Here is a 57,671-nt window from a genome sequence, read left to right as displayed (position 1 = left end):
TTGAAGCGTGTATCCCAAAATTTATCATTTACGTCTTCTACAGAATGAATATTTGGTAGTTTTTCTCCTAAAATATAATTAGGATGTACGCGTGTTACTAATACATTTTCGTAGTGTGTACGATTATGAACACCAAACTTTCCTCTCGCAGGCAAAGCTAAATAGTGTCTCCATAAATAATCATGTTTTAACTCTAACTCTGTTGGTACTTTAAAACTCATAACCTCAACACCGCGTGCATTGAAATCTTTAAAAACTTCACGAATTAGGCTGTCTTTTCCAGAGGTATCCATGCCTTGTAAACATACTAAAATAGAATACTTCCCATGTGCATAAAGCGTGTCTTGAAGTTTCCCTAATTTTTTTCTAACTTTTTTTAGTTCCTTTTTAATATCGTCATCATTTGTTTCTAAGTCTAGAATTGATGGTAAGTTAGACAACTTAATTTTTGATATTATTTTATGGTCTGCTATTGTGATTTTCTTCATGAATTATAAATATGCATTAAATATAATGAAGATTCCATACTTTAGCACCTTCAAACTCTAATATGAAGCAACTCTATCTTTTTCTTTCATTTTTTTTATTGCTATGTCAATCTATTTTTTCTCAAGAGAATAGCAACATAGAGCCCTATATTAAAGATAATATTACTAAACCTAGTATTTTATCTACTCATACTTTTGGCGTCTACTTTTCTAGACTACAAGGTCATTTTAACTCAAAGGTTTCAAAAAACAAAACGATTTCATTGAGTTTAGAAAGTGGTAATGTATGGTCTCCTGGGATAAAAGTTTACATTCCTAAAAATGAATCTGACAGAGCAATTGCCAGAGGTTATAATTGGGATCAATCACATAATGGGTTTGAAGATAATTCTTATGCAAAAGATTCTTTTAGCACAAAAAATGACGGTGTTATAAAAGGTTTACGAGGTAAAATAAATTTTAAACTCGCTGAAAAGCACGAACTACAAATTGGATTTAGAGCCTTTGTATTAACTAAAGGAAAATTACCATTTACAATATTAACAGGCGACAAATTTGTTGAAAGTTTTCATAGTAACATTGCTGGTGGTGAAGACCCATTTGACAGAAAAGTTTTTGGGCTAGAGCAAGCAGGTATAGAATATACTGATAGAAATGGAAACAGTTCAAAAGTTGACAATGGTAATATTTTTGCTACTGGCTTAGAAACTGCATATTACTATTATCCTGAAACATTAAGAAGTAAAAACAGATTATTCTCTGTTAACTTTGGCGCACATTTAGGTGTTAATTTATCTAAAAGCAATTCTTCTTTAGATTTTGGTTTATCTGGAAATGCTTTAAAAACATTTGTAATAAATAATAGAAGTAATTTTAATATTGGAACTAGTTTAGGTGTTTTAAGGAAGGCTTTAGCTAACTTTAAAAGTGATAATCTTCAATATGGGACAAACGATTTTTTAGCAAATTCTGAATCGGCATTAGAATACAGTTTTAGAACTAAGAGAAGTAATATTCATAATTTTGGGGTGATTTTTTATATTCAAACAAGTTTAAATAAAAAAGAGGAACTTGAGTATATAGTTGCAATTAGAGACCCTCTAGCCTTTAATTCTTGGGGACATGGAGCAACAAATTTGTACAAAAATAATGACTATTGGTCTTTAGTATATTCTTACACTAAAAAAACTATAACCCTAAGTTTTTATCTTCAACAAGATTTTACTGCTATAAATATTCCAGATATCCAAACTGGATTTGGAATTCAGTTTGGAATCTAAGTTTTATTAAAACAAACTATTTACTAGCAAATAGTTTTACATCTTGAACACTTACTTCTACTCCTCCAAGAATTATTAAACGTTCAATAACATTTCTTAACTCTCTAATATTTCCTGTCCAATCGTATTCTTGTAATAATTTTATGGCTTTTGCCGAAAATTTCTTTTCTACTGTACCTTGTTCGTTAGAGATTTTCTTAGCGAAATGTTTTATTAATAATGGAATATCGTCCCTTCTATCGTTAAGTGCTGGAACTTTAACAAGTATTACTGCTAGTCTGTGGTATAAATCTTCACGAAATCTACCATCTGCAATTTCCTTTTTTAAGTTTTTATTTGTTGCTGCAACAATACGAACATCTACTTTAATATCCTTATCGCTACCTACACGTTGTATACGGCTTTCTTGTAATGCACGTAGTACTTTTGCTTGGGCAGATAGGCTCATATCTCCAATTTCGTCTAAAAAAATGGTTCCTCCATTTGCGGCTTCAAATTTACCTGCTCTGTCTTTTGCCGCACTTGTAAAAGCTCCTTTTACATGACCAAACAATTCACTTTCAATAAGCTCACTTGGTATTGCTGCACAGTTTACCTCTATCATAGGTCCTTTTGCACGTGCACTTTTTTCGTGTAGCCAATGTGCTACTAGCTCTTTACCTGTTCCATTTGGACCTGTAATTAATACACGAGCATCTGTTGGTGCTACTTTATCTATTATATCTTTAATTTGAGAAATTCCATCGCTTTCTCCAATCATTTCGTACTTTTTACTAACTTTTCTTTTAAGAATTTTATTCTCTACAACCAGTTCTTTTCTGTCTAATGCATTACGAACCGTATTTAATAAACGGTTTAAATCTGGTGGCTTAGAAATATAATCGAATGCACCTAAACGCATTGTGTTTACTGCTGTGTCTAAATCTCCGTGACCAGAGATCATGACCATTGGTATTTCTGGTTTTATCTTTTTTACGGCTTCTAAGACTTCAACACCATCCATTTTTGGCATTTTAATATCGCAAAGGATCAAATCGAAATCTTCTTTTCTAATTCTTTCTATTCCTGCCAAACCATCTTCGGCTTCAAAGACTTGATATTTATCATTTTCTTCAGAAAGAATTTTTATTAAAACTCTTCTAATCGCTGCTTCGTCTTCTATTACTAATATTTTTGGCATTATATTTTAAATTTAATTCCTGTTCTTAAGTAAAATGTATTTTTGTTGTCTAATTTATAAACTTCATCTCTATTTTTATCCCGTAATCTATTATTCATGCTCAATGTGTAACCAGAATATGCATACCATATTAAATGGTCTGTAAAACAATACTCATAGCCCAAACCAGCAAGAATAACCGATAACGAAATATTATCTACTTCTTTACCTTCAATAGTAATAGTATCTTGAATATTTGCAAAATAACCGTCGATGCCTACAAATGTTTGTAAAATACTGTGTTCGCTAAAAAAATATTTAACATTTGTTTTAGGTACTCCTAAATTAAAAGACCACTGCTCGTTTACGCGTCTATAATAGCTTATAAATGGCAGTGGTAATGGTATTCCTGTTGTACTATTATAGGTTAGTCCTAAAATTAAACGGTATGGTTTATTTTTAGATTCGTCTTTTGTTCTATCATTTATCGCATAAATACCTCCATTTAAAAAGAGGTCGTTACTAGATAATTTGTGTGTTAATGTAGACGCTATTCTAGGTGAAATTTTTGCTCCTAAACGCCAACCACTCTTTAGTTTAAAAGTATAACCTACATTTAAATCCATTATGTGCAAGCGTCTTAAGTTCGAAGTGTTAAATGGGTAATTATCTTCTATATTAAGAGCTATTCTACTATATTCTCCTCCAATTACTAGATAACAGTTTTCTTTTGTTTCAATTGGATAATTAACTAAGCCTCTAAATCTATTAAAACTATCTTCAGAATTTCCTTTTGGGATATAAGAATACTCTAAACGTGCTAAATCTGTGAGCTGAGCAAACGTGCTTTGAAACGTCATTATAAAAAAAACGATTACAATATACTTAGCTGGTTGATTTTGCATAGATTTAATTAGTATTACTGTTTTTTCGAATTCATTTTTAATTGAATATTCTCCTCACCTTTTTGAATAACGTGTATATCGCGTTGTGGAAACGGAATACTAATATTATGCTCATTAAATAATTTATAGATAGCAAAACGCACTTCACTTTTAGGAATCCTAGCATTAAAACTATCTTGTATAGTAAAAGCTATTCTAAAATCTAAAGAGCTTTCTCCAAAATCCATAAACACAACAGCAGGTGCTGGTTGCTTAAAAACTAATTTTGATGAAGCTGCTGCTTGTAACAATAACTTTTTAACTAACACGACGTCACTACCATAGGCAACTCCAACATCTACAGATTCTCTGGTGGAAGATCCATTTTGTGTCCAATTATATAGGCTATTCGCTAAATACAAATGATTTGGTATTATTAATACCTTATTATCTATTGTAACAGCTCTTGTGGTTCGTAATTTTATTTCTTCTACTCTACCTACCTTTCCTTCAATTTCAATAATATCACCTACATGAACAGATTGATCTACTAAAATAAAAACACCTGAAATTATATCCTGAAATAACGTTTGCAAAGCTAAACCAACACCTATTAATAAGGCTGCAGAAGCTGCAAAAACTGCCGTAACATCTATTCCTAAAGAGCTCAAGGCTACTAAAAAAACAACAATATAAATTAACCATCTAGCAAAGGAAAATACAGTTGTAAATTTTGCTTTGTCATTCTCTGGCATTTTACGTGTTAGTAACTTCTTTAACCAACGTAAAGCATAGGTGGTAAAAATAAGTATTACTATAATTAGTAAAAAGTACTTTACTTTTAAAGCCCCTGTTTCTAAACCGTTACCATCTGTAAACGTATGTAATTTAAAATTTAAAAAATCTACAAATTTTTCCCATATAGAACTTTCAGTAATAGCCTCTCCTAGTTCTTCGACAGTATCCTCAATTTGATCTTTAACTTTTTCCTGCATCTTTAATATTTAATCCATTTTAAAAGCTCTCTGTATGTTGGCTTTTTACCATACATTAATATACCAACTCTATATATTTTTGAAGCCATCCAAATGGTAAACATAAATGTACCAATTAATATTAACAAAGATAGTATTTGTTGCCAAATTGGGACTCCAAAAGGAATTCGCATTAACATAACAACTGGAGACGTAAATGGTATAAAAGAAAATACCGTTGCTACTGTTCCATGAGGATCTTCTATAACCGTAAAACCTCCAACATATACTGCTAAAATTAAAGGCATAATTATAGGCAGCATAAATTGTTGTGTATCTGTTTCATTGTCTACTGCTGCACCAATAGCTGCGTACAAAGAGCTATATAATAGATAACCGCTAACAAAAAACAAGATAAAGGCTATTATTAAATTTGCTAGTGGCATATTTAAAAAGGCGCTTATAAATAATTGCATATTTGCATTTCCATCGGGATTTTGTATGGCCTGTGTTACTAGTTCTTGTTGTGGTGTATTGACTTGCGAGAAATCAATATCGAAAACCAATGCTGCTATAACCGATAAAATACTACCTAAAATTAGCCAAATACCAAACTGTGTAATTCCTGCAAGTGTAGTACCAATAATTTTACCCAACATTAATTGTATAGGCTTAACCGAAGAAATAATAACCTCAATTATTCTGCTCGTTTTCTCTTCAATTACAGAACGCATAATCATGTTTCCATAAATTATAATAAACATGAAAAGCAAATAACCAGCTGCACCTCCAAAAATTAGTTTTACAACACTATCTACTTTAGATGTTTTTTCTCCTGTAAAATTTTCTTGATCTATAGTTATACTAACTTCTGCATCTTTTAAAATGGCCTGATCTACGCCTTTTTTCTCAAGGTTAAGTTCTTTTAAACGTTTTTCTACTTTTACTTCTAATGCAGAAATAATAGTAACAGAAGGTGTTTCTTCTGAATAAAAAGCAACATCAACATTCCTTTTTTCATCTTCCTGAAAACTTCCAACAGTGGTTATAAAGTCTGAAATATAAAGTAATCCGTAACTTTCCTGTTCTTCTACAATTGTTTTTGCACTCTCTAAAGTTACATTTTTTAAAATGGTATACTTTACAGTTTCTTTATCTGTGAAAATAGATTCAATTTGTCCAGATTCGTCTAAAACAGTGATATTCTTTTGTTTTGCATTATTTAATTGGGATAAATACGCAACTAAAGAAAAGAGTCCTATCATAATTAAAGGACTCAAAAAAGTCATAACTATAAAGGCTTTATTTCTCACTTTAGTTAAGTACTCACGTTTTATTATTAGTGGTAAATGATTCATGGTTTTTAATTATTCTTTACAGCTTGAATAAAAATATCGCTAGCACTTGGTATCACTTCTAAAAAATGAGACACCTCGCCTTTTGTGGTTAGATAATTTAATAATTGATTTGCAGATTCGTTTTCCGAAAGCTTTACATTAAGTTTCAACTCATTATTTAATGATTTGAATTCTGCTGGAGACACTATAAACTTATCGGAAAGCGAGCGCTGTAGTTCTAAAGCATTATCTGTAGTAATACCTACCTCGAAAGTATTAGACTTATACTGCCTTTTAATGTCATTAAGATTGCCATCTAAAATTTTATTAGATTTATGTATTAATGCAATATGATCGCACAACTCTTCAACAGATTCCATTCTGTGCGTAGAAAAAATAACCGTTGCACCTTCCTCTCTAAGTCTTAGAATTTCATTTTTAATGATGTCTGCATTAATAGGGTCGAAACCTGAAAAAGGTTCATCGAAAATTAATAATTTTGGCTGATGCAATACTGTTACTACAAACTGAATTTTTTGAGCCATTCCTTTAGATAACTCTTGAATTTTCTTGTTCCACCAATCTCCAATCTCTAATCTTTCGAACCATTCTAACAAACGCTTTTTAGCTTCAGCTTTATCTAACCCTTTAAGTTGCGCCAAGTATAGAGCCTGTTCACCAACTTTCATTGTTTTATATAAGCCACGTTCTTCTGGCAAATAACCAATATTTTGTATGTGATGCCTCTGCAAAGGCTCGCCATCTAAAAGCACTTGACCTTTGTCTGGCATTGTAATTTGATTAATAATACGAATTAAAGTGGTTTTTCCTGCTCCATTTGGACCAAGCAATCCAAATATGCTTCCTTTTTCTACAGCAATAGAAACGTTGTTAAGTGCTGTGAAATCACCAAAATTTTTAGAAACCGATTGTGCCTCTAATAAGTTACTCATATAATATGTTTGTTGTTTATGTAAATATAGAAAATGTAAGTTGGTATGCTTTGCTGTTTAAAATTATTTTAACGCTGTAAGGAATAAATAATTACGCGTCTAATTATTTAGTAAATATAAAATATTGCTAAAAAACAAAACCCACCCTTTACGCAAATAAAGGATGGGAAAAAATTGCTATGAAAAAGAAAAATTACCATTGGCGCAAACCAATGATAAACCAAATATACTGTTTTTTGTTTAACTATTCCTTTTCATATTAAATAAGTTCGCTTATTAATAAAAATAATCCGCAAGAGTATTGCGGATTATTTTTTTGATAAATATTCTTAATATTATGAAAACATATCTTTCACCTTTTCAAAAAACGATTTGTCGCTTCTTTCTGGTTTAGGTAAAAAATGTTCGTCGTCTTTCATTTTTTCAAAAAATGCTGACTGTTCTTTATTCAATGTTTTTGGTGTCCATACATTTACATGTACTAATAAATCTCCTTTACCATAACCATTTATACTTGGAATCCCTTTTCCGCGTAAGCGTAAAATCTTTCCAGATTGCAAACCTGCCTCTACTTTAATACGCACTTTTCCAGTAACAGTATCAATTTCTTTAGAAGCACCTAAAATAGCATCTGGTAAACTTACATATAAATCGTAATGCAAGTTATCACCTTCACGCTGTAAAGTTTCATGATCTAGCTCTTCTATAGCCACTAATAAATCTCCTGCAATTCCATTTCCTGGCGCATCGTTTCCTTTACCAGTTACTTTAAGCTGCATTCCATCTACAACTCCAGCTGGAATTTTAACAGAAATAGTTTCCTCATTTACAATTAAACCTTGTCCATCTGCTCCTGCTGGCTTTTTGTCTATAGTTTGTCCTGCTCCTCCACAAGTAGGACATGGACTTGCAGTTTGCATACGACCTAAAATGGTATTTGTAACTCTAGTAACTTGACCTGCACCATTACAAGTTCCACAGGTTTGGTATGTAGTGCCTTCTGCTTGAATTTTACGTTTAACTTTTATTTTTTTCTCAACACCATTGGCAATTTCCTCTAGTGTTAATTTTACGCGAATACGTAAGTTGCTTCCTTTTACGCGACGTTGTTGGCCTCCACCAAAACCGCCACCTCCAAAACCAGAGAAGCCTCCACCACCTCCACCAAAGATATCTCCAAATTGGCTAAATATGTCGTCCATATTCATGCCTCCTCTTCCGCCTCCACCAAAACCACCACCGCCTTCGAAGGCTTGGTGACCATACTGGTCGTAACGTGCTTTTTTATTGTCGTCGCTTAAAACTTCGTAAGCTTCGGCAGCTTCTTTAAATTTAGCTTCGGCAGTTGCATCGTCTGGGTTTTTATCTGGATGAAACTCGATAGCTTTCTTTCTATAACCTTTTTTTATTTCAGCAGCTGTAGCACCTTTACTAATGCCTAATGTTTCGTAATAATCTTTCTTTGCCATATTTTTCTTTGGCTTTTAGCTATTTGCTGTTGCCTTTTAATTAAAAATTACTTTTATTATTGTCCAATAACTACTTTTGGAAAACGAATTACTGTTTCTCCAAGTAAATAACCTTTTTCAACAACATCTATAATCTTCCCTTTTAAATCTTTACTTGGCGCTGGTACTTGTGTGATGGCTTGGTGAATTTCCGAATCGAAAACATCTCCTTTCTTCACTTCCATTGCAGCTAAACCTTTTTGACTTAAAGTGGTTAACAGTTTTTGGTATATTAATACCACACCTTTTCTTAATTCTTCGGCTTCTTTATCGTCTTCGATATGTAATAAAGCACGTTCGAAATCGTCTAAAACGGGTAACATTGACACCATGACATCTTTACCTGCTGTTTTAAATAACTCAACACGTTCTTTAGATGTTCTTTTTTTATAATTTTCGAATTCGGCAAACAATCTTAAAAACTTGTCTTTTTCTTGACCTAGTTCTTTATTAAGCCTGTCTTCTGTAGACAACTCTTCAACTTCAACAGTTTCTTCGTTTATTGTAGCTTCTACTTGCTCTTCGATTATATCTTCTTTTATATCTTTTGCTTTGCTCATCTCTGTATTTATTTTAATACTATTTAAGATTTGCAAAAGTACTGCCATTATTATAAAAATGTCAAAATGTCATTATCTTTTTTTTATACAGAACTCGTTTCAGTATCTGCCCTAATTGGGTAATTATTAAACACTAAAATCTAAATATTTTTATGAAAAAATTAAGTATTTTCCATGGAATGTTTTTTACTTTTGTTACTTAACCATTAATAAACATTTAAAATGAAAAAACAAGTATTAAATATTTTAACTGTACTAGCCTTAGGTCTTGCAGTTGTAGGATGTAAGAAAGGAACAGAAGCAAATACAAGTGAAGCAGAAGCTGCAGCAACTAGCGAAAGTAATTCTGTAAAGTATGTTGCAAATATAACAGAATCTACTATTGAGTGGAAAGGCTTTAAACCAACAGGAACACATAATGGTACAATAAATTTAGATAGTGGTATCTTTTCTGTAACTGATGATGTTTTACAAAGCGGAACGTTTATTATAGATATGACTTCTATTAACACTACAGATTTAGAAGGTGACCAAAAAGCAAATCTTGATGCGCACTTAAAAGGTACTGTTGAAGGTAAAGAAGGTGACTTTTTTAACGTTGCAAAATTTCCAAATGCTGCTTTTGAAATTACAGGAACTGCTGTTGAAAATGGAAAAACAATGATATCTGGTAATTTAGCTTTAAAAGGAAATAAAAATAACATTACTTTTCCTGCTACAGTTACTAATACTGGAGACATTATGACTATTACTAGTGATGCTTTTACTATTGATAGAACAAAATGGTCTATAAACTATGGTTCTAAAAGTATCTTTGATAACCTTGGAGACAAGTTTATTAATGATGAAATGGAATTAAAAATTTCTATTACAGCTAAAAAGTCTTAATTAGATTTTTACAAATTATATTGAAAAGCCGCATCGAAAGATGTGGCTTTTTTTTTATGCGCTTTTTTATTTCTCAAAAAAAAAAAAAAAAAAAATTGAATAAAATTTTAAAGTTATCAAACATAATTAAAGACCAATCTCGCATGAAACATTAATAAAAGAAAATACCCTGTTAATGTTATATATTCGCGCTTCAAAACTAACCTACATATTTACTAACCTATGAAAAAATTACTTTTAACATTAATTCTAATTGGAAATTTAGTATTCGCACAAAATGACACAATTGCTATTAAAAAAGTAGAATTCAACTCTGGATTCACTTACAAAATGCTTGATCAAAATCAAGATTTAAGAAAAATTAATATCCTTCTAGAAGAAAAAAAGAATGGTACTATTAATAATAATAGCTTAATCATTGGGACTTCGTTAATTTCAATTTTCGACTATCAGCATTCTAATACAGACTCTAAGTTTGCGTACCTTATGAGACATCCAACTTCTAATAATCAAATTGGCAAAGAGGTTAGTGAAGCTGTTATTCATTCTTTTCAACTATCCATTACTGCTACAGTTAATAGCTGGATAAGTACTCATGCCGAAATACTGTATAATCCTGAGCAAAGTTTTGGAAGCGGAACTATTACAGACCTAAATAGAAACCAACTTCAATTAAGGAAAGCCTTTGTATTAATAGGCAATTTAGACATGTTTCCAATTTATGGTGCTCTTGGAAAAATGGATGCTCCTTTTGGACAAATGGGAAGCGTAAGCCCATTTACTAACACAACTATGTGGCATGCATTTGGCGGATTAGGTTATGGTGCGCAAATAGGATTCGCAAAAGGAGGCTTACATGCTAAATTAATGGCAGTTCAAGGAGGTGCACAATTCCGAGCTTTACATACACCTGTTGGTGATGGCACAAACGTTCCATCTAAAATTAATAATTATGTCGCAGATATAAATTATTCATTTAATATTTTAGAAGATGTAAAATTATTAGTAGGTGCTTCTTACTTAAAAGGAAGCGCATACTGTCAAGACTTCCCTGTAACTCATTTTTCTTCTTGCAAAGAAAATAATCCTGCCTACACTTATTATGGAACCTTAAGCATCAATAACCGTTTGATCGTTAAAGGTGGCTTTGCAAAAACAACAAAGGTGTGGAAGGGCACTTATAATCCAGCTCCTCCATTAAATATTTTTGAAGCCTCAAAAGTTAGCTCCTTAGATGTAGGTGCTAAATATGATTTAAATGAAAACGGCAAATTCAAACATACTATTTCGGGAGAGTTTTCAAATTTTAGAGCTGGAGCAGATGGAGCTCCATGGGAACGACAAAATCAAATGGTATTAGGCTTTGCTACACTAATAAATAATTCATCAAAGTTATTTGCCGAAGTATTCCGTACCGATGGTTATGCGCCTTTAAATTTTATTAGTGGTAGCGATGACAATGCTCCATTTCCGGCTGGCACTACACATAGTTTAAGAGAAGCGAATAGCATGGGAATTGTTGTTGGCGCTCAAATATCATTTTAAAAAACCAATTCCTAAGTTTACAAAAACACTTCAATAACTAATTCTCATTATAGTTAGTGAAAAATATAACTAATTTTTTTTTAATTATCATGGAATCCACATCGTAAAATGATGTTTTTTTTTGTTCACCTATTCCGAACGATTTTAGTTTCACAAAATTTCTGCTATCTTTGAAATCTGTTAAAAGGATTTCAATAACAATTAATTAAAAGACTTCTTGTAATAACTAAACCTAATTTTCACAACTTATTAAACTAACAATTTCACAAATTAATTATGAAAAAAGCATTCTATTTTATTACTCTTTTATGCACAGCTATGCTAGTTACAAATTGCTCTGAAGACTCTGCTACAGATGAATTTAATAATACAAACGGAAATGTTGCAACTAAGCTTGTACAGTCTATATCTGTAGTCTCTGCTCAAGATGCGCAAGAGAATAAAAACATAGCATTATCTTATAACACAAATGGCTCTTTAAACACTATTTCTGATGGTGTAGAAACTAGTATTTTTGTATACAGTAATGGAGATTTATCTAACATTACTGGAAATGGAGATAATTTAAACATAGAAGAATTATACGATTCACCTTATGATGCTTTTGAAACTGGTAACGTTTTAAATTACGATAATAACGGAAACCCTAAAAAGATAGAGTTTTACGAAGAAGAATACGATTTTAACACAAATAGCTACACTACAGAAATATTTACAGCAGATATTACTTACGATAATACACATAACCCATATTTCTACACATTACAAGCTGGTGGTATTATTGAAGTTTTAGATGGTGTACAATTAAACTTTAGTGTTAATCCTCAAGTACCAGAAATAGTACAAGCAAGATTACTTTTACCAGTAAACAACCCTTCTCAAATTGTTTACAAAAATGCTCAAGGAGAAATTATATACACTATTACAGTTAATTATGTTTACGATAGTGAAAACTATCCAACTTCTGCTACAATAACAGCAATTTCTACTGAAGATTCTCAACAAAGCACATACTCTACCGTATTTGAATATGTAAACTAATTATAGCTGTAAACACAGCTAGATTTCTATACGTTATATTAAAAAGCCATGTCGTGAGATGTGGCTTTTATTTTTGGAGTTATTTAAGTTCTTAAAAAGTATAATTACATTTAGCCTAAGAAACGACTCAAAACATATTTTATCTATAAATTTTCAGCTAATCTCCACTACACCAACTCCTCTAAAGCCAATTCTAAATTAACATATTCAAACTCAAAACCAGTTTTCTCAATCTTTTTAGAACACACACGCTGGCTTTCAAATAAAAGAGTATGCATTTCACCAAGCACAAATTTCATAGCGAATTTTGGAATGTTTGGCAAAATTAACGGCATTTTTAGTTGCCTTGCAATAGCTTTTGTAACTGCTTGATTTGTTACAGGATTTGGTGCAACACCATTATAAACACCTTCTAATTTATGTTCTAGAACATGAAGGAATATGTTTGTTAAATCTTTTAAATGAATCCAAGACATCCATTGCTCACCACTTCCCATTGCAGCTCCTACTCCAAGCTTAATTGGTTTTGCTAATTGTGGAAAAGCACCTCCTTTTTTAGAAAACACAATACCAATTCTTATTTTAGAAACGGTAATATTTAAGGTTTTAAAAGCGTCTACTGCTTGCTCCCATTCTTGCACAACTTTACCAAGAAAAGAATCGCTAATTTGTTTTTCTTCCTCAGTATAGTAGTTAGTTAGAGAGTCTGGATAATAACCAATAGCGCTTGCAGAAATAATTTGTTTTATGTTATTAGGATTGTTTTTAACTGTTTCATGTAGTAAAGCTGTAGTTTCTAGCCTACTACTAATCATAACCTGTTTGTTAGCTTCTGTCCAACGTTTAGAGATACTAGATCCTACTAAATGAATAATAACATCTACATCTTTTACACAGTTAACATCAATTTCGGCTTTACTAGGATTCCAATAAAAGCCTTGATAACTAGCAGTGTTTTCTTTTTTAGATTTACTTGTTGTTAAGTAATTAACCGCAATGCCATTATTATGACATTTTTTTACAATTTCAGTTCCAATTAGACCTGTTGCTCCTGTAATAAGTACTCGCATCTCTTTTTTATAAAAATACAATTTTAGTTGATAGCGATAAACACCTAAAGCACTAATGTTTCGTTAAATATTAAAGTTTAAAATTGATGATTTTGATTGAAATAATTCTTTAAAACCAAAATAGCAACTATAATTTAACAGCTCTCAACATGTGTCGTTTTCCTGGAGGACCTTTTACTTTCTCTACAGTAAAACCAACCGAAATCATAGCGCGTCTAGCATGACCTTGAGCGCAATACGTAACTAACACACCATTTGGCTTCATGGCTTCGTACATGCTTTTAAAAATAGCCTCTGTCCATAACTCTGGTTGTACTCTTGGCCCAAAGGCATCGAAATAAACAATATCAAACTTATTTTTATCTGTTATCCCAGAAAACTGCTTCTGTTGTTTTTTAAGATTGAAATTTTCAGAGATAGTAAAACTACTTTCCCATTCACTATCATGAATAGCATTAAAAGTATTTTCATGCTTTAGTACTTCAGAATAGTTTAAAGCTTTTAATTCTTCTTTAGAAATAGGAAAACCTTCTACACCAACATAATTACAATTCAAGTTTAACTCTTTGGCTTTAATCGCTGTTAAAAAAGCATTTAAACCTGTACCGAAACCTATTTCTAAAATAGAAATTTGAGACTGTTTCATGTAGCCTTCTGAAGCACAAAAATAGGCTAAGCCATGTTCTAAATAAACATGCTTAGCCTCTTGTATTGCTCCATGTGTAGAATGATATTGCTCGTTCCACTCTGGTATGTGGATAGTTGTAGAACCATCGTCTGTAATTATTATTTTACGTTCCAAATAAACTATTTAATTAGTAGCTTCTTAATTCTTGGTATTGGTCCTGTACATTCTGTTTGGTGGCAAGAAATACAAACACCAATAGCATTATTAAATCGTTCTTCTACAGGAAAGCTAGATTCTGTATTAAAAACTTCTTTTTCCGCTTCAATGTATAGCTTTGAAAAAGCCTCAAACTTTGCATTTCTTTTTTTAAAATCGGAAAGCTCTGCTCTATGAATCTTCATAAAATCTAAAGGAAATTCCTCTGGAGTATTACCTGCTAGAATATCTGCTTTAATTTTCTCATTTATGGCATAAAATTCGTTCATGAGAATCGCCATTTCAGACGGCTCATACATATCATAAACTTTCATTTCAGATTTCTCTTCTTGTTTAGCGTTATCTTTTGTGTTGGAGTTACAACTTAAAACAAAAGCTAAACTTATTAAGCAAAGTAGATATTTCATTTTTTATTCTTCTACTAATAAAACACCATCAGCCTCAAAAGAGTATGTTTTTTTAGACTCTGTAATTAACGCAATTTCTTCGCTAGATTTACCAGCATCTTCAGCATAATGACGTAACTCTTCTACAGGCACTTCGTTTACATACGCTTTACCGTTTATAATTACTTCTTGTCCTGCAATGTTTTTAGGCATAAAAAAACCATAATCTTTAAACTTAACCATAACTTGTTCACCATTGTCTAAATCTAATTTCATCCAGCAACCTTTTGCTTGGCAAACCTCGTCTACTTTTGCTATCATTTTGCTGTTTATACTATCTCCAACATTCATTGCTTTATAATGTTCTGCCATAGATTTTGCATCAACAGCATCGTCTGCAATAATTGCTTCTCCAAACGACTTGTAATTAACAGCCATTTCTTTAACTACCTCAACAGCTTCTTCTTTTTTAGCTTCTTTACAAGCTACAATACTAAAAACAACAGCTAGTGCTAATACTACTTTTCTCATATTACTATATTTATTAAATTATTTTTCACTCCTTCAAAGATAGTATTTTAAGATGAAAAACCCGATTTCTTAATTCTTAATTCTGTACTTTTGCACTAGAAAAACACACAATATTTTCATGGGAAACATAACTAAAGATCAAGTAGAAATTATAAAAGCAAAAAACTCTAAAATTGATAGTATCGATTTTAACAATCTTGCTTTTGGTCAAGTATTTTCAGATCACATGCTAACATGCGATTATAAGGATGGGAAATGGCAACAACCAAAAATTGAGCCTTTTGCACCTATTACGTTAATGCCTTCAGCAAAGATTTTTCATTACGGACAATCTATTTTTGAAGGTATGAAAGCCTATAAAGACGCTAATGATGATGTGCTTTTATTTCGCCCAATGGATAACGTAAAACGTTTAAACATTTCGGCAAAGCGCTTATGTATTCCAGAAATTCCTGAAAACTATTTTATGGAAGGTTTAAAAGCCCTTTTAGACTTAGAAAAAGATTGGATTCCTACTAAAGAAGGAAGCTCTTTATACCTTAGACCTTTTGTTTTTGCTACTGGAGAAGGTTTCCACGCGTCTCCTGCAGACGAGTATAAATTTATTATTGCTTGTGCACCTTCTGGACCTTATTTTTCTGGAAAAGTAAAAGTTTTAATCGAAGAAACATATTCGCGTTCCGCAAATGGTGGTGTTGGTTTTGCTAAAGCTGGTGGTAATTATGCTGGACAATTTTACCCAACACAATTAGCGAAAGACAAAGGATATCAACAAGTAATCTGGACAGACGATACATCTCACGAATACATTGAAGAAGCTGGTGCAATGAATGTTTTTATACGTATTAACGATACATTAATTACCTCTCCTGTAAGCGACAGAATTCTTGATGGAATTACTAGAAAAAGTATTTTAGATATCGCTAAAGCGGAAGGCATAAACACTGAGGTAAGAAAAATAAAAGTTAGCGAACTTGTTGAAGCTGCTAAAAACGGAAGTTTAAAAGAAATTTTTGGTGCTGGAACAGCAGCTGTAATTTCTCCTATTTCTGGTTTTGGTTTTAGAGATTCAGATTTCGATTTACCAGAATTAAAAGACACTTACGCTAGTAAATTAAAAGCGCGTATTGTGGCAATACAAACTAATAAAACCGAAGATCCTTTTGGATGGAGAGTTAAAATTTAGCAAACAATATTCGATAAGTAGTACTTACTCAAATACAGCCAAAAAAAAGCAGCCTAAAAATTTAGGCTGCTTTTTTTATTTATATTATTAAAATATATTATGCACGCATTGTATTTTAATTAATTTTTAGCTAACTTATAGACTTTCCACAATAACTATGAACGAAAAATTAATTTCTAAAAAAAAGCCTGCCTATCCTATTACTGCCCAACTATCTAACTACTTAACTGCTCAAGGCAGGAATATAAAAATTCCGATTTTTTATGATGACTTACTGCGCTTTCAAGGCGCTATAGAAGTTTTCGACGATAAAGATGTCGATACGCTTTGGGTAAGCTGTTACTATGCAGAACACGAACGCGAAGAAATACAAAACAGCTTAAAGCAAATGTATTCCATCTTACATTCTGATGGAAGCGATAGTATTCTACCCTATTTAAATATTGATAGTATCGATTTTTGCACCTTTGGTAACACGAAGCCTTTTCGTATTAAGGTAAGAAACGTATTAAACGATAACTACATCTTTCTTTATATAAAAAAGGCAGATGCCTCACGTATTTATGGTTTAGAGTTAGAAGACATACTCTCTCCTAATCACATCAATTTTTTAGTTCATAAAGACACATTAATTGAAGAGCACATCTCTGGAATTCCTGGAGACATTTATATAAAAGAACATTTACACACCATTACAGAACAAGACAGAAGAGCTTTAGCAAAAGAATTTGTAAAGTTTAACGAACGTTGTTTTGTAAGGTTGTTAGCTGATATGCGCTCGTACAATTACGTTATTGTAATTACACACGATTTCGACCGTAAACAATACCGTATTCGTGCTGTAGATTTCGACCAACAAAGTTACGAAGGCAACCCTAAAGTTTATAAACCTCAGTTTTTAAAAGAAAACAATCCATTGGTAGAAATGAGTGCGGAGGTATTAACTAGAGGCTCTATAAAACAATACGAAAAAGAGGAACGCTCACTACTTGCAAAACGTGCTAAAAGTGAACAAAAGCGTTTACGCCATTTAATATTATGCATGAAGAGAGATCAAATTTCTTCACCCGAAAAAATTAAACAATTAAAATTAGGCTTGTTCGATTTAACAGGAGATGTTAGGTTTAAACGTGCTAAAAACATGGGAGAATTGCTTAAAGCAGCCCTAGACTTTGTAATGCGTAATTACCAAAACGAAAACCCATACATAATTAAATAACACACTACTAAAGATGAAAATTAAAAAGGTTCTTGTAGCAAATAGAGGCGAAATTGCTATTCGCGTTTTACGTGCTTGTACAGAGTTAAATTTAACTACTGTCGCACTTTACACTTATGAAGACCGTTACTCGCAACACAGAAATAAAGCAGATGAGTCTTACCAAATTGGAGAGGATAACCAACCTTTAAAACCCTATTTAGATATTGCTCAAATTATAGATTTAGCAAAAGCAAAAAACGTAGATGCCATACATCCTGGTTATGGTTTTTTATCTGAAAACTCTGAATTCGCAAGACAATGCGCAGCAAACGGTATTATTTTTATAGGCCCAAAGCCTGAGGTTATGGATGCTTTAGGAGACAAAATTACCGCTAAAAAAGTAGCCGTAAAATGTAATGTTCCTATTATTGAAAGTAATAAAAAAAAACTATCATCACTTAAAGTCGCTTTGTCCGAAGCCGCAACCATTGGTTATCCTTTAATGCTAAAAGCAGCTTCTGGAGGTGGAGGACGTGGCATGCGTATTATTAGAAAAGACGAAGATTTAGAAATCAATTTTGATTCTGCTAGAAACGAAGCACTAAATGCTTTTGGAGACGACACCATGTTTTTAGAAAAATATGTAGAAGATCCAAAACATATTGAAGTACAAATTGTAGCAGATAATCATGGTAATATTCGTCACTTACATGAGCGAGATTGCTCTGTACAACGTCGTCATCAAAAAGTTGTAGAAATTGCACCTTCATTTAATGTAAGCGATACTGTAAAACAGAGTTTATATAAATATGCCGTTGCCATTGCTACAGAAGTGGGTTATAATAATATTGGTACAGTTGAATTTTTAGTAGATAAAGAAGATAACATCTTTTTTATTGAAGTAAATCCAAGAATACAAGTAGAACATACAGTTACCGAAATGGTAACAGGAATAGACATAGTAAAAACACAAATTTTTATCGCTGGAAATTACAAGTTAGACAGCGAGCAAATTAAAATATACGGTCAAGAAACCATAGCAACCTACGGTTTTGCTTTACAATGTCGATTAACAACCGAAGATCCTTCAAATAATTTTACACCAGATTATGGTAATGTAACCACTTATAGAAGTGCCTCTGGAATGGGAATTCGTTTAGATGCAGGAAGCATTTATCAAGGCTATCAAGTGAGCCCGTTTTTCGATTCTATGTTAGTAAAAGTATCCTCTCACGGAAGAACTTTAGATGGAGCAACGCGTAAAATGGTGCGTGCACTAAAAGAGTTTAGAATTCGTGGTGTGAAGACGAATATTCATTTTTTACAAAATGTTATTCAGCATCCAACCTTTAAAGATGGAAAAGTAACAGTTAATTTTATTCAGAATACGCCAGCCCTATTTAAAATAAAACTACCGCAAGACAGAACCTCTAAAGTGGTTAATTTTTTAGCTGAAGTCATTGTTAATGGAAATTCGGACGTAAAGTTCATTGAAGAAAACAAAGTCTTTAGAACACCTAAAGTTCCAAAGTTCAGTTTATCTGAAGCCTATCCAAAAGGCACAAAAGATAGGCTTACAGAATTAGGACCAGAAAAATTCTGTGCTTGGTTAAAAGACGAGAAAAAAATTCATTTTACAGATACCACAATGCGTGATGCGCATCAATCTTTATTAGCAACAAGAATGCGAACGTTCGATATGCTAAAGGTAGCCGAAAGTTTTGCTAAAAACCATCCAAACACTTTTAGTATGGAAGTTTGGGGAGGCGCAACTTTCGATGTTTGCTTACGTTTCCTACACGAAAGTCCGTGGACGCGTTTAAGAGAGTTACGTAAAGCAGTACCAAACATATTATTCCAAATGTTATTACGTGGCTCTAACGCTGTTGGTTATAAAGCGTATCCAGATAATTTAATAGAAAAATTCGTTGAAAAATCTTGGGAGAATGGCGTCGATGTTTTTAGAATTTTCGATTCTCTAAACTGGGTAAAAGCTATGGAACCAAGTATTAATTATGTACGAAATAAAACTGGCGGAATTGCAGAAGCTGCCGTAAGTTACACAGGAGATATTTTAGATATAAACGAAACAAAATACACGCTTAAATACTACACGCAACTCGCTAAGGACTTAGAAAACGCAGGAGCACACATGATTGCTATAAAAGACATGGCAGGTTTATTAAAACCATATGCTGCAACAGAGTTAGTTTCGGCTTTAAAAGACACTGTAAACGTACCAATTCATTTACACACACACGACACCTCATCATTACAAACAGCAACGTATTTAAAAGCTATTGAAGCTGGTGTTGATGTTGTAGATGTAGCATTAAGTGGCTTATCTGGCTTAACGTCTCAGCCTAATTTTAATGCGGTTGTAGAAATGATGAAAGGGCAACCAAGAGCACATGATTTCGATATGCCAAAACTAAATCAGTTTTCTAATTTCTGGGAAGATACTCGCGAATTATATTATCCGTTTGAGTCTGACTTAAAAGCAGGAACAGCAGAGGTTTTCGAACATGAAATTCCTGGCGGACAATATTCTAATTTACGACCGCAAGCCACAGCTTTAGGTTTAGCAGACCGTTTTGATGAAGTAAAAAAAATGTACGCAGAAGTTAATAAACTCTTTGGTAACTTAATAAAAGTAACACCAAGTTCTAAAGTTGTTGGAGATATGGCCATTTTTATGGTCACCAATAATCTAACCACAGAAGATGTTATGAAACGTGGTGACGAGATTTCGTTTCCAGATTCTGTAATTAGTTTCTTTGTTGGAGATTTAGGACAGCCAGTAGGCGGATTCCCTAAAAAACTTCAGAAAATTATTCTAAAAAACAGAAAGCCATATACTAATAGACCAAACGCACATTTAGAACCTATAGATTTTGATGAGGAGTACAAAGCTTTTAAAAAGAAGTTCCAAAAAGGCTTTACAAGAGACATAGAAATGGAAGATTTCCTATCTTACACCTTATATCCAAAAGTGTTTGAGCAAGCGCACGAAAACTATAAAACCTATGGTAATCTTGCTTTAGTTCCTACTAAGAATTTCTTTTTTGGTATGAAATTGCGGGAGGAAATTTTAATTGAATTAGAGCCAGGAAAAACAGTTATTATCAAATTGCTTTCGGTGGGTATCCCTAACGATTTAGGTTCTAGAACCATCTTTTTTAAAGTGAATGGCGAAAACAGATTTGTAGAAATTACAGACAAATCCCTAAATATTAAAATTGAACAAAATACAAAAATAGATCCTGCAGATACTAACCAAATTGGAGCGCCTTTACAAGGTTCACTTTATAAAGTATTAGTTAAAAAAGGACAAGAAGTAAAAGAAAACGATCCGCTTTTTATTATCGAAGCCATGAAAATGGAAACTACCGTAACAGCTTTTAAATCTGGAACAGTAAAAACGGTGAGCCTAAAAGAAGGAAGTATGGTAAAACAGGACGATTTAATTGTGACTATAGAGTAATATTGTTTTCATTAATAACACAAATGTAATTCAGAGCAAAACTGTCATTCAGAGCGAAGCGAAGAATCCCTAAAAAAAAACAAAACAGTTTTGGAAGTAGAATATAAACCAACAAAGCTGTTTTATTAATACAAACAAAAAATAATGTCTATGAAAAATTTTATTTTAAACACGCTTGTAGTATTCTGTCTAATTAGTTTTACATCTTGTAATACAGATGACGATAGCTCAGACAACAACCAACAAGAATTTAAGGAAGTAGTTGGCGAATGGCAAATGTACAGAGAGGAAAATCTAGAAACTGTAATAGACGAGTGGACAGGAACCGAATGGACAACAGTAGATACTTGGTTTAAAACCTTAAGAGAAGACTCGGAAATAATTCTAGAATTTAAAGCAGATGGAACTTTTATAGATCGTTATGCAGATGTTGAAACAGCAAATGGAACTTGGACTGCATTAGCAGGAGGCAGCTATACTTTTGATTACATTCAAGATGCCAATAACCCAAACGAATTTTTGTCGCAAACAAGATTAATAACTATAAATTGCGACAATACATACACTATAGAAATAGAAAATAATGACAGAACTTTTAATTATTACAAAAAAATTGGAACTACAGAATGTGGCGATTTAGTAACATATATTGTTAACGATTAACGCAAAGTCTCTTTTAAATACAACAACATCAAAAAGGCTTTAGCCAAAATAAAAAACCACCTAAATCAGGTGGTTTTTTTATGTCTCAAAATAAATTACAATACATTTTATTAAAATGTATTGATTAAAAATGTATATTTGACATATGTATAGCAAAGAACTCACAAAAGGAACACTAAAACCTATCATTTTAAAATTGTTAAGTCAGCATGATAAAATGTATGGTTACGAGATTACCCAAAAGGTAAAAGAACTTACCAAAGGAAAAATAGACATTTCAGAAGGTGCCTTATATCCTATTTTGCATAAACTAGAACACAATAAGGTTTTAGAAACCGAAAAAGTATACATAGGTAAACGCGTTAGAAAATACTATTCGGTAACAAAAACTGGAGAGCAAGTTATAAAAGAGCAAACCGAACAGATTAACGATTTTATAAAAACACTATCATTAATATTTAACTCTAAATCTATAGCAAAATGATATTAACAGACCAACAAATAGACTATATACAAACCAATTTAGAGTTATACGGTTTAAAAAATAAAGCATTAAAAGAAGACATTCTAGATCATATTTGCACCTATATAGAACAAACCGAACACAGTAATTTCGACCAAGCCTATAAAAACGCAATTCAGCAATTTGGTGGTTATTTAAACATCAATCAAATAGAAAGAGAAACCAACGCACAACTCTATTTTAAATCGGCTAAAAACAGAAAAAGGCTATTATCTATCTCAGAGCTTTTTACAGCAATACTAGTAACCACAGGATGTCTATTTAAAATTATGCATTGGCCTTATGCAGCCACCATAATATTTGCAGGTTTTGCCTTTTTAATAGCCATACCATTACCACTTTATTTTTACAACAAACATAAAGAACACACACTTAAACATCAATCTTAATACGAACATTAAAATCAATCAAAATGAAAAAATCAGTTTATCTTTTTGGCTTTTTAGCCTTGTTTACACTAAGTACAGCCGCATTATTTAAAATGATGATTTGGCCCTACGAAAACATTATCCTATTTACAGGTTTCATGCTTCTTAACTTTGGTTTTTTACCAACCTTGTTTTACAAGCTATACAAACAAGATGTAGCAAAAATTTAATTATCGCTTTCGCGGAAATACAAAACCACCTCTTTAGGTGGTTTTTTGTTTTTACAAACAACACTAAAAACCTAATAACAAGTATAATATAAATTTGTTACATTTATAAAAACTAACCAAACATGAAAAAACTAGCCATCCTCCTATTCTTTATCACAGCAAGTGTTATGGCACAGAAAAAAGAAAAAATAGACAGAGACCAACTCTATAGCTATTCCGAAAACTTAGAATTTACCATCTACAAAATTGGTAGAACAAGAATGACCAATAGAGGAAACGTGAACTATGTCGCCGAAAAAGGAAAACGTTTTATCTCAATGATGTTTCAGTTTAAAAATAATAGTAGCGAAAAACAAATTATAGATTTCGCAAACATACAATTAGTCGATAAAGACCAAAATCTAATTAAAATAGATATGGTTGTAAAAGCCTTAAAACTAACCTCAAAATTAAACCGTTACGAGCAGAGTTTAAAAGGAAACAAAAAACGAATTTTTGCCGTAGAATTTGAAATCCCTATAGATAAAAAAGAAAAAATAAGTGCTCTAAAAGTTAAAGGCAAAATTATTGAGCTCGTTTATAAATAAACGTTTATCGCTTTCGCGGAAATACTAAACCACCTTTTTAGGTGGTTTTTTTATGTTTTTATTTTACGATTACGGAAAGCCGTAAAATAGATCGATTGAGTTGTTTTAACTTGGCTTTTGTTAGAGAAAAATACGTAGTTCTACGTATAGATTTTCTAACTTAAAACGATTAACTTCGTTGAACTTTTGATGAAAAATTAGAATGATTTTTTATTAGAGAAACATTACCTGCAAGCTGAAAAAAAACTATGGGAATTTTTGGAGATAAGAAAAAGAGAGAAAAAAAGAAATCTACCAATCAAGTGGAAAAAACAAAAACTGTTGAACGCCCAAGAATTTGTTGTATCGACACTGATAAAGAAGTCATATCTACTTTAGAAAAAGCTGGAATGAATTTATCATTAGGTTCTTTGGGTTCTAAAATAAAAGTTCCGAATAGTACCAGAAGGGAAAATCATCAGTTATTACCAAATCACAATTTCCCTCTAAATCTTCACGAACTTGATATATTCGTTATGGATTTAGATAGTTTTGAAACTATAGACTACAATGAAGAAGAGCATATTAGAGCAATGCATACAGGAAAAAGCTCATATTCTTTATTAAGCAGTTTTCCTGAAACTTTATTCGACCCAAGGCCAATTGCATCTTCTTTATTAAAAGAAGAGTTTTATAAAATAACCAATAGAGAATATTTGGTCATAGCTTTTTCCTCTTCAAACTATGAAGTTGAATACGAACCTATAATGGTAACCGAAGGCAATGCAAGAAGACAAGGAATTGAAAAACATAGTATATATTCATTTTGGAACTATATTCCTTGCCAAGAGCCTAAATATGGTAAAGAAATAACCGTTTACAAATCAATAGATGACTTACAACGTTTACTAGAAAAGTATAAATCTAATCTCTACTATAACCAAACATTTGAGCATCCCACTCGATGGAATGGTGGAGAAAATGAAAAATATGAAAATTATTTTCCTTTAATAACTAACATTAATGGAGATATTGTTTCTTATGTTGAAATAAATAAATTTAACAATCTAATTGTTTTTCCTCAAATTGAGGATAAAGCAAATTTTCTTTTAGAATTTCTATCTAAAATTGCACCATCAATTTTTCCGGGATTATTTCCCTACTCGACTACTTTTGATTGGAGGAAACAAGAAGAATATTGGTTGCCAAATTTTGCTGAACTTTTAGATGATAAAAAAGTAATTGAAAAGGATTATAAAGAAAAGTTGGCTAGAAATGCAAGTAAAATTATTACTAACAATAAAAAACATGGATTTCTTCACGAATTAATTACAGAAACTGGTGATGAGTTAGTTAATGCTGTAATTAAATTTTTGAACTGGTTAGAATTTAAAAATGCAAAAGATTTTGATACTGAAAATGGTTCTGTAATATTGGAAGAAGATATTCAAGTAGATATACCAGAGGGTCTATTAATTATTGAATGTAAAGGGATTGGAGGCACATCAACGGATGGAGACTGTAGTCAGATTTCAAAAATAAAGCATCGTCGATGTAAACAAAGAAACGCATTTGATGTATTTGCTTTGTATTTAGTAAATCATCAACGTTATCAACCACCACTAAAAAGACAGAATCCACCTTTTACTGAACATCAAATACAGGATGCAATAAACGATGAAAGAGGTTTGCTTACAACTTGGCAACTTTATCAACTTTATGATTTAGTTCAAAAAGGGATTTTATCAAAAGAAGATGCTAGAAACACTTTCAAAAACTATGGTCTTGTAGAGTTTAAACCTCAGAATTTAGAGTTTATTGATGAACCTTTGGAATTATTTGAAAATGGAAAAATTTGCATTGTAAATATTAAAGATTGTTCACTTTCAATTAACGAAGAAATTCTAATAGAGAAAAATGGAAAATTCTATAAATCAGAGATTATCGATATTCAATTAAATGGTAGTTCTGTTAAAAATGCTAAAGAGGGAGAACTTGGTATTAAACTAAGTATTCCGATTAAGAAAAAATCAATACTTTGGAAAAAATCCAGCAGGTAACACCGCGTATAGTTAATTGCTTTGGCAAGTGCTTATTTAGAAAATTCCTTCGGAATTTTCTCGCGTTCGTTTTTGTTTACTAAATTAGTTACTAAAACACGTAACAAACCATATACAAAACCGTTCAACAAACGAAAGAATATTACATTCCATAATTTTCACAATTCTCTAAAAGTTCATCGACTTTATAATTTCTAAAAAGATAAGCGCTATCTAACAAATTATTTTCAATAAGTTAGTTTGTTAAAACGATAATTCAACTTTATTAATAATAAAAAAACTATCCAAAAATAATTTTTAAAGCAATGTAAAACCAATTAAAAAATAATATACATTTACTTAAAATTATAATAGCGTTATGCGCTCTAAATGAACAAATACATTGTTGTAAATCAACCTGAAAAATGGAATTTTTCAATTGATAATATTACAGTAATTTCCTCTCAAGATTATCTTACAAATCCTAAGTATTCCCTATTAAAGAATGCACGAATTTTCAATTTGTGTAAGGATTACTCGTACCAATCTAAAGGTTATTACGTGTCACTTTTGGCAGAAGCAAGAGGACATTTACCAATCCCTACTACTAAAAACATTGTAGATTTAAAAACATTAAAACTGGTTAGAATAGTTTCCGATGAGTTTGATGATGTTATTCAGCAAAGCTTAAAAAATATAAAATCTCAATATTTTACGTTAAGCATCTACTTTGGACAAAACGTAGCACAAAAATATAAAGCTTTGAGCGCGCTTTTTTACAAGCATTTTCAAGTGCCTTTTTTACGTGTAAAATTTAACCACACGACGAAGTGGAATATCCAGAGTATTAAAGCCATTTCAGAATCTGAAATTCCTGAAGAACACGTTTCGAGTGTTTATGAATTTGCCAATCAGTATTTTGCAAAAAAACGATATGACACTGCAAAGGTTAACAATTATGATTTTGACTTAGCGATATTGGTTAACCCAAACGATCCTGCGCCTCCAAGTAATCCTAAAGCTTTAAAAAAGTTTATTGAGATTGCAGAGAAGATGAATATCTATGCTGAAATTATTGAACCTAAAGATTTATCACGCTTATCGTCTTTTGATGCCTTGTTTTTAAGACAAAGTACAGAAGTAAACAACGAGGCTTACATGTATGCTAGAAAAGCACAGCAAGAAGGCATTGCTATTATAGATTATCCAGATGCTATTTTAAAATGCTGCAATAAAGTATACATGGCAGAAGCCTTAAATAATGCCAATATTAGCACGCCAAAAACAGTGATTGTACATAGCAATAATAGAAATACGGTTCTAGAACAAACAGGGTTACCTTGTGTTTTAAAAGCACCAGATTCTACGTTTTCTTTTGGTGTTAAAAAAGCAAAAACAATAGCAGAATACGATGTTTTGGTTACCGAAATGTTAAAAGAATCTGATCTAATTATTGCACAAGAATTTTGTCCTTCGAATTATGATTGGCGTATTGGTATTATTGATAATAAACCGTTTTTCGCCTGTAAATATTATATGGCAAAAGGCCATTGGCAGATTTATAACTGGAAAGCAACCAACAAAAACGAACAAGATGGAGATGCAGATTGTTTACCTATTGAAGACGTACCAAAAAACGTAATAGATATGGCATTAAAATCGGCTAAATTAATGGGATTAGGTCTTTATGGCATCGATATTAAAGTGGTGGATAATAAATTAATGGTTATCGAAATTAACGACAATCCGAATATTGATTTTGGTGTAGAAGATGAATACTATGGTGATTTAGTTTACACAGAAATTCTTTCAGCATTAAAAAAACGCTTAGCATAATTATGAAAAAACCCTATCACTTATTCGACGTTTACGGCATTGAACTAGAATACATGCTTGTTAATAAAGACACTTTTAAAGTCGCGCCACAGGTAGACAAACTACTAACAAAAAAAGCAGGCAAATTACAAGCAGACATAGAAAATGGAGATATTGCATGGAGCAACGAATTGGTTGCGCATGTTATAGAACTAAAAACTAATGGTCCTGCGAAAAGCACAAACGGCTTGGCTGCGAAATTTCATGCCAATATTTTGGAAATCGACGCACTTTTAAAACCTTTAAACCTACAACTTTTAGGTTCTGCTTCGCATCCATTAATGAATCCTAATACAGACACTCAATTATGGAAACACAGTTACAGCGAAGTCTATGCACTTTACAATACTATTTTTAATTGTAAAGGTCATGGCTGGAGCAATGTACAAAGCACGCATATTAATTTACCGTTTTATAACGATAAGGAATTCGAAAAACTACATGCAGCCATTAGAATAATCTTGCCATTATTACCAGGACTTTGTGCGAGCTCACCAATTTTAGAAGGAAAAATTACAGGCTTTAAAGACACACGATTAGAGTTTTACAAAACGAACCAAAAGGAAATTCCTGAGTTAACAGGACTTGTAATTCCTGAACGTGTTTTTTCGAAATTAGATTATTATGCGACCATTTTCGAACCTATAAAAAACGCCATTAGACCTTATGATAAAAATAAGATTTTGGACCAGCATTTCTTAAACTCTCGAGGTGCAATTGCTCGTTTCGATCGTAATGCTATAGAAATACGATTAGTAGATATTCAAGAATCTCCTAAGGCTGATATTGCTATTTGCGCTTTAATTATTGAAGTCTTAAAAGCTTTAGTTAAAAAAGAATTTTCTTCTTTAAAAGACCAAAAAAGTTGGACGAAAGAAGACTTATTCCTAATTTTAAATGATGCTATAAAACATGCTGAAAATTCTAAAATTGAAAATGAAGCATATTTAAACTTATTTGGACTAAAAGCTCCTGCAACTATAAATAACGTTTGGAAACATTTGTACCAAACCGTAAAACCAAAACTACATGCAACACATCACGACGCTATTGAGTTAATTTTGGCAGAAGGCACTTTGGCTACACGATTACTAAAAGCGGTTGGTAATGACACTACTGAAAAACATATTATTACTGTGTATCGCAACCTTCAAAAGTGTTTAATAACAAACACATTATTTAAACCGTGAAACTCGTTTTAACTTGCGAACATGGTGGAAATGATATTCCTGAAACTTATAAAAAACACTTCAAAAATAAAGCGGTGTTAAAAACACATCGTGGCTATGATTTGGGAGCATTAGATTTGTTTCAAAATTTAGAACCATTATCTAATGTATCCTATTTTAGTACAACAAGTCGTTTGCTAATTGAATTAAATCGCTCGTTACATCACAATCAGCTATTTTCAGAATTCACAAAAATTGCGTCTAAAACTGAGAAGTCAGAAATTATTGAAACCTATTATTTTCCCTATCGTTCTTTAGTAGAAAAAAACATTAAAAACTACATCGATAATGGAGATGTTGTGCTTCATTTATCTATTCATAGCTTTACATCTCAATTAAATAACAAAACCAGAAATTGTGATATTGGTTTGTTATTCGATTCTACAAAAAAACCAGAACAAGCATTTTGTAAAAAGTTAAAAACAGAACTTTTAAAAGAAGGTTCTAACTTAAATGTACGCTTTAACTACCCTTATTTAGGTAAAAATGATGGGTTTACGACCTACTTAAGAACAAAATTTACTAAACATTATTTGGGTATTGAGATTGAAATGAATCAAAAATTTGTTTCAAAAAATATAGCAGATTTAAAAATAAAAATGATAATTTATAAAGCGATGAATAGCATACAGTTTTAAATTATTTTGTAGCTTGTATTTTCTAAATTAGACTGCGTAATTAATCTCTATAACCCAATAAATAAAGCCCAATCGTTTAAAACAAGCAAGAATTTTACACCTTATTATTTTTTTAACTAAATTCACCATCTTAACGCTAGTTACCCAATGACTATCAATAACCTACGAAAAACCAGCGAAGTACACGTGCTTCTTAGTGACGCCTATTCTGGGCGTACATCTAATTTGCTCAAGAGTATAGAGCTAGCAAAAAAGGCGCTATACTTGAGTAAAAGTCTAGATAACAAATCATTAATTGGAAAAAGCTTAAACCAGCTATCTCTGTATTATATGATTAATAGCGACTTCGAGAAATCTAATACCCATTCACAAGAAGCTATTGTTTTCTTTAAAGCAATAAACGACCAACGTGGTATAGCAGATGCTAAATATAATATTGGTAGTATTAATTATAAAACCAACAACTATCACGAAGGTTTAATATACTTAAAAGAAGCGCTTAGAATCTATAAAAAATACGACGATTTTGAAAGCCAATCTAAAGTAGAAAAAGCAATTGGAACTGTTTACGAGTATATTGGAGATCGCTCAAATGCTTTTTCATCTTACAAATCTGCTGTAAGAAATGCTAGAAAAGTTAAAAATCTAAATTTAGAATCTAATGTCTTTAATAATCTATCTGGCTTATTATTAAAAAGGCAGAAACCTAGTGTTGCAATGAAAATGATAGAGCACGCTATCACAATAAAAAAACAAACTGGAGATACTAGAGGACTTGCTTTTGCTGTTTATGGACGTGGAAAAATACATCTTAAACAAGGTGGTTTTAAAAATGCTGAAATCGATTTTTTAGACGCTATAGACAAGCATAATAAAGTTGTAGAAATTATGGGAGCCTCAATGGCTTATAACAAACTAGGTAAATTATACTATAAATTTAACCAATTAGATAAAGCAATAAAAATAGTTAAAGAAGGTCTAAAACTATCTACTTCCTATAATATTGCTATGACTAAAATAAAAGGATATCATTTATTATATCTAATCTTTAAAGAGCAATCTAACATTAATAAATCTTTTAAATATTTAGAATTATACCTTAAAGAAAAAGAAACTATAATGAACACCCACACACAACAAGTTATGGAAAACTATAACTTAATCAATAAAATGAATGTGTTAGAAAGTGAAGCCTTATTGCAAAAAGAACGACAAAAAATTATAGAGAAAAAAAGCAAAGACGAACTAAAAGCAGTAAAATTAAAGCAAGAGTTTTTGTCTGTAATTAGTCATGAAATTAGAACACCTTTAAATGCCATTACAATAATAGTATCCATTTTAGAAGACCAAGTACATGGTGAAAGTAAATCGTTAATTAGAAGCTTACAATTTGCATCAGACAATCTAATAAATATTGTTAATAACGTTCTCGATTTTACCAAATTAGATTCTAAGAAAACAGCTTTAGACTTAGATAATAGAAACTTTAACGAGTTCTCTACTAAAATAGTAAATCTGCACCTTAACGTAGCAAAAATAAAAGGTTTAGCATTAGTTTTAAATAATGATATTCCCAAAGACAGAAATTATCTTTTAGACCAAACTAAACTCTCTCAAATACTAAGTAACCTTATTGGAAATGCAATAAAATTCACAGATAAAGGCCAGATAACTTTTAGCTTAAAACTAATAAAAGAAGACTCCAAATTCGACACCATACAAGTTAGCGTAAAGGACACAGGAGAAGGTATTACAGAAGCAGATATATCAGAAATATTTTTAAGTTTTTCTCAAATAAAACCTGTAATGACACGTAAACAAGGAGGCACAGGTTTAGGGTTGGCAATTGTAAAAAAATTAATAAAACTTCATGGTAGTAACATTCAAGTAAAAAGTAAAATTCAAGAAGGTTCAGAGTTTTATTTTAATCTTAAACTCGAGAAAGCATCTAAAATAGTACACATTGAAAACAAGCCTACTTATCCTCAATTAAAAAACAAAAATGTGCTTTTAGCTGAAGACACAATAATGAATGCCATTCTAATAAAAAAAGTGCTTTCTAAATGGGGAGTTACAACAGAACATGTTACTAATGGAAAGCTAGCCGTAGAATATGCACAAAAGAAAAAGTACGATTTTATATTAATGGACTTACACATGCCAGAGTTAAATGGCATAGATGCCACTCGTATAATTAGAAACACTAAAAACACAAATACGCATACTCCTATTTTTGCAATAACTGCAGATGTAATGACGAGTCAAAACAGTGAGACCTCTATACTGTTTAATAAAGTACTATGGAAACCTCTAGAAATCGATAAATTATATACTGCTCTAGCAGAAAAAACAACACCATCTAATTCAGAAACATTAGAAACTTAAAACAAGTATATAATTTTGCTTTTATAGAGATATAAAATAGAGACTTATTAAAAAAAATAGCATTATTTCGCTTTCGCGGAAACACTAAACCATCTATTTTGGTGGTTTCCCATACTTGACTTTGTCAATTTTTTAGGCTAACTTCGTTTAACGTATGATATAAAACATTGAAACGATTTTATATCAACGAAACATTAGCCACAATATGACGAAAACCCAAATCAGAGATATAATTACAAAGATTCATTTCTACCTTTTGGGATTTGCTTTATTGAATTTCGCTCTGAAAAGCACTATTGAAATAAGTCTGAATTATAGATTCTCTTATTTTATAACTTTATTAGTTTATGCAAGCGGAATTATTCTCTTTTTGTGGAATCTCAAGCCTTTTAAGAAAATCGGAATTTACTTTAGTTTTTATGCGTTTACGCCAATTCTGACTTTATTATTCTGGTTGTTTGGCGGAATATTTTTCGGAATTTTAGCCTCGATAGTACTTTATCCTATTCAACCGAATTATATTGAGCTGGAGAAAAACGATTTTGTGATTTATCAAAAAGCACAAGGATTTCTTGGAAGTTGTTGCCCATATGAGATTACGGAAAAACAATTTTTTGTGCTAGAGAAGAGAATGAAAGAGGTGAATTTAAACAATGAAATTGAATTTAGCGATAATTCAATATATACATCAAACGGGAAAACGGAATTGAAAATTAGATTTGAAAAATACCAATTTCTAGAAAACAACTTACGAGAAAGAGACACAATAATTTTAATCAAAACGGAATAAATACTGTGGCTAACACCGTGTATAATTAATTGCTAGGTCACTGCCGACTTACGAACATTCCTGCGGAATATTCTATCTGTGATTTGTTTACTAAATTAGGTGCTTAACCACGCAACTAACCATACACAACAACGTTAAACGAACCTACCAAATTCAAAATTTTACAACACTCTTAACACTCCACTCCTCCTCTATTCCAAAAAAATAGCTAAATTGTAACCTAAAAACTTTACAAGCAGTTATCATGACAAAAAAGCACAATGTATTCAGTTTATTTTCAGTCTTATTTTTAACAGTAACTCTTGGTTTTGCACAAGACAAAACGGTTCCTTTTTTTGCAGATGGAGAAGCACAACCAGTTCAAGGTTTTACAGATACAAACGATTGGATTAGACACGACCTTTGGGTAGAAACCACTTTCGACACAGACGAAGATGGGAAACCAGACCGTATGCACGTTGCAGTTACCAGACCAAAACAAACAGACACAGAAGGCTTAAAGCTACCTATAGTATATGTTACAAGCCCCTATTTTGCTGGAGTAGCAGCAGATCTTCCTGGTGTAATGTGGGAAGTAGAACACGAACTTGGTGAAATTGGAAAAGAACGTGTACATCCAGAAGTAAAACGTAGAGGAGAACGCCCTATTATATCTAACTCGCATCTTAGAAAATGGGTGCCACGTGGTTATATTGTAGTACACTCGTCTTCTCCTGGTACAGGATTAAGTGATGGATCTCCAACTATTGGTGGACCAAACGAAGCATTAGCACCAAAAGCAGTTATAGATTGGTTATGTGGTAGAGCAAAAGGCTTTACAGAAAGAGATGGCAACGAACCAGTAGACGCTTTTTGGTCTACAGGAAAAGTAGGAATGACAGGAACGTCGTTTAACGGAACATTACCTCTAGCAGCTGCAACAACAGGCGTTGAAGGTTTAGAAGCTATTATACCTATTGCTCCAAATACTTCATATTATCATTATTACAGATCTAATGGTTTAGTACGTTCTCCAGGTGGTTATTTAGGTGAAGACATAGATGTACTTTACGATTTTGTACATAGTGGAGCCGAAGATAAACGTCCAGGAAATAACAAGCGCGTAAGAGATACCGAAATGAAAAATGGTATGGACAGACAAACTGGTGATTTAAACGACTTTTGGAATAATAGAGATTACTTAAACCAAATGGCTCCTATGAAAGCCGCTTTATTAATGTCTCATGGTTTTAACGATTGGAACGTAATGCCAGAACACAGTAATAGAATCTACCAAAAAGCGAAAGCAATGGGTTTACAAACTCAATTATATTATCACCAAAATGGACATGGTGGACCACCACCAATGATAATGATGAACCGTTGGTTTACACATTATTTACATGGTATAGATAATGGCGTTGAAAACGATAAACAAGCTTGGATTGTTAGAGAAAACGACAAACACGATAACCCTACAGCTTACGATGCGTATCCTAATCCAAATGCCGAAGATGTGACTTTGTTTTTAAACAAAGGCGGAAACAACATTGGTGCTTTATCTACAAAACAGAACAAAAGACAAAAAATGGAAACTTTAGTTGATGATTTTAATATTTCGGCTAAAGAACATGCACAAGTTTCTAGTTCTAAAAACAGATTATTATACGCAACACCTCATCTTACAAGAGATCTTCATATTTCTGGTGAAGCTGAGGTTACTATTAGTTTAACCAGTAGTAAAGCAGCTGCAAACTTATCTATTATGCTAGTGTCTTTACCTTACGAGGAGGATGCTAAAGTAATTACAGACAATATTATTACAAGAGGTTGGGCAGACCCTAAAAACTATAAATCTATTAGAGAAAGTGAGCCATTAAAAAAAGGTAAATTTTACGATGTAACATTTAAATTACAACCAGACGACCAAATTATTAGAGCTGGACAACAAATAGGTTTAATTATTTTTTCTAGTGATAAGGAGTTTACATTACATCCAAAACCAGGAACCGAATTAACTATAGACTTAGATAAAACGCGTTTAACTTTACCTGTTGTTGGTGGATTAAAAGCACTTACTAAAGCTACAGAATAAAGATAAAAATCTAAAGGTCAACACTTTTAAATTGAATAATGAGTTTCTTCATTTTTTAATTTAGAAAGAATGAAGTACAAACCATTACTTTAGAAAAAAAATAAGAAACTTGAGTATTTGAAAATCTTTTATTTTTGAATTACTCAAGTTTTTTTTTGACCTCCTCCCAAAAATAAGAGTATTTGAAAAATCCAGAAATAGATTTTTCCAATTACATTTTTTTGGCTTCTTCCCAAAAAATAAGAATATTTGAAAAATCCAGAAATAGATTTTTCCAATTACATTTTTTTGGCTTCTTCCCAAAAAATAAGAGTATTTGAAAAATCCAGAAATAGATTTTTCCAATTACATTTTTTTGGCTTCTTCCCAAAAAATATCCATTTCAGCCAAAGTCATCTCTTTTAGGTCTTTATTTAGTGCTTTCGCTTTAGACTCTAAGTATTGAAATCTTTTTGAGAATTTTTTATTAGTTCTTTCTAAGGCGTTTTCTGGGTTTATATTTTTAAAACGAGCATAGTTTACTAAAGAGAATAAAACATCACCAAACTCGTCTTCCATTGCGTCTACATCGTTTTTAGCGACCTCAACTTTAAACTCCTTAAGCTCCTCTTCTACTTTCTCCCAAACTTGTTCTGGTTTTTCCCAATCGAAACCTACTCCTGCTACTTTATCTTGAATGCGGCTTGCCTTTACCAAAGCTGGTAAACTTTTAGGCACACCTTCTAAAACACTTGTTCTACCTTCTTGAAGTTTTAGTTTTTCCCAATTACGTTTTACCTCGGCTTCATCTTTTACTTTTACATCTCCATAGATGTGTGGATGTCTATGAATTAGTTTTTCGCAAATAGAATTACAAACATCTGCAATATCGAACGTGTTGGTTTCGCTTCCTATTTTTGCATAGAATACGAGATGTAACATTAAATCGCCAATTTCGTTTTTTACTTCTTCTAAATCATTATCTAAAATAGCATCGCCAAGTTCGTAAGTTTCCTCGATTGTTAAGTGACGTAAGGTTGCCATGGTTTGTTTCTTATCCCAAGGACATTGCTCACGAAGCTCGTCCATAATGGTTAATAAACGATCGAATGCTTTTAATTGATTGGCTCTAGAATTCATAAAATAATATTTTTGTAAATATACCGTAAACAAAAAAATCCAGCTAAAAAGCTGGATTTTAATTTATAGTATTAAAGTAGAATTTCTATTCTTCTTCGTCAGATTTTTTAATGTCTTCTAAATCTAATAAATCATTTTTTTGAAGCATATTGTACCATTGTACAACTTTCTTTATATCGCTTGCATAAACTCTATCTTCATCGTAATCTGGTAACACTTCGAAAAAATATTCTTCTAATTTCTCTTTTCCTTCTTTGTGACTTATTGAAGTTTGTCCGCCATTTTCTTTAGCTTTAATTTTACTTAAAACGGTACGTAAAGGCACTTCTTCTGTTAGTGTGTAAATTGCAATTTCGCTTAATATGCTAACGTTTTGCTGGATACCAACAGAAATTTTACGATTATCTAATAAAGATTTTGCAATAAAGCCACCTCTAGTTTGTGTGATTAATTCGTACAAACCTGGTTTTCCTGCGATTGCTAATATTTTATCTAATGCCATATTTATTTTTTATTAAGGAGCGCAAATATCTTGTACTCGATTTTGTTTTGCAAGTTTTTAACGCTTCTTTTTCATGTTAGGAAACTTCATTCTGTAATCTACTATAATTTTCCCTTTAGAAATGTTAAGCAACTTACCCTTTATTAAGCGTTTCTTTAAGCTAGAAAGCTTATCTGTAAATAATACACCTTCAATATGATCGTACTCGTGCTGAAATACTCTTGCAGCCAATCCATCTAATGCCATGGTGTGTTTTTTAAAGTCTTCATCAAAATATTCTATTTTAATGTTTGGCTTTCTAAATACATCTTCTCTAACATCTGGAATACTTAAGCAACCTTCGTTAAAAGCCCACTCGTCTCCAGTTTCTTCTAGAATAGTTGGATTAATAAATGTGTGTTTAAAATTTTCTAAGAAAGCACGTTCATCGTCTTCAAGAACATCATCATCTGCAAAAGGCGAAGCATCTACCAAAAACATGCGTATTGGTAAACCTATTTGTGGTGCTGCTAAACCAACACCAAAAGCACCATGCATGGTTTCTTCCATGTTAGCTATTAACGCCTTTAAATTAGGATAATCTTTTGCGATTGCTTTCGCTTTCAATTTTAAAACTGGATCGCCATAAGCGACTATTGGTAATACCATATTATTATTTATTGTAAAGGTAACTTTGTAATATTATTGTTGCACTAATCTCATCAACAAGTGCTTTGTTTTTTCTTTGTTTTTTCTTTAACCCACTATCAATCATGGTTTGCACAGCCATTTTAGAAGTAAAACGCTCGTCTACTCTCTTTATTGGTATGTTTGGAAAAAAGGTTTTTAACTTACTAATAAAAGGAATAATTAAAGCTTCGCTTTCGCTGGCTTCGTTATTCATTTGTTTAGGTTCGCCTACTAAAAACAACTCTACGTTCTCTTTTTTAGTATAGTCTTTTAAAAAATCTAACAGTTCTTTTGTAGGAACAGTTGTTAGCCCAGATGCGATAATTTGCATATCGTCTGTGACAGCTAATCCTGTTCTTACTTTTCCATAATCTATTGCTAGAATTTGAGCCATTGTTAATTTTTGTGCAAATTTACGGATTCTATACTACATACATAAATATTATGCCAAATTATAAATAGAGGTTATATTTGCGTGAAGGATGGAACGGTTTGTTTGAGCTCTTTTTTGTTTTTCTCAAAAAAAGCGAGTAGTGACAGCCTGACCTTTAGGGCACGCCCAAAAAAAAATTAACAATAATAAGATTTTCGTTTTCACGGAAACAAAAAAATAATAAGATTCCCGCTTTCGAGGGAATGACAAATAAAATTTGACATGAAAGCATTACAACAAATCATAGAAAACGCTTGGGACAATCGAGATTTATTAAAAGAAGACACCACGCAAGCTGCTATTAGAAAAGTAGTAGGATTGCTTGATGAAGGTACTTTGCGCGTTGCGGAACCAGTTGATAACGGTTGGCAAGTAAACGAATGGGTTAAGAAAGCTGTAGTGTTGTATTTTCCTATTCAAAAAATGGAAACTATGGAAGTTGGAATTTTTGAATATCATGATAAAATTCCATTAAAGACAGGTTATGCTGCTAAAGGAATTCGTGTTGTACCACATGCTGTTGCTAGACATGGTGCGTTTATTGCTAGTGGAACTATTTTAATGCCTAGTTATGTAAATATTGGTGCTTATGTAGATGAAGGTACAATGGTAGATACTTGGGCAACGGTTGGTAGTTGTGCTCAAATTGGCAAAAATGTACATCTTTCTGGTGGTGTTGGAATTGGTGGTGTTTTAGAGCCTTTACAAGCTGCTCCTGTAATTATTGAGGATGGTGCTTTTATTGGTAGTCGTTGTATTGTTGTTGAAGGTGTAAGAGTAGAAAAAGAAGCGGTTTTAGGTGCTAATGTTGTTTTAACTATGAGTACTAAAATTATAGATGTTACTGGTGATGAGCCTGTGGAAACTAAAGGTGTTGTACCTGCTCGTTCTGTAGTAATTCCTGGAAGTTATACTAAAAAGTTTCCAGCTGGAGAGTTTCAAGTACCTTGTGCTTTAATTATAGGAAAGCGTAAGGAGAGTACAAATAAGAAAACGTCTTTAAATGATGCGTTACGTGAGTATAATGTAGCGGTTTAATAGTTTTAAGTAGGCAGTGAGCAGTCTTCAGTTGGCAGTTTTGCTCAAGACTGCTCACTGCTCACTGATTACTGATTACTGATTACTGATTACTGATTACTGATTACTGATTACTGATTACTGATTACTGATTACTGAAACCTACTTTTTCTTTTTTAAGTACTTCCTTTTTAAATACTTTTTTCTATTAATTCTTCTTTTAAAATCTTGAGAAGATTGTAGTAGTAAGTTGTAAACTTCTTCGAATGGGTATTCGCTTATTTCTGCATATTCTGTAGCTATTATTCGAATCATTTTTTTAGACAACCATAAACGTTTTAGGTTTTCCATTCGTTTTTCTAGATCCATAGTCTCAAACTGCATACGGTTTAAATCTATTAAATAGAAATCGTATTTGGATCCGTTTTCGACAATTAGCGTATTACCTGGCGAGTGGTCTAAAAAGTTAATATTGTTTTCGTGTAGTTTGTATGTAAATTGAGTGAACTGCCTTAAAATCTCATCTCGATTACTAAATAATGGATTATGAATTAATACTCTAAAATCGAAATCGTAGTCTACATGTTTGCTAATATAATAGCTTGATGTTAATCCGCTAGCATTAGTGTTTTCAACATAACCAACTGGAAAAGGTGTAGAAATATTACAATCTATTAGTTTTATAGCATATTCGAAAGAGCGTTTTGCTTTGCTTTTTCTAAGATGTTTATACACAAAACTATTTATAAGTTTTGGCGTTTTAAACGACTTTACGTTTAAGGTCTCTCCTCCTATTTTAAAACTTTTAATTACGTTTCTTTCACCTTTAGTAACGTAATTTCCTTTTGTATTAAAATGCGTGATGCATTCTAAAATATCTATTTTTAAATGTTCGTACTTATTATGTAAGTAAATGTTTTGCATCAAGTTTTATTATTTCTCAAAGATATATGAATCTAAATTTTAATAAAAGCCGAAAAAACAATATTTTGCATACATATCCTTATTAAAGTGCTTTTAACTTCTGAATCTTTCGGAAAAATGGATACTGAAACGCCTTTGGCTTAAATGAAAAAAATCTTAGTTATACAGAATAAACGTATTGGAGATGTGCTTATAGCATCTATTATTGCACAAAACATGAAAAAAATCTATCCAGATAGTTTAATTGACTATCTGGTTTACGATTATACTGTTGGCGTTATTGAGAACAATCCTAATATTGATAATATTATTGCTGTTAATGATGCCGAATTGAAGAAATTTGGAAATCTTACCAAGCTTATTAATAAGCTTCGCAACAATAAATATGATATTATTTTCGATCCTTATGCGAAATTACAGAGTCGTTTAATTTGCCTGGCTTCTAATGCTCCTGTTAGAATTGGCTTTAAAAAGCGCGATAAAAATCCGCCATTACCATTTTACTCTCACAATATTCCTCTTTTAAAAGAGAAAACTAAAAACTGTGGTAAAGCGATTGAAGATCGTGTAAATATGGTAACCTCTGTTTTTGATATAACAAAAAGTGATGTTGATTACGAGCCAAAAATTTTCTTAACCGAAAAAGAGCAACAATATAATAAGCTAGACAATTACGATAAGCCTTTTGTAATGCTTGGTGTTTTAGGAAGTACACCTCAAAAATCTATGCCTTACAAGTATATTGTTGAACTTATAGATTACATTACTAAAACATACAAGGTTAATATTCTATTTAACTATGCGCCACACCAAAAAAAGGACGCTTTAGAAATTTACGAACAATGTGCCGATAAAGACCAAATTGTAATAGACATCTACGAAGATAGTATTCGTGGTTTTATTAAGTTAATGAATAAATGCACATTATTAGTTGGTAACGAAGGTGGAACAATACACATAAGTAAAGCTTTAAACAAGCCTACTTTTACTATTTTCTCTCCTTATGTTTTAAAGGAACATTGGGCTAGTTTTGAAGATGGTAAAATGCACACATCTGTTCACTTACTTGAAAGCAAACCAAATCTTTTTAATGAATTTAGTGTTGAAGAACGCCGTAATATTGAAAAAAATCCTTCGGAACTTTACCAAATGTTAACACCTGAATTAATTTTACCCAAACTACTTCCTTTCTTAGCATTACATTTGAAAGCTCAAAAACGATAAGCTTTTATTTTTTTTTAATAATTCCAGAGTCTGTCCATGCCTTTTTCTCGTTTTTGGTAATAGCTCTAATAGCTCTATTTTTAGCTATGGAAGCTTCATTTTTATAACCACGCTTATGGTCTAAATGAATACATATTGCAGAGTACCTAATCTGTTTGCTTTTTATTCCTAAGTTCATTAAACGCTCTCCAAGTTCTCGATCTTGACCTCCATATTGCATACGCTCATCGAAACCATTAATAGCAACAATATCTTTTTTCCAGCCTGATGCGTTATGTCCATTCCAACTCGCATTAGTTGGTGTAATAGCGTTTAAAAAAGATGCTTTTAAACCTTTTGCAGTTATCTTGTTATTTTTAAAAGAGGCTTTTAAACCATTTTTTTTAAGCCACTTTATATTAAAACAATGCTCTTTATTAATATCGTCTTTAGTAATAGCTTTAGAAATAGACATAGGTAACATAAAATAGCCACCAGACAAGAAATAACCTTCTTCCCGTTCTTTTACATGTACCTCCACAAAATCTTTTCTAGGAATACAATCTCCATCGGACATTATAATATAGTCCGTTGTACATTGCACAATAGCCTTATTTAAAATTTGTGATTTTTGGAAACCATTATCTTCATGCCAAACATGAATAATAGGATACACCATCTCAGCCTTTAAGGCTTCAATTAAATCTATTGTTTCTTGTTTAGAACCATCGTCTGCAATTACTATTTCGAAATTACTGTAGGTTTGGTTATTATAACCATGTAGCACTTTTGCTAACCATTCTGGCGAATTATAGGTGCTAATTATTATTGAAGTATCTATTTTCATTATAGAAACAAATATAAAGTTATTTTAGTAATTTCGCATTTTATATGAAATCTATTACAGTCATAATTCCAACTTATAATGAAGAAGCCTACATAAAAGAGGCTATTCGCTCTGTTGCGTTTGCTTCTCAGATTATTATAATAGATTCTAACAGTAAAGATAATACAGTTAAAATTGCTAAAGAAATGGGTTGTGAAGTCTATTCTAGAACTTTCGACAATTTCTCTAACCAAAAAAACCACGCCTTGCAATATGCAACTGGTGAGTGGATTTTATTTATAGATGCAGATGAGCGTATTACAAAATCGCTTCAACAGGAAGTCTTTGAAGCTATAGCCTCTGGCAAGCATGCTGGATACAAATTAAATTTTCCTCATTTTTATATGAACAGGTTCCTATATCATCATAGCGATAATGTTACGCGATTGGTATTAAGGGAAAAATGCCATTTTGAAGGCTCTGTGCACGAAAAATTAATTGTAGATGGTACCATTGGAAAATTAGAAAACCCTGTACTACATTTTACTTACAAAGGCTTACAGCATTATATAAGTAAAAAAGATAGTTACGCCTGGTTTCAAGCAGAGCAAATGCTTAAAAAAGGAAAAAAAGCAACTTATTTCCACTTAGCTTTTAAGCCTTTTTATCGTTTTTTTAGCAGCTATATTTTACGTGGTGGATTTCTAGATGGTATTCCTGGATTAACAGTTGCAACGGTTAATGCTTATGGTGTATTTTCTCGATATGTTAAGTTAATGTTATTAAAGCGTGGAATGAGATAAATGCTTTCTTGACTTCTTTTCTAAAGAAAGAATAGTGTAGAAAATAAATATTGCCTAAAACCAGCTTTTACCTTTCTTCAACTTTCTTTCAAAAATCTTTAAAGTATCTTCTCCTTTAATATCCAAACGTTGGACTTCATAATTATTTTTAAAAGGAAATTTATTTACACGATTACCAATACGTAATCCGTAAGCTATCTTATTTTCGTTTAAAGCTTTAAAAAAATCTAATTGCGTTTTTCCTTTTTTTGGATACTTACCATAAGGATAGGCTAAAACATTGTTTACATTAAGTTTATTCTCGAAACTAAATGCTTTGCACTTATTAAAATCTTCTTGAATGGTTTCAATAGACAACTCACTATACTTTTTATGTTCAAAAGAATGCAACCCAAGCTCTATGGTTTTTGAGTCCATAGATTTAAGCTGCTCGACAGACATAATTGGCTCTTTCCCTTTATCCCACTCGTTTACTCCTCCAACATATTGAAACGGAATATAAAAACAGGCTTTCAATTCGTATTTTTGTAATAGCGGATAAGCATGTTCTAATTGATTAACGTAAACATCATCAAACGTTATAATTACTGCCTTTTTAGGAAAATCTTCTGGTGTTTTAAAAGACTGCAAATCGTTAAAATGTAAGCTAGTATAGCCGTTTTCTTTTAAAAATTTAAATTGTGTTTCCAAATTTTCAATCGAAATTGTTAAACCTTTGCTTTTATTAGCATTAGCTGTAACACTATGATACATTAAAATGGGAAGCTTTGGCATTAAATTGATATTAAAACGGGTTACAAAATACATTTAGAAGCATTAAACTAATATTTTTCTCGTTGCTTTTACCTTCAGAAAAAATGAGTTTCACTACTTTTGAAGCAAATATAATCGATAAATCCGATTTTTAATTACATGATAAGCGCTTTAGCAATAACTTACAACGAAGAACTACACATAGAAAGCTACATTGAAAGCCTTTCTTTTGCCGACGAGATTATTATTGTCGATTCTTTTAGCACAGATAAAACCATTGCTCTAGCCCAAAAGTATGATGTAACAATTATACAACGAGAGTTTAAAAATTTTTCGGATCAAAAGAACTTCGCCATTTCACAAGCCAAAAATGATTGGGTTGTTTTTTTTGATTTAGACGAAAAAATATCCTCTTATTTAGCAAACGAAATTGTAACTAAAGTAAATTCTGAAAACCCACTTAAAGCTTATCTTATAAAAAGAAGTTTTAATTTTATGGGAAAACGCATAAAATATAGTGGCTTTCAAACAGATGTTGCTGTACGTTTATTTAATAAAAACTATTGTAAATACAATGGTAAAGTTGTGCACGAATCTATAGAGACAGATGAAAAAATCGGACAGTTAAAACACGCTTTAGATCACCAAACCTATAAATCTTTCGATAATTATAACGAAAAACTAAGTAAATACAGTACGTTTCAAGCTGAAGAATTGTACAAAAAAAATGTACGCCCAAATTTGTATCACTTTCTATTTAGACCATGGTATCGCTTTATGCACCAATACTTTTTAAGATTTGGTTTTTTAGATGGTAAAGAAGGTTTTATAATATGTTATGTACATGCTTTTTCTGTGTATAAGCGCTACATTCAGCTTTGGGCAATGTATAGAAACATAAACTAGTTAAGGTACATTTTATCCAACGTAATTTGATGCTAAAATGTCTTTCCAAAAGGCTTCAACCTTTGGCTTATCGAAACCATGACAACCAAACGGAAGCTTGTTATTGTTTAGTTTTAATGCTAAACCTGGCTTTCTATCCATCGCGAAACCTAAAGCTTCTTTATAAAATGGAATACTAAAATCTGGATAATGTTTTGGTACCGTTATAGACCAAAACACATCTTCCATAATATAAAAATCGTTTTGCTCTCGCTTTAAATTCGCTTCAATTTCAGGTTTTAATGCTTTAGCTATTTCATAACTTTTAGAAACGTTACGTAATGAAAACCCACCATTTCCTACTTTAAAAAATATTTTGCTACGCTCTTTCTTTCTTTTAGAATCGAATAAACTTAAAACTTTCTTAACTATTGTATTTGGCGATGCTATCCATGGTGCTCCAATATAATCGTATCCTTTTTCACACCATTCTATTAATTCATTTTTAAAAACAAACGCATCTAACTGATAGATTAACAGGTATTTAAAATCTAAAAAACGTTCGTAAAACACTTCAGACAGCATTAGACTATTATAACCAAAAACAGTTTTAAAATAATGATCTTGAAATGCCTCTGTTCTCGCTTTACCATCCTTATTTATCGAACTTACATCTAGATTTTCTGGATGCGCAAAAACAATATCGAAATCTCCCAAAACCTTGAAGCATTGGTTTAAAGACATTTGTTCAGACTCCGAAAGATTAACTTTATAAATTGGGATGACTATAGTCGCTAGTTTACTTTGCATATAATAGTATTAATTCACTTTTTGCAACTTACAAATTCTAAAATTATTTATATTCGTACTTTATTAAAAATTATGAAAATAAACGTTGGTTTCTTAGTTGCATACGATTACGAACTTTTAAAAATCTCTATTCCTTTAGTTTATGAGCATACTAATGCCATTACTTTAGCATTGGATATTAACAGACAAACTTGGTCTGGAAACACATTTAAAGTCGATCCTAATTTTTTTAATTGGGTTAAAGAGTTTGATACAGATAATAAAATCACAATTTACGAAGATGATTTTTACGACGCTTCTCTAAATGCAATGGAAAATGATACCAGAGAACGAAATATGCTTGCTGAGCAAATGGGAGATGGTATTTGTATTCAAATTGATGCAGATGAATATTTTGTAGATTTTAAAGGATTTACTGAGCATTTAAGAAAAAACAAAAAGAAATTAACAGGAAAGAAAGCAATTCAAATTTGCTCTTTTATGGTTGATGTTTACAAAGTTCTTGAAGATGGAATTTTATACTGCCCAACTTATACTAACTATTATTTAGGTACAACAAAAGCTAATTATACTAGAGCTAGAAAAAACAAAAACCAAGAAAAATGGTATGTTCCATTTATATCTATACACCAATCTTGGAGCAGAGATGAAAAAGAACTGAAATTTAAATTAGATAATTGGGGACACAATATAGATTTTGATGTTGATTCCTTTTTTGAATTCTGGAAATCTATAAATAAAGGCAATTATAAAGACCATAAAGATTTTCATCCATTTGATAAAAAAGAATGGCCAACGCTTGAATATATAGAAGGCAAGGATTTTAATGAAATAATAGAAAATTTTAAAGACAAAAAAGTATCTAAATCTTTTATTTTCGGAAAAAACAGTGCGCAAAAAGCAAAATTTCTATTCAAATAAGCATGACAGAACTTACAGTAATAATGCCTGTTTATAATGGAGATAAATTTATTGCAGAGTCTATAGACAGCGTACTAAACCAAACTTTCTCCAATTTTAAATTGTTAATTTTAAACGATAATTCTCAAGACCAAACAGCAAAAATTTTAGAAAATTACAAGTTAAAAGACTCTAGAATAGCTGTTATTACAAAGTCTAAAAATGTTGGTCCTGCAACTTTAAGAAATGAAGGTATAACACTTGCCGAAACAGAGTTTATTGCTTTACTTGATGCAGATGATATTGCACTACCAACACGTTTCGAAAAACAATTAAGCTTTTTAAAAAGCAATCCAGATTACGGTGTTTGCGGTACATGGTTTACTTTTTTTGGAGATAAGGAAAACAAAGTGATTAAACATGAAGAAACTCATGACAGATTAAAAATACAAATGCTAAGCAACTGCTGTATTGGTAATCCTACTATAATGTTTAAAAAATCTCATTTAGGAGACTTGCGTTTTGAAAACAAATATGTTCCTGCCGAAGATTATGGCCTATGGAGCCAATTAATTGCTAAAACTAAATTCTATAATATTCAAGAATCTCTACTACAGTATAGATGGCATCCTAACAATATTAGCCAAACTAAAGCAGAAAACTTAAAAAAATCTGAGTTCATCATCAAAAAAAAACAATTAATAAACTTAGGTGTTTTATATAATGATGCAAATATCGACTCTTATTTAAATGTTGTTAATTTACAAAAAGGACTTACCAAAAACGAAGTAATAAATACTATTGAAGCTTCTAAAGAGCTTATAGCATTAAATACTAAAAAAGGTGTTTACAATCACAGTTTATTTATAGCACACATAGATAAGGTAATGATAAGAACCATTAGGAATTGCAAAGAAAATAATAGATCTTATTATAAATACATTAAAAACGACTCTGGGTATTATTCTAAAATCCCAACATTAGATGCGATTGTACTCTTTTTTAAATGTCTATTTTAAAAATTTGTACTTAAAGATTCTCTTGTAGTATTTAAACTTTGTTTTAAATGGTGCTCTTTTAAAATGACTATCCATAAAACGCTGTTGAACTTCGGTAAGTTTTTCTCCTGCATATTTAGCCTTCAAAACAGCAAATGCAGCTCCATTGGCTAAAGATTTAATTATTTTATTAATGTTTTTAGTTTGAGATTCTGGTATTACTTGTATTACTTCATTTAAGTTTAGAAATGAAGAATAATTTTTAAAAAAATCTGATTGCAAAGAATAGACTCCACCTTCATGTATTCTATAAACGGCTCCAAAAAAGTTCAAGAAAACACCTTTCCCTTTTTGCAATAACATAACATATAAAGAGTTATCCTTAGAATACTTAAGCGACTTATATAATTCTAAATCTAGTGCCTCTTTTTTAAAAACTGTAGTTAAGGTATATGTAGAATATGGTGTAAATAAATTGTTATAATCTATAGTAACTTCAGCTTCATTATAACTAAAATCGTTTTCAATGATTTCGTTATTTTTAAAAATTTTATAATTGGTCCAAGACACAACGTATTCGGGATTAGCCTCTAAAAAATCGACTTGCTTTTGTAGTTTTAAATCGTCTGTCCAATAATCGTCTCCTTCGCATAAAGCGATATATTTACCAGTAGCCATTGGAATACAGAAGTTCGCAGTTGGCTTAATATTTTGAGAATATTGGTTCTCTGTTTGTAGTATTAATTTTATCCTTGAATCCTTTTTAGCATACGCTCTAATAATGTCTTGTGTTTTATCTGTAGAGGCATCGTCGTGAATAATAATTTCTATAGAAAAATTGGTTTTTTGTTTTAAAAACCCGTCTAAGGTTTGCGCAACATATTTTTCTTGATTATAAGTTGTACAGCAAATACTTAATAGTGGTTTCATTTAATTTAAGTCTTTAATTTTTCTTGCAGGATTTCCAACAAGTAAGCAATTATTAGGATAAGATTTAGTAACATTAGCTTTAGCTCCAACAATACAATCATCACCAATAATTAATGCTTTAGGCAAAACTATAGAATTAACTCCAAAAAGCACGCGTTTTCCAACTTTACAATAGGCTCCTATTACCGAAAACGAAGCTACGGAACAAGCATCAGCTATTTCCGAATGATGTGCTATCATTGCATTTGGACTTACAACACAGTCGTTACCTAATATCGATTTAGTCCAAATTACAGCATTGAAATGAATAAAACAGCCATAACCTATAGTAGCAGATTTACTTATTAACGCTGTTGGATGTATAAGGTTTGGCGTAAAACCACCCAAACTTTTAATCTTAGAAGCCATTTCACTACGTAATTTATTTTCACCCATTGTTAAAGCAAATTGCTTTCCTTTAATGTCTGTTTTAAACAAATCCTCTGTACAACCAATAATAGCTATACCTAAAACTTCCTCACCTATTCTCTCGTTATTATAATGATATAAACCATTTACAGTGTAGCCACAATCTATGGCTAATTCTATAATAACTTCGGTATAGTTTCCTACTCCAATTAAATAAATTTCTTTTTTATTCATTTGAAATACTATTACTTATTAAATTACTTATTCTAACTACATTTTCTTCACCTAAATCGAAATACAATGGCAAACATAAAATTCTAGCAGATATAGATTCTGAAATTGGCATAACTTCACCATTAACATAATCTATTGTGTTTAATGACGGATTAAAGTAACGTCTTGGAAATATATTATTACTGTTAAGTTCTTCAATAACCAGAAGCAATTGTTTTTCAGATTTAAAAACAACTGGCATATAAGAGTAATTATAGTCGCAATTGCTTATAATTTTCTGAAATTTAACCTTCCCTTCTAGTTCTTTTTTATATAACTTATAAAGTGTTTCTCTTCTTTCGAAAATTGAATCTAAATGTGGATAAACAGCTAATCCCATTGCTGCTTGAAGCTCACTAATTTTAGCATTTATTCCTAAACCATGAAAATCTGAAGCACCTTTATGTCCAAAATTATGATGGTAATACAACTTATCAAACAACGCCTTATCCTTTGCAAACAATGCACCTCCTTCTCCTGTGTGAAATATTTTGGTAGCATGAAAACTACACGTGCTTACATCTCCATACTCGAAAACAGATTGCTCCTTATAACTTACACCAAAACAATGTGCAGCATCGTAAATAACTTTTAAATCATGCTTTTTTGCGATTTTTTCTATAGCTTCAATATCGCAAGGATTTCCAAAAACATGTGTCGCCAATATTGCAGACGTCTTAGGAGTTATTGCGCTTTCAATTTTTAATGGATCTATATTAAAAGTATCTTTATTTACATCAACAAAAATAGGCTTGCAACCTTCCCAAATAATACCGGAAGTAGTTGCCACATAGCTAAAAGGCGTTGTAATTATTTCACCTTTTAAACCTAAACATTTAATGGCTATTTGTAGTGGTAATGTTCCGTTTGTGGTCGCCAGAATATTAGACACATTATATTGCTTTTTTATCTTACTCTCTAACTCTAAAACAAGCTCGCCTCTATTGGTAATCCAGCTTTTATCCCAAGATCTACTTAGTATTTTTTGGTACTCACTTTGCTTTGGCAAAAAAGTTTTAGTAACATTAATTCTTTCGTTCTTCATTTATATATCAATCCATAAGGTAGTGTAAACAAAACTACATAATTTTTTTATTATATATTGAAATCATTAACCCTCATAACAAGAGCATTAATATATTTATCATCTTTAAAACCCATAAAACCAAGACTTAAATATCTAAAAAAACAAGACTAGATTTTTTAAAGATTAAAGGCTAGGCTATTTAAAAAGCATAGATTATATCGTAAATTGCAACTTGAAAAAGAAAACAAAACTCAATTAGTTAATAATTTGAGTAATGAAAGGAATATTAAAACATAATGTATGAGCAAGAAAATCCTAGTTATACCCTCTTGGTATCCAAACGCAGGTAATGAGCTAGGCGGATCTTTTTTTAGGGAACAAGCTCAATTACTTAATGATAATGGATTTGATATTAAAATTCTATTTGGCATCGAAAAAGAGCTTAAACTATTTAAGTATTTAAAAATTAAATTAAAAAGTGTTCTTAAAAGAAATGGTGTTAATCGTAACTACTTAATGCAAGATCCAGAGGCCTATTCTTTTTATATTTATCATTATAAAAAATGGCCTAAAAAATGGAAATTAAAAAAGAGTAAGCAATCTTATCAAGCGGCTTTCAAAACTATTACAGCCCATTGGAAACCAGAACTTATCCATGCACAATGTAGTGCAAATGCTGGAATTTACTCGCACGCCTTATCGACAAGCAATAACATTCCGTTTGTAATTACTGAACACCAAACGTTTATATTAAATTATTATAACAAAAAGGTACAGAAAGGTATTAAAGAGGCTATTGAAAATGCTTCTAAAATTGGTGCAGTAAGTTATCACCAACAACGCAGTATTTTAATGAATAGCATGGACTGTAATCCTGAGATTATTTGGAATTTAATGGATGAAAACAAATTTAAAATAAACGCTAATCAAGCAAATAGCAAATTTACTATTGTTACGATAACCTATTCTCAATTAATTAAGGATACAGAAACATTTTTTAAAAGCTTAGAGGCTTTTCAAACTATAAGTAAAGACGACTTTGAATCCATAATTATTGGAAATGCAGCTTTTAATAATGGCTCTAAAGCTAATAGCACCTACTTTGAAGCTTTAGCTAAAAAATATAACGTCTTGGATAAATGTAAGTTCTACCCACAACTTAGCCGAACAGAAATCAACTCTAAACTTCAAACATGCGATGTTTTTGTATCTACAAGTATAGCAGAAACCTATGGTGTTGCAGTAAGAGAAGCTATGCTTTGTGGAAAACCTGTTATAGCAACAAAAAGTGGTGGTGTAGAAGATTCTATTACAGCAGAAACCGGCATGTTAGTTAACATAAAAGACGCTGAAGCTATTGCCCAAAGTTTGTTGAAAATTAAAAACAAACAGCCCGTTTTTAACCCAAAAAATATAAGATCTTATATTATTAAACAAAGCGGTCGTGCTGCTTTTATTAAAACCATGACAGACTTTTATAATTAGATTTATACCTAAGCTATTGTAATGTATTAATTCTTCATTTTTAAAGGCTCTATTAATCATTTCAAAATTGATATTTATTATCTTTGCATACTCTAAAATTAAAGCCAATATGTCTCAAGAAATAATGAAAGAAGAAATAGAAAAAGCTTTAGAAGTTTTAAAACGCGGTGGACTAATTTTATATCCAACAGATACTGTATGGGGAATTGGTTGTGATGCTACAAATGCTGAAGCTGTACAAAAAATATACAAGCTAAAACAAAGAGTAGATAACAAAGCGTTAATTTGTTTGGTAAACAACTACAGTATGCTAGAAAGGCATGTGGATAATGTACCTAAAATGGCATATACTATTTTAGATATTGCAGATAAACCTACAACAGTTATTTACGATGCTCCAGCTGGAGTTGCTGAAAATTTAGTAGCAGATGATAACACTTTAGCTATAAGAATTGTAGACCACGATTTTTGTAAAAGAATAATTCGATATTTAGGGCGACCAATAGTTTCTACATCGGCAAATCTTGCAGGAAAACCAGCACCTAAATCCTTTAAAGAAATAGATGAAGCAATTTTAAAAGGCGTAGATTATGTAGTAAATTTGCACCAACAAAAAAACGGAGGAAACCCTTCAACTATTATAAAATTAAGTAATAGTGGTGGCGTAAAAATTATACGCGAATAGCTAGTTAGCAAAGAGAATGAATCACAAAGAAGCACTAAACCACACTATTTTTATAACAATTTCCAAATCTGCTGCCGAATTAAATCTCGACAGCTACGTTATTGGAGGTTTTGTACGCGATTATTTATTAAAACGTGGTGATGCAAAAGATATAGATGTAGTTGCCATTGGAAGCGGTATTGCTTTAGCAAAACAAGTTGCTAAAAACCTTCCCAACAAACCAAAAGTTCAAGTTTTTAAAACGTACGGAACTGCAATGCTAAAACTTGACGATATAGAAGTCGAATTTGTTGGAGCACGCAAAGAGTCTTACAACGAAAACAGCAGAAATCCTGTAGTAGAAAATGGCACGTTGAAAGACGACCAAAACCGTCGCGATTTTAGTATTAATGCATTAGCACTTGATTTATCTGAAGTTAATTTTGGTGATTTATTAGACCCTTTCAATGGTGTTGAAGATTTAGAGTACAAAATAATTCGTACACCTTTAGATCCAGACATCACCTACAGCGATGATCCTTTACGTATGATGCGAGCTATTCGTTTCGCTACGCAACTAGGATTCATAATTGAAAAAGAATCGCTTGAAGCTATAACAAGAAATAACGAACGTATTAAGATAATTACTAACGAGCGTATTGTTGTAGAGCTTAATAAAATTTTAGAAAGCAAAGTACCATCTATTGGCTTTTTACTTTTAGAAGAAACAGGATTATTAAAATATATCCTTCCAGAGTTAACAGCCTTAAAAGGCATAGATGAAGTTGAAGGACAAAAACATAAAGATAACTTTTACCACACCTTAGAAGTTGTAGATAATATTGCAAAACACACAAACGATGTGTGGTTACGTTGGGCTGCACTACTCCATGATATTGGAAAAGCACCAACAAAAAGATTTAGCAAAAAAGTAGGTTGGACATTTCATGCTCATGAATTTGAAGGCTCTAAAATGGTGTATCATTTATTTAAGCGTTTAAAAATGCCGCTTAATGACAAAATGAAATTTGTACAAAAATTAGTATTTATGAGCTCGCGGCCAATTGTCTTGGCTCAGGATATTGTAACAGATTCTGCCGTGAGACGTTTAGTGTTCGATGCTGGTGATTACGTAGAAGATTTAATGACGCTTTGTGAAGCAGATATTACTACAAAGAACCCAAAGAAGTTTAACAAGTATCACAACAATTTTAAAATTGTTAGAGAGAAAATAGTTGAAGTTGAAGAGAAAGATAGCGTTCGTAATTTTCAGCCACCAGTTTCTGGTGAAGAAATTATGGAAACTTTTAACATAAAACCTTCAAGAGAAATAGGCCTTATTAAAGAAGCTATAAAAGAAGCCATTTTAGAAGGAGACATACCAAACGAACACGAAGCTGCTTTTAATTTAATGTTAGAAAAAGGAAAAGCTTTAGGTTTAAAAATTTCAGATTAATTATGCTGAATATTATAAAAACAGATTCTGAAAATCCAGATTTTATTGCTCTAGTAAAAGCACTCGACAGTTACTTAAAAATTACTGATGGTGATGAGCATGATTTTTATAATCAGTTTAATAATATCGATGTTTTAAAACATGTTATTATTGCTTACAAGGACAATATACCTGTTGGCTGTGGCGCTTTCAAACCTTTTAACAACAATACTTCTGCTGAAATTAAACGCATGTTTACAGCACAGGGTTATAGAGGGCAAGGTATTGCTGGCAATATTCTAAAAACATTAGAACTTTGGGCTAAAGAAAGTGGGTTTTCATCTTTAGTTCTAGAAACTGGCATTCGACAAGTTGAAGCTGTTTCATTTTATAAAAATTGTGAGTACAGTATTATTCCAAATTACGGACAATACAAAGACATGGAAAACAGCCTGTGCTTTAAAAAAATATTGGATTAAATGAAAAAAGATAACAAAAAAGTAATTTACTGGCTTTTTACTGGCTGTATTTTAATCTTCATCATGGTAATTGTTGGAGGTATTACAAGACTAACAGATTCTGGTTTATCTATTTCTAATTACAAATTAATAACAGGTACTATTCCTCCTATTGGAGAAGCTGCGTGGCAAGAAGCTTTTGCATTGTATCAACAATATCCAGAGTTTCAAAAGCTGCATGCACATTTTACTTTAGACGATTTTAAAAGCATCTATTTCTGGGAATGGCTACACAGAGTAATTGGTAGATTAATTGGTATGGTTTTTATTATTCCATTTTTATACTTTTTAGCCACTAAACAACTCACAAGAAAAACAATTAAAAAATGCATTGCCCTTCTTCTTCTTGGCGGTTTTCAAGGCTTTTTAGGTTGGTATATGGTAAAAAGCGGATTGGTAGACAAACCAGATGTAAGCCACTTTAGACTAGCTGCACACCTAACAACGGCATTCTTAACATTTGCTGCAACATTATGGGTTGCGCTAGATTTAATATTCCCAGAAAGAAAGGCTATCGACAAAAAGTTTAAAAATCTTATTATTGTTGGTTACGTTATATTAGTTTTTCAAATTATTTATGGAGCTTTTGTTGCAGGTTTAAAAGCTGGATTACTACATAACCATTGGCCTTTAATGAACGAAGGAAAATTTATGCACGAAACCGTTTATGTACTTAATCCGTTTTATAAAAACCTTATAGAAAACCCAAGTGGTATTCAGTTTGTACACAGAACATTTGCCTACCTTGTCGTTATTATAATACTAATTATTTGGGTTCAATCTAAAAAATTAACACGCACTAATTACCAAATAAAAGGTATTAACGCGTTACTAATACTAGTTGGTTTTCAATTTTTATTAGGTGTTTTAACTATTATATACCAAGTCCCTTTATGGTTAGGTGTAGCACACCAAATTGGTGCTTTTTTCTTATTAAGCGCCATGACATTTACTTTACACAGATTTAGCAAGTAAGTATAAAAACGCATACCTTTGCAATCCTATTTTATATAAGCATGATTTACAGATTTAGAGTCATTTTAGACAACGATACAGAAGACGATATCTTTCGCGATTTAGAAATCAAAGAAACAGATACAATGGAAGATTTGCATAATATTATTACGCAATCTTTTGGTTTTGATGGTACAGAAATGGCTTCCTTTTATTTAAGTGACGACCAATGGAATCAAGGTGAAGAATTTTCACTTTTTGACATGAGTGAAGGCATGAATCAAGTACGTTTAATGAATGAAACCTCTTTATCTAATACTGTACACGAAGCACAAACAAAGCTTATTTATGTTTACGACTTTTTAAGCATGTGGACATTTTACGTAGAACTTGCTGAAATTGCTGAAGAAGACGAAGGTGTAGATTACCCTAATTTAATGTTTGTTCAAGGTCAAGTGCCAGATGATGCTCCAGAAAAAATATTTGAAGCTGAAAAAGACGAAGACTATGACGAATTCGACGACGATTTTGATGTTAACGATTACGACAATTTAGATTTCGACGAACACTGGAATTAACTTTAAGCAGGCAGTAATCAGTCTATAGTTAACTGTAAGACTGAACACGCCAACCTTAATTAAACTTCAAAATCAAAAGAAAAATCAATGTTTTCTTCAAAATAATTTCAATTCAAACCTAAAAAACTTAAACTTCTTTTAGATTATAAATCTTTAAGGTTTACATCTTCATAATTACGCTTTACAAATTGCAAAGCACTTTTTAGAATGTGTCCCATATTATCACTATTCTTAAACTTTATATCTAAGGTATGATCGTAAATCCTACTTTTAAGTAAGTCTATATTTTCTTGCGTAGAAATGGTATCGTTTATCATACAATCTAAAAGCGCATCTATCCTATCGTGAAAGCTTATCATTCTTTTTGCTATAATAGAGCGCTCTTCCATTTTATATTGATCTATAGATTCTTTTTGAAACCTCCCAGAAACCAATTGCACCATTTTTAAATTTTCTTTAAAAAATTGTGGCCTATACACGTTAAACTTCCCTTCGTAACTTTGCTGATCGAAATCTATTGCTCGAATATTATAAATAACCTGATCAAAATCATGCGTTGGGACAATAACATAATTGTAAGCTCGCATATCGCCAAGCAACCTAATCATACAGCGTTCGTTAAACTTCACAAATTCTTTTGCTATTTGCGATTTTTCAGATGCTGTACAACTTGATAGCTTATTTTCTATAAATTCATCTCCTGGAATTCCTGTAATATGCTCTTCTATAAGTGTATCTTTATATACCATAAAATTAAGATTATAAGGCGACAACATATGCTCTAACTCTAGACCATAAATACGAGAAGCATCTGCTTTTTTTACATAGAAATAAGTGTAATTATCATTTAAAATATTTCTAATTTTCACACGAAAAGGCTTAGAATTACCAAAAGTGCAATAATCTACAGCATCAACATTTAAAAAAGGAATTGTTTTATCGTTTCCATCACTATGCAACCTTGTATAGACTCGTTTGAGGCTTAAATCTATTTCTGCTCTATCAGAATCGCTATAGTAAACACGAATCCAAAGTGTGTCTTTATCATCTTTATCATAAACAGTTATAGAGCCTTGAAACCTTAAAAGGTCGTCGTAATCCATAGAAGCACGCGTGTTTCTATTATACTCGTCTAAATAACTATGCAATCTACTATTAATTGGATAGGACGGTTTCTTTTTGGAAATTTTTAAATCTTTCATAACTTCAATAATGCTCAAATTTATAAAATTTAATACTAATGTTGTAACAAAAGTTTGCTAGCTTCGTCTTACTTTTAAATCAATCTATACTACGTATTCAATTTATAAACGTTTTAGCATCTAAAAATCAATCATCTTGGAAACCATTCTTCAAATTAGTAACCTCACAAAAAAGTACGGTAATTTAACAGCTGTAAAAGATTTATCTTTTACAATAAAAAAAGGTAATGTTTATGGCATTTTAGGACCAAACGGAAGTGGGAAATCTACAACGCTAGGTATCACCTTAAATGTTGTAAATAAAACTAGTGGAGACTTTAAATGGTTTGATGGTACTATTTCTACACATGAAGCTTTAAAGAAAGTTGGAGCAATTATCGAGCGTCCAAACTTTTACCCTTACATGTCTGCATACAAGAACCTTAAATTGGTTTGTAAGATTAAAGGTATTGATTATTCTAAAATAGACGAAAAACTAGAAGTAGTTGGTCTAACAGAAAGAAAACATAGTAAGTTTAGCACGTATTCGCTAGGTATGAAGCAACGTTTAGCAATTGCTTCTGCCTTACTTAACGATCCAGAAATATTAATTTTAGATGAACCAACAAATGGTTTAGACCCTCAAGGTATTCACCAAATTAGAGCGATAATACAACAAATTGCAAGTGAAGGCACAACCATACTTTTAGCGTCGCATTTATTAGACGAAGTTGAAAAAGTTTGTACGCATGTTGTAGTACTTAGAAAAGGAGAAAAGCTATATTCTGGTCGTGTAGACGAAATGATTTCTAGTGAAGGTTTCTTTGAATTAAAATGTGAAGATGAAACTAAACTGCTTCAATTTTTAGAGCAGCATGCTTCTATTGAAAAAACAATTATAAAGGAAGGTTTAATTACCGCTTTTTTAAACGCGCCTTTATCTGCTTCAGCATTTAATAAGGAGTTAGTAGAAAGCGGCATTTATATTTCTCATTTAGTGATGCGAAAAGAAAGTTTGGAAGAACAATTTCTTCAACTTACAGATAATAAAAAATAATTCTCACAAAAACATCACTGAAATCACTTCAGAATAAAACCAAAAGATCATGTTAAGACTTTTAAATATAGAATTTATAAAACTGTGGAATAACAAGGCAAGTAAAGTATTAATACTAGCTTATTTTATTCTTCTATCATCTATTGCATTAATTTCTGCTATAAAATTCGATTTCGGAATGTTTAAATTCCATTTAGCAGAACAGGGTATTTTTAACTTCCCATACATCTGGCATTTTAACACGTTTGTTGCAGGATTATTAAAATTTTTCTTACTTATTGTAATTGTATCTATGGTTGCAAATGAGTACAGTAACAAAACAATTAAACAGAATTTAATTGATGGCTTAAGTAAAAAAGAATGGATTTTATCTAAAGTTTATACCGTCGTTGTTTTTGCATTTATTTCTACCGTATTTGTCTTTGTTATCTCTTTAATTTTAGGTCTTATTTTTTCGAGTTATACAGAACCAAATATCATTTTTTCTGATTTAGAATATCTTATAGCATTTTTTGTTAAGCTCTTTGGTTTCTTTTGTTTGGGGCTTTTTGCTGGAATGCTAATTAAACGTTCTGCTTTTGCTATAGGTGCCATTGTTGTTTACTTTTTTGTTGAGTTTT

At 31.5% G+C, this 57,671-nt stretch carries 57 protein-coding genes (2 of these 57 cut by a window edge); 33 read left to right on the top strand and 24 right to left on the bottom strand.

Annotated elements, in window-relative coordinates:
- Positions 1-488, bottom strand: partial view of a PPK2 family polyphosphate kinase gene (locus CW733_RS00455; RefSeq protein ID WP_100994687.1) — the 5' portion only. The gene continues 391 nt to the left of window position 1, outside the view; the window shows 488 of its 879 coding nt (coding positions 1-488); the start codon lies at positions 486-488; its stop codon lies beyond the left edge, outside the window.
- A 62-nt stretch (positions 489-550) separates the two neighbouring features.
- Here CW733_RS00455 and CW733_RS00450 point away from each other — a divergent pair, with 62 nt between their 5' ends.
- Entirely contained in the window at positions 551-1,768 is a 1,218-nt protein-coding gene (locus tag CW733_RS00450) for a hypothetical protein (protein WP_100994685.1), read from the top strand.
- A gap of 16 nt (positions 1,769-1,784) precedes the next feature.
- Here CW733_RS00450 and CW733_RS00445 read toward each other — a convergent pair whose 3' ends face one another.
- From CW733_RS00445 to CW733_RS00415, 7 genes are all read right to left on the bottom strand, one after another.
- Positions 1,785-2,948, bottom strand: coding sequence for a sigma-54 dependent transcriptional regulator (locus tag CW733_RS00445; RefSeq protein ID WP_100994683.1), 1,164 nt, complete (start codon positions 2,946-2,948; stop codon positions 1,785-1,787).
- On the bottom strand, positions 2,948-3,832 hold the full coding sequence (locus CW733_RS00440; RefSeq protein ID WP_100994681.1) for a DUF6268 family outer membrane beta-barrel protein: 885 nt from the start codon (positions 3,830-3,832) through the stop codon (positions 2,948-2,950). Before CW733_RS00440 ends, CW733_RS00445 begins: the two co-directional genes overlap by 1 nt.
- Positions 3,833-3,846: 14 nt before the next feature.
- Entirely contained in the window at positions 3,847-4,806 is a 960-nt protein-coding gene (locus tag CW733_RS00435; RefSeq protein WP_100994679.1) for a mechanosensitive ion channel family protein, read from the bottom strand.
- 2 nt (positions 4,807-4,808) lie between these two features.
- The gene (locus CW733_RS00430) at positions 4,809-6,143 is read right to left on the bottom strand and encodes an ABC transporter permease (protein ID WP_100994677.1); all 1,335 of its coding nucleotides are present in this window, start codon (positions 6,141-6,143) and stop codon (positions 4,809-4,811) included.
- Positions 6,144-6,148: 5 nt separating this feature from the next.
- Positions 6,149-7,075 carry an ABC transporter ATP-binding protein gene (locus CW733_RS00425; protein WP_100994675.1) on the bottom strand — a complete coding sequence of 309 codons (927 nt, stop codon included), beginning with the start codon at positions 7,073-7,075 and terminating at the stop codon, positions 6,149-6,151.
- A gap of 335 nt (positions 7,076-7,410) precedes the next feature.
- Positions 7,411-8,544 carry a molecular chaperone DnaJ gene (gene dnaJ / locus CW733_RS00420; RefSeq protein ID WP_100994673.1) on the bottom strand — a complete coding sequence of 378 codons (1,134 nt, stop codon included), beginning with the start codon at positions 8,542-8,544 and terminating at the stop codon, positions 7,411-7,413.
- A gap of 56 nt (positions 8,545-8,600) precedes the next feature.
- Entirely contained in the window at positions 8,601-9,143 is a 543-nt protein-coding gene (locus tag CW733_RS00415) for a nucleotide exchange factor GrpE (RefSeq protein ID WP_100998593.1), read from the bottom strand.
- Between the two features lie 222 nt (positions 9,144-9,365).
- Between CW733_RS00415 and CW733_RS00410 the strand changes: the two genes are divergently transcribed.
- From CW733_RS00410 to CW733_RS00400, 3 genes are all read left to right on the top strand, one after another.
- Positions 9,366-10,031: a YceI family protein gene (locus CW733_RS00410; RefSeq protein WP_100994671.1), complete on the top strand. Its 666-nt coding sequence runs from the start codon at positions 9,366-9,368 to the stop codon at positions 10,029-10,031.
- Positions 10,032-10,253: 222 nt separating this feature from the next.
- Positions 10,254-11,576 (top strand): hypothetical protein, encoded by a 1,323-nt coding sequence (locus CW733_RS00405; RefSeq protein WP_100994669.1) that lies wholly within the window; start codon positions 10,254-10,256, stop codon positions 11,574-11,576.
- Positions 11,577-11,852: 276 nt separating this feature from the next.
- Positions 11,853-12,617, top strand: a complete 765-nt coding sequence (locus CW733_RS00400) for a hypothetical protein (RefSeq protein WP_100994667.1) — start codon at positions 11,853-11,855, stop codon at positions 12,615-12,617.
- A gap of 167 nt (positions 12,618-12,784) precedes the next feature.
- On the opposite strand, the gene CW733_RS00395 is transcribed toward CW733_RS00400, so the two are convergent.
- The 4 genes from CW733_RS00395 to CW733_RS00380 all read right to left on the bottom strand — a co-directional run bounded on the left by CW733_RS00395 (position 12,785) and on the right by CW733_RS00380 (position 15,448).
- Positions 12,785-13,687 (bottom strand): TIGR01777 family oxidoreductase, encoded by a 903-nt coding sequence (locus CW733_RS00395; RefSeq protein WP_100998591.1) that lies wholly within the window; start codon positions 13,685-13,687, stop codon positions 12,785-12,787.
- A 127-nt stretch (positions 13,688-13,814) separates the two neighbouring features.
- A complete protein-coding gene (mnmD, locus tag CW733_RS00390) occupies positions 13,815-14,489 on the bottom strand; it encodes a tRNA (5-methylaminomethyl-2-thiouridine)(34)-methyltransferase MnmD (RefSeq protein WP_100994665.1) in 675 nt (224 codons plus the stop codon).
- Positions 14,490-14,494: 5 nt separating this feature from the next.
- Entirely contained in the window at positions 14,495-14,938 is a 444-nt protein-coding gene (locus CW733_RS00385) for a hypothetical protein (protein WP_100994663.1), read from the bottom strand.
- 3 nt (positions 14,939-14,941) lie between these two features.
- Positions 14,942-15,448, bottom strand: coding sequence for a DUF4920 domain-containing protein (locus tag CW733_RS00380; RefSeq protein WP_100994662.1), 507 nt, complete (start codon positions 15,446-15,448; stop codon positions 14,942-14,944).
- A gap of 118 nt (positions 15,449-15,566) precedes the next feature.
- Here CW733_RS00380 and CW733_RS00375 point away from each other — a divergent pair, with 118 nt between their 5' ends.
- From CW733_RS00375 to CW733_RS00305, 15 genes are all read left to right on the top strand, one after another.
- A complete protein-coding gene (locus tag CW733_RS00375) occupies positions 15,567-16,634 on the top strand; it encodes a branched-chain amino acid aminotransferase (protein WP_100994660.1) in 1,068 nt (355 codons plus the stop codon).
- Between the two features lie 157 nt (positions 16,635-16,791).
- The gene (locus CW733_RS00370) at positions 16,792-17,853 is read left to right on the top strand and encodes a hypothetical protein (protein ID WP_100994659.1); all 1,062 of its coding nucleotides are present in this window, start codon (positions 16,792-16,794) and stop codon (positions 17,851-17,853) included.
- A gap of 13 nt (positions 17,854-17,866) precedes the next feature.
- Positions 17,867-21,319 (top strand): pyruvate carboxylase, encoded by a 3,453-nt coding sequence (locus CW733_RS00365; RefSeq protein WP_100994657.1) that lies wholly within the window; start codon positions 17,867-17,869, stop codon positions 21,317-21,319.
- A 150-nt stretch (positions 21,320-21,469) separates the two neighbouring features.
- Positions 21,470-21,982 carry a hypothetical protein gene (locus tag CW733_RS00360; protein ID WP_100994656.1) on the top strand — a complete coding sequence of 171 codons (513 nt, stop codon included), beginning with the start codon at positions 21,470-21,472 and terminating at the stop codon, positions 21,980-21,982.
- A gap of 145 nt (positions 21,983-22,127) precedes the next feature.
- Entirely contained in the window at positions 22,128-22,466 is a 339-nt protein-coding gene (locus CW733_RS00355; protein ID WP_100994654.1) for a PadR family transcriptional regulator, read from the top strand.
- Positions 22,463-22,894, top strand: coding sequence for a hypothetical protein (locus tag CW733_RS00350; protein WP_100994652.1), 432 nt, complete (start codon positions 22,463-22,465; stop codon positions 22,892-22,894). Before CW733_RS00355 ends, CW733_RS00350 begins: the two co-directional genes overlap by 4 nt.
- 23 nt (positions 22,895-22,917) lie before the next feature.
- The gene (locus CW733_RS00345; RefSeq protein WP_100994650.1) at positions 22,918-23,103 is read left to right on the top strand and encodes a hypothetical protein; all 186 of its coding nucleotides are present in this window, start codon (positions 22,918-22,920) and stop codon (positions 23,101-23,103) included.
- Positions 23,104-23,225: 122 nt separating this feature from the next.
- Positions 23,226-23,690, top strand: a complete 465-nt coding sequence (locus CW733_RS00340) for a hypothetical protein (protein ID WP_100994648.1) — start codon at positions 23,226-23,228, stop codon at positions 23,688-23,690.
- A 248-nt stretch (positions 23,691-23,938) separates the two neighbouring features.
- On the top strand, positions 23,939-25,729 hold the full coding sequence (locus CW733_RS00335) for a hypothetical protein (RefSeq protein WP_100994646.1): 1,791 nt from the start codon (positions 23,939-23,941) through the stop codon (positions 25,727-25,729).
- A gap of 369 nt (positions 25,730-26,098) precedes the next feature.
- On the top strand, positions 26,099-27,544 hold the full coding sequence (locus CW733_RS00330) for a RimK family protein (protein WP_100994644.1): 1,446 nt from the start codon (positions 26,099-26,101) through the stop codon (positions 27,542-27,544).
- 2 nt (positions 27,545-27,546) lie between these two features.
- A complete protein-coding gene (locus tag CW733_RS00325; RefSeq protein WP_100994642.1) occupies positions 27,547-28,773 on the top strand; it encodes a glutamate-cysteine ligase family protein in 1,227 nt (408 codons plus the stop codon).
- Entirely contained in the window at positions 28,770-29,450 is a 681-nt protein-coding gene (locus CW733_RS00320; RefSeq protein ID WP_100994640.1) for an N-formylglutamate amidohydrolase, read from the top strand. Before CW733_RS00325 ends, CW733_RS00320 begins: the two co-directional genes overlap by 4 nt.
- A gap of 264 nt (positions 29,451-29,714) precedes the next feature.
- Positions 29,715-31,835: an ATP-binding protein gene (locus CW733_RS00315; RefSeq protein WP_198520089.1), complete on the top strand. Its 2,121-nt coding sequence runs from the start codon at positions 29,715-29,717 to the stop codon at positions 31,833-31,835.
- Positions 31,836-32,040: 205 nt separating this feature from the next.
- Positions 32,041-32,625, top strand: a complete 585-nt coding sequence (locus CW733_RS00310; RefSeq protein WP_100994636.1) for a hypothetical protein — start codon at positions 32,041-32,043, stop codon at positions 32,623-32,625.
- Positions 32,626-32,869: 244 nt separating this feature from the next.
- Positions 32,870-34,699: a Xaa-Pro dipeptidyl-peptidase gene (locus CW733_RS00305; RefSeq protein ID WP_100994634.1), complete on the top strand. Its 1,830-nt coding sequence runs from the start codon at positions 32,870-32,872 to the stop codon at positions 34,697-34,699.
- A gap of 345 nt (positions 34,700-35,044) precedes the next feature.
- Here CW733_RS00305 and mazG read toward each other — a convergent pair whose 3' ends face one another.
- The 4 genes from mazG to ruvX form a co-directional block, all read right to left on the bottom strand.
- Positions 35,045-35,818, bottom strand: a complete 774-nt coding sequence (mazG, locus tag CW733_RS00295; RefSeq protein WP_100994631.1) for a nucleoside triphosphate pyrophosphohydrolase — start codon at positions 35,816-35,818, stop codon at positions 35,045-35,047.
- 85 nt (positions 35,819-35,903) lie between these two features.
- Positions 35,904-36,320, bottom strand: a complete 417-nt coding sequence (locus CW733_RS00290; protein ID WP_100994629.1) for a DUF5606 domain-containing protein — start codon at positions 36,318-36,320, stop codon at positions 35,904-35,906.
- Positions 36,321-36,377: 57 nt separating this feature from the next.
- Complete coding sequence (gene def, locus CW733_RS00285) at positions 36,378-36,968, bottom strand: peptide deformylase (RefSeq protein ID WP_100994627.1); 591 nt, start codon at positions 36,966-36,968, stop codon at positions 36,378-36,380.
- A 4-nt stretch (positions 36,969-36,972) separates the two neighbouring features.
- The gene (gene ruvX / locus CW733_RS00280) at positions 36,973-37,383 is read right to left on the bottom strand and encodes a Holliday junction resolvase RuvX (RefSeq protein ID WP_100994625.1); all 411 of its coding nucleotides are present in this window, start codon (positions 37,381-37,383) and stop codon (positions 36,973-36,975) included.
- 261 nt (positions 37,384-37,644) lie between these two features.
- Between ruvX and CW733_RS00275 the strand changes: the two genes are divergently transcribed.
- Entirely contained in the window at positions 37,645-38,460 is an 816-nt protein-coding gene (locus tag CW733_RS00275; RefSeq protein ID WP_100994623.1) for a 2,3,4,5-tetrahydropyridine-2,6-dicarboxylate N-succinyltransferase, read from the top strand.
- A gap of 141 nt (positions 38,461-38,601) precedes the next feature.
- Here the strand turns inward: CW733_RS00275 and CW733_RS00270 are convergent, their stop codons facing one another.
- Positions 38,602-39,363, bottom strand: a complete 762-nt coding sequence (locus CW733_RS00270; protein WP_100994621.1) for a lipopolysaccharide kinase InaA family protein — start codon at positions 39,361-39,363, stop codon at positions 38,602-38,604.
- Positions 39,364-39,507: 144 nt separating this feature from the next.
- Between CW733_RS00270 and CW733_RS00265 the strand changes: the two genes are divergently transcribed.
- Positions 39,508-40,587: a glycosyltransferase family 9 protein gene (locus CW733_RS00265; RefSeq protein ID WP_100994619.1), complete on the top strand. Its 1,080-nt coding sequence runs from the start codon at positions 39,508-39,510 to the stop codon at positions 40,585-40,587.
- Positions 40,588-40,591: 4 nt separating this feature from the next.
- Here the strand turns inward: CW733_RS00265 and CW733_RS00260 are convergent, their stop codons facing one another.
- Positions 40,592-41,413 carry a glycosyltransferase family 2 protein gene (locus tag CW733_RS00260; RefSeq protein WP_100994617.1) on the bottom strand — a complete coding sequence of 274 codons (822 nt, stop codon included), beginning with the start codon at positions 41,411-41,413 and terminating at the stop codon, positions 40,592-40,594.
- 44 nt (positions 41,414-41,457) lie between these two features.
- Between CW733_RS00260 and CW733_RS00255 the strand changes: the two genes are divergently transcribed.
- Entirely contained in the window at positions 41,458-42,195 is a 738-nt protein-coding gene (locus tag CW733_RS00255; protein ID WP_100994615.1) for a glycosyltransferase family 2 protein, read from the top strand.
- A gap of 54 nt (positions 42,196-42,249) precedes the next feature.
- On the opposite strand, the gene CW733_RS00250 is transcribed toward CW733_RS00255, so the two are convergent.
- The gene (locus CW733_RS00250) at positions 42,250-43,002 is read right to left on the bottom strand and encodes a polysaccharide deacetylase family protein (protein ID WP_232730378.1); all 753 of its coding nucleotides are present in this window, start codon (positions 43,000-43,002) and stop codon (positions 42,250-42,252) included.
- A 105-nt stretch (positions 43,003-43,107) separates the two neighbouring features.
- Between CW733_RS00250 and CW733_RS00245 the strand changes: the two genes are divergently transcribed.
- A complete protein-coding gene (locus CW733_RS00245) occupies positions 43,108-43,854 on the top strand; it encodes a glycosyltransferase family 2 protein (RefSeq protein ID WP_100994612.1) in 747 nt (248 codons plus the stop codon).
- A 12-nt stretch (positions 43,855-43,866) separates the two neighbouring features.
- Here the strand turns inward: CW733_RS00245 and CW733_RS00240 are convergent, their stop codons facing one another.
- Complete coding sequence (locus CW733_RS00240; protein WP_100994610.1) at positions 43,867-44,643, bottom strand: DUF5672 family protein; 777 nt, start codon at positions 44,641-44,643, stop codon at positions 43,867-43,869.
- A 72-nt stretch (positions 44,644-44,715) separates the two neighbouring features.
- Between CW733_RS00240 and CW733_RS00235 the strand changes: the two genes are divergently transcribed.
- Positions 44,716-45,564 carry a hypothetical protein gene (locus CW733_RS00235; RefSeq protein ID WP_157811500.1) on the top strand — a complete coding sequence of 283 codons (849 nt, stop codon included), beginning with the start codon at positions 44,716-44,718 and terminating at the stop codon, positions 45,562-45,564.
- Between the two features lie 2 nt (positions 45,565-45,566).
- A complete protein-coding gene (locus CW733_RS00230; protein ID WP_100994605.1) occupies positions 45,567-46,562 on the top strand; it encodes a glycosyltransferase family A protein in 996 nt (331 codons plus the stop codon).
- Here CW733_RS00230 and CW733_RS00225 read toward each other — a convergent pair.
- The 3 genes from CW733_RS00225 to CW733_RS00215 are packed head-to-tail and all read right to left on the bottom strand — an operon-like array spanning position 46,554 to position 49,197.
- The gene (locus tag CW733_RS00225) at positions 46,554-47,471 is read right to left on the bottom strand and encodes a glycosyltransferase (protein ID WP_100994603.1); all 918 of its coding nucleotides are present in this window, start codon (positions 47,469-47,471) and stop codon (positions 46,554-46,556) included. The genes CW733_RS00230 and CW733_RS00225 overlap by 9 nt on opposite strands.
- Entirely contained in the window at positions 47,472-48,113 is a 642-nt protein-coding gene (locus CW733_RS00220; protein WP_100994601.1) for a DapH/DapD/GlmU-related protein, read from the bottom strand.
- Complete coding sequence (locus CW733_RS00215) at positions 48,106-49,197, bottom strand: DegT/DnrJ/EryC1/StrS aminotransferase family protein (RefSeq protein WP_100994599.1); 1,092 nt, start codon at positions 49,195-49,197, stop codon at positions 48,106-48,108. Before CW733_RS00215 ends, CW733_RS00220 begins: the two co-directional genes overlap by 8 nt.
- A 282-nt stretch (positions 49,198-49,479) precedes the next feature.
- Between CW733_RS00215 and CW733_RS00210 the strand changes: the two genes are divergently transcribed.
- The 6 genes from CW733_RS00210 to CW733_RS00185 all read left to right on the top strand — a co-directional run bounded on the left by CW733_RS00210 (position 49,480) and on the right by CW733_RS00185 (position 54,813).
- The gene (locus tag CW733_RS00210; protein WP_100994598.1) at positions 49,480-50,664 is read left to right on the top strand and encodes a glycosyltransferase; all 1,185 of its coding nucleotides are present in this window, start codon (positions 49,480-49,482) and stop codon (positions 50,662-50,664) included.
- A gap of 109 nt (positions 50,665-50,773) precedes the next feature.
- Positions 50,774-51,349, top strand: coding sequence for an L-threonylcarbamoyladenylate synthase (locus CW733_RS00205; protein WP_100994596.1), 576 nt, complete (start codon positions 50,774-50,776; stop codon positions 51,347-51,349).
- 16 nt (positions 51,350-51,365) lie between these two features.
- Entirely contained in the window at positions 51,366-52,784 is a 1,419-nt protein-coding gene (locus CW733_RS00200) for a CCA tRNA nucleotidyltransferase (protein ID WP_100994594.1), read from the top strand.
- Between the two features lie 2 nt (positions 52,785-52,786).
- Positions 52,787-53,242 carry a GNAT family N-acetyltransferase gene (locus CW733_RS00195; protein ID WP_100994592.1) on the top strand — a complete coding sequence of 152 codons (456 nt, stop codon included), beginning with the start codon at positions 52,787-52,789 and terminating at the stop codon, positions 53,240-53,242.
- Entirely contained in the window at positions 53,243-54,256 is a 1,014-nt protein-coding gene (locus CW733_RS00190) for a COX15/CtaA family protein (protein WP_100994590.1), read from the top strand.
- Positions 54,257-54,297: 41 nt separating this feature from the next.
- Entirely contained in the window at positions 54,298-54,813 is a 516-nt protein-coding gene (locus CW733_RS00185) for a hypothetical protein (protein WP_100994588.1), read from the top strand.
- A gap of 143 nt (positions 54,814-54,956) precedes the next feature.
- Here the strand turns inward: CW733_RS00185 and CW733_RS00180 are convergent, their stop codons facing one another.
- Positions 54,957-56,015, bottom strand: coding sequence for a hypothetical protein (locus CW733_RS00180; RefSeq protein ID WP_100998589.1), 1,059 nt, complete (start codon positions 56,013-56,015; stop codon positions 54,957-54,959).
- A 136-nt stretch (positions 56,016-56,151) separates the two neighbouring features.
- Here CW733_RS00180 and CW733_RS00175 point away from each other — a divergent pair, with 136 nt between their 5' ends.
- Together CW733_RS00175 and CW733_RS00170 are read left to right on the top strand one after the other, a co-directional pair.
- Positions 56,152-57,051 (top strand): ABC transporter ATP-binding protein, encoded by a 900-nt coding sequence (locus tag CW733_RS00175; RefSeq protein WP_100994586.1) that lies wholly within the window; start codon positions 56,152-56,154, stop codon positions 57,049-57,051.
- A 49-nt stretch (positions 57,052-57,100) separates the two neighbouring features.
- Positions 57,101-57,671 carry the 5' portion of an ABC transporter permease gene (locus tag CW733_RS00170; RefSeq protein ID WP_100994584.1) on the top strand. Its footprint extends 263 nt past the window's final position, so 571 of the gene's 834 nt are visible here — the first part of the coding sequence; it begins with the start codon at positions 57,101-57,103; the stop codon falls past the right edge of the window.

The sequence above is a fragment of the Lacinutrix sp. Bg11-31 genome, from assembly GCF_002831665.1.
Taxonomy (GTDB): domain Bacteria; phylum Bacteroidota; class Bacteroidia; order Flavobacteriales; family Flavobacteriaceae; genus Lacinutrix.
Note: the sequence above shows the minus strand (reverse complement) of the source record. Positions and strands in the feature narration are given on the sequence as shown.

Coding starts and splice junctions, on each gene's coding strand:
- CW733_RS00440 (WP_100994681.1), bottom strand. CDS start 3,832: ATGCAAAATCAACCAGCTAAGTATATTGTAATCGTTTTTTTTATAATG.
- CW733_RS00310 (WP_100994636.1), top strand. CDS start 32,041: ATGACGAAAACCCAAATCAGAGATATAATTACAAAGATTCATTTCTAC.
- def (WP_100994627.1), bottom strand. CDS start 36,968: ATGGTATTACCAATAGTCGCTTATGGCGATCCAGTTTTAAAATTGAAA.
- CW733_RS00240 (WP_100994610.1), bottom strand. CDS start 44,643: ATGCAAAGTAAACTAGCGACTATAGTCATCCCAATTTATAAAGTTAAT.
- CW733_RS00250 (WP_232730378.1), bottom strand. CDS start 43,002: ATGTATTTTGTAACCCGTTTTAATATCAATTTAATGCCAAAGCTTCCC.
- CW733_RS00215 (WP_100994599.1), bottom strand. CDS start 49,197: ATGAAGAACGAAAGAATTAATGTTACTAAAACTTTTTTGCCAAAGCAA.
- dnaJ (WP_100994673.1), bottom strand. CDS start 8,544: ATGGCAAAGAAAGATTATTACGAAACATTAGGCATTAGTAAAGGTGCT.
- CW733_RS00345 (WP_100994650.1), top strand. CDS start 22,918: ATGAAAAAATCAGTTTATCTTTTTGGCTTTTTAGCCTTGTTTACACTA.
- CW733_RS00270 (WP_100994621.1), bottom strand. CDS start 39,363: ATGCAAAACATTTACTTACATAATAAGTACGAACATTTAAAAATAGAT.
- CW733_RS00225 (WP_100994603.1), bottom strand. CDS start 47,471: ATGAAACCACTATTAAGTATTTGCTGTACAACTTATAATCAAGAAAAA.
- CW733_RS00385 (WP_100994663.1), bottom strand. CDS start 14,938: ATGAAATATCTACTTTGCTTAATAAGTTTAGCTTTTGTTTTAAGTTGT.
- CW733_RS00275 (WP_100994623.1), top strand. CDS start 37,645: ATGAAAGCATTACAACAAATCATAGAAAACGCTTGGGACAATCGAGAT.
- CW733_RS00450 (WP_100994685.1), top strand. CDS start 551: ATGAAGCAACTCTATCTTTTTCTTTCATTTTTTTTATTGCTATGTCAA.
- CW733_RS00430 (WP_100994677.1), bottom strand. CDS start 6,143: ATGAATCATTTACCACTAATAATAAAACGTGAGTACTTAACTAAAGTG.
- CW733_RS00200 (WP_100994594.1), top strand. CDS start 51,366: ATGAATCACAAAGAAGCACTAAACCACACTATTTTTATAACAATTTCC.
- CW733_RS00305 (WP_100994634.1), top strand. CDS start 32,870: ATGACAAAAAAGCACAATGTATTCAGTTTATTTTCAGTCTTATTTTTA.
- ruvX (WP_100994625.1), bottom strand. CDS start 37,383: ATGGCTCAAATTCTAGCAATAGATTATGGAAAAGTAAGAACAGGATTA.
- CW733_RS00255 (WP_100994615.1), top strand. CDS start 41,458: ATGAAATCTATTACAGTCATAATTCCAACTTATAATGAAGAAGCCTAC.
- mazG (WP_100994631.1), bottom strand. CDS start 35,818: ATGAATTCTAGAGCCAATCAATTAAAAGCATTCGATCGTTTATTAACC.
- CW733_RS00325 (WP_100994642.1), top strand. CDS start 27,547: ATGAAAAAACCCTATCACTTATTCGACGTTTACGGCATTGAACTAGAA.
- CW733_RS00375 (WP_100994660.1), top strand. CDS start 15,567: ATGGGAAACATAACTAAAGATCAAGTAGAAATTATAAAAGCAAAAAAC.
- CW733_RS00425 (WP_100994675.1), bottom strand. CDS start 7,075: ATGAGTAACTTATTAGAGGCACAATCGGTTTCTAAAAATTTTGGTGAT.
- CW733_RS00335 (WP_100994646.1), top strand. CDS start 23,939: ATGGGAATTTTTGGAGATAAGAAAAAGAGAGAAAAAAAGAAATCTACC.
- CW733_RS00410 (WP_100994671.1), top strand. CDS start 9,366: ATGAAAAAACAAGTATTAAATATTTTAACTGTACTAGCCTTAGGTCTT.
- CW733_RS00360 (WP_100994656.1), top strand. CDS start 21,470: ATGAAAAATTTTATTTTAAACACGCTTGTAGTATTCTGTCTAATTAGT.
- CW733_RS00340 (WP_100994648.1), top strand. CDS start 23,226: ATGAAAAAACTAGCCATCCTCCTATTCTTTATCACAGCAAGTGTTATG.
- CW733_RS00330 (WP_100994644.1), top strand. CDS start 26,099: ATGAACAAATACATTGTTGTAAATCAACCTGAAAAATGGAATTTTTCA.
- CW733_RS00230 (WP_100994605.1), top strand. CDS start 45,567: ATGACAGAACTTACAGTAATAATGCCTGTTTATAATGGAGATAAATTT.
- CW733_RS00400 (WP_100994667.1), top strand. CDS start 11,853: ATGAAAAAAGCATTCTATTTTATTACTCTTTTATGCACAGCTATGCTA.
- CW733_RS00350 (WP_100994652.1), top strand. CDS start 22,463: ATGATATTAACAGACCAACAAATAGACTATATACAAACCAATTTAGAG.
- CW733_RS00210 (WP_100994598.1), top strand. CDS start 49,480: ATGAGCAAGAAAATCCTAGTTATACCCTCTTGGTATCCAAACGCAGGT.
- CW733_RS00435 (WP_100994679.1), bottom strand. CDS start 4,806: ATGCAGGAAAAAGTTAAAGATCAAATTGAGGATACTGTCGAAGAACTA.
- CW733_RS00185 (WP_100994588.1), top strand. CDS start 54,298: ATGATTTACAGATTTAGAGTCATTTTAGACAACGATACAGAAGACGAT.
- CW733_RS00415 (WP_100998593.1), bottom strand. CDS start 9,143: ATGAGCAAAGCAAAAGATATAAAAGAAGATATAATCGAAGAGCAAGTA.
- CW733_RS00380 (WP_100994662.1), bottom strand. CDS start 15,448: ATGAGAAAAGTAGTATTAGCACTAGCTGTTGTTTTTAGTATTGTAGCT.
- CW733_RS00190 (WP_100994590.1), top strand. CDS start 53,243: ATGAAAAAAGATAACAAAAAAGTAATTTACTGGCTTTTTACTGGCTGT.
- CW733_RS00265 (WP_100994619.1), top strand. CDS start 39,508: ATGAAAAAAATCTTAGTTATACAGAATAAACGTATTGGAGATGTGCTT.
- CW733_RS00220 (WP_100994601.1), bottom strand. CDS start 48,113: ATGAATAAAAAAGAAATTTATTTAATTGGAGTAGGAAACTATACCGAA.
- CW733_RS00365 (WP_100994657.1), top strand. CDS start 17,867: ATGAAAATTAAAAAGGTTCTTGTAGCAAATAGAGGCGAAATTGCTATT.
- CW733_RS00395 (WP_100998591.1), bottom strand. CDS start 13,687: ATGCGAGTACTTATTACAGGAGCAACAGGTCTAATTGGAACTGAAATT.
- CW733_RS00195 (WP_100994592.1), top strand. CDS start 52,787: ATGCTGAATATTATAAAAACAGATTCTGAAAATCCAGATTTTATTGCT.
- CW733_RS00260 (WP_100994617.1), bottom strand. CDS start 41,413: ATGAAAATAGATACTTCAATAATAATTAGCACCTATAATTCGCCAGAA.
- CW733_RS00370 (WP_100994659.1), top strand. CDS start 16,792: ATGAACGAAAAATTAATTTCTAAAAAAAAGCCTGCCTATCCTATTACT.
- CW733_RS00235 (WP_157811500.1), top strand. CDS start 44,716: ATGAAAATAAACGTTGGTTTCTTAGTTGCATACGATTACGAACTTTTA.
- CW733_RS00245 (WP_100994612.1), top strand. CDS start 43,108: ATGATAAGCGCTTTAGCAATAACTTACAACGAAGAACTACACATAGAA.
- CW733_RS00405 (WP_100994669.1), top strand. CDS start 10,254: ATGAAAAAATTACTTTTAACATTAATTCTAATTGGAAATTTAGTATTC.
- CW733_RS00445 (WP_100994683.1), bottom strand. CDS start 2,948: ATGCCAAAAATATTAGTAATAGAAGACGAAGCAGCGATTAGAAGAGTT.
- CW733_RS00355 (WP_100994654.1), top strand. CDS start 22,128: ATGTATAGCAAAGAACTCACAAAAGGAACACTAAAACCTATCATTTTA.
- CW733_RS00180 (WP_100998589.1), bottom strand. CDS start 56,015: ATGAAAGATTTAAAAATTTCCAAAAAGAAACCGTCCTATCCAATTAAT.
- CW733_RS00205 (WP_100994596.1), top strand. CDS start 50,774: ATGTCTCAAGAAATAATGAAAGAAGAAATAGAAAAAGCTTTAGAAGTT.
- CW733_RS00290 (WP_100994629.1), bottom strand. CDS start 36,320: ATGGCATTAGATAAAATATTAGCAATCGCAGGAAAACCAGGTTTGTAC.